Annotated in this window: 51 protein-coding genes and 1 tRNA gene; 29 read left to right on the plus strand and 23 right to left on the minus strand. The window is 48.7% G+C overall.

From position 1 onward, the window contains the following. The 4 genes from OEY64_09495 to mreD form a co-directional block, all read left to right on the plus strand. On the plus strand, window positions 1-571 hold a 571-nt coding region (locus OEY64_09495; protein MDH5543184.1), incomplete at its 5' end, for a hypothetical protein. A gap of 84 nt (window positions 572-655) precedes the next feature. Then, complete coding sequence (locus tag OEY64_09500) at window positions 656-1,678, plus strand: rod shape-determining protein (protein MDH5543185.1); 1,023 nt, start codon at window positions 656-658, stop codon at window positions 1,676-1,678. A 67-nt stretch (window positions 1,679-1,745) separates the two neighbouring features. Then, window positions 1,746-2,609 carry a rod shape-determining protein MreC gene (gene mreC, locus OEY64_09505; protein MDH5543186.1) on the plus strand — a complete coding sequence of 288 codons (864 nt, stop codon included), beginning with the start codon at window positions 1,746-1,748 and terminating at the stop codon, window positions 2,607-2,609. Then, complete coding sequence (mreD, locus tag OEY64_09510) at window positions 2,606-3,106, plus strand: rod shape-determining protein MreD (protein ID MDH5543187.1); 501 nt, start codon at window positions 2,606-2,608, stop codon at window positions 3,104-3,106. The genes mreC and mreD overlap by 4 nt, the downstream gene beginning before the upstream one ends. A 10-nt stretch (window positions 3,107-3,116) precedes the next feature. On the opposite strand, the gene OEY64_09515 is transcribed toward mreD, so the two are convergent. From OEY64_09515 to gpmI, 3 genes are read right to left on the minus strand one after another with little or no spacing between them, the layout of a single operon-like run. After that, window positions 3,117-3,932 carry an indole-3-glycerol phosphate synthase TrpC gene (locus OEY64_09515; GenBank protein MDH5543188.1) on the minus strand — a complete coding sequence of 272 codons (816 nt, stop codon included), beginning with the start codon at window positions 3,930-3,932 and terminating at the stop codon, window positions 3,117-3,119. Then, window positions 3,905-5,734 carry a menaquinone biosynthesis decarboxylase gene (locus tag OEY64_09520; protein MDH5543189.1) on the minus strand — a complete coding sequence of 610 codons (1,830 nt, stop codon included), beginning with the start codon at window positions 5,732-5,734 and terminating at the stop codon, window positions 3,905-3,907. The genes OEY64_09515 and OEY64_09520 overlap by 28 nt, the downstream gene beginning before the upstream one ends. After that, window positions 5,734-7,281: a 2,3-bisphosphoglycerate-independent phosphoglycerate mutase gene (gene gpmI / locus OEY64_09525; GenBank protein ID MDH5543190.1), complete on the minus strand. Its 1,548-nt coding sequence runs from the start codon at window positions 7,279-7,281 to the stop codon at window positions 5,734-5,736. The genes OEY64_09520 and gpmI overlap by 1 nt, the downstream gene beginning before the upstream one ends. Window positions 7,282-7,407: 126 nt before the next feature. On the opposite strand from gpmI, the gene rpsT reads away from it, so the two are divergent. The 6 genes from rpsT to OEY64_09555 all read left to right on the plus strand — a co-directional run bounded on the left by rpsT (window position 7,408) and on the right by OEY64_09555 (window position 12,632). Beyond that, window positions 7,408-7,671, plus strand: a complete 264-nt coding sequence (gene rpsT, locus OEY64_09530) for a 30S ribosomal protein S20 (GenBank protein MDH5543191.1) — start codon at window positions 7,408-7,410, stop codon at window positions 7,669-7,671. A gap of 824 nt (window positions 7,672-8,495) precedes the next feature. Further along, the gene (locus OEY64_09535) at window positions 8,496-9,026 is read left to right on the plus strand and encodes a cytochrome C oxidase subunit II (GenBank protein ID MDH5543192.1); all 531 of its coding nucleotides are present in this window, start codon (window positions 8,496-8,498) and stop codon (window positions 9,024-9,026) included. A gap of 12 nt (window positions 9,027-9,038) precedes the next feature. After that, window positions 9,039-10,550 carry a cbb3-type cytochrome c oxidase subunit I gene (locus OEY64_09540; GenBank protein MDH5543193.1) on the plus strand — a complete coding sequence of 504 codons (1,512 nt, stop codon included), beginning with the start codon at window positions 9,039-9,041 and terminating at the stop codon, window positions 10,548-10,550. A gap of 16 nt (window positions 10,551-10,566) precedes the next feature. Beyond that, a complete protein-coding gene (locus OEY64_09545; protein ID MDH5543194.1) occupies window positions 10,567-10,695 on the plus strand; it encodes a hypothetical protein in 129 nt (42 codons plus the stop codon). Window positions 10,696-10,784: 89 nt separating this feature from the next. Next, window positions 10,785-11,621: an SCO family protein gene (locus OEY64_09550; GenBank protein MDH5543195.1), complete on the plus strand. Its 837-nt coding sequence runs from the start codon at window positions 10,785-10,787 to the stop codon at window positions 11,619-11,621. Window positions 11,622-11,669: 48 nt separating this feature from the next. Beyond that, window positions 11,670-12,632, plus strand: coding sequence for a cytochrome b N-terminal domain-containing protein (locus OEY64_09555; protein ID MDH5543196.1), 963 nt, complete (start codon window positions 11,670-11,672; stop codon window positions 12,630-12,632). Here the strand turns inward: OEY64_09555 and OEY64_09560 are convergent. Continuing rightward, complete coding sequence (locus OEY64_09560; GenBank protein MDH5543197.1) at window positions 12,629-12,784, minus strand: hypothetical protein; 156 nt, start codon at window positions 12,782-12,784, stop codon at window positions 12,629-12,631. The two genes, OEY64_09555 and OEY64_09560, sit on opposite strands and share 4 nt — an antisense overlap. 18 nt (window positions 12,785-12,802) lie before the next feature. Between OEY64_09560 and OEY64_09565 the strand changes: the two genes are divergently transcribed. Together OEY64_09565 and OEY64_09570 are read left to right on the plus strand one after the other, a co-directional pair. Beyond that, complete coding sequence (locus OEY64_09565) at window positions 12,803-13,315, plus strand: hydrogenase iron-sulfur subunit (protein ID MDH5543198.1); 513 nt, start codon at window positions 12,803-12,805, stop codon at window positions 13,313-13,315. Further along, complete coding sequence (locus OEY64_09570) at window positions 13,305-13,895, plus strand: hypothetical protein (GenBank protein MDH5543199.1); 591 nt, start codon at window positions 13,305-13,307, stop codon at window positions 13,893-13,895. Before OEY64_09565 ends, OEY64_09570 begins: the two co-directional genes overlap by 11 nt. Before the next feature lie 95 nt (window positions 13,896-13,990). Here the strand turns inward: OEY64_09570 and OEY64_09575 are convergent, their stop codons facing one another. From OEY64_09575 to OEY64_09585, 3 genes are all read right to left on the minus strand, one after another. Beyond that, complete coding sequence (locus OEY64_09575; GenBank protein MDH5543200.1) at window positions 13,991-16,246, minus strand: ATP-binding protein; 2,256 nt, start codon at window positions 16,244-16,246, stop codon at window positions 13,991-13,993. Continuing rightward, window positions 16,243-16,941, minus strand: coding sequence for a DUF4390 domain-containing protein (locus OEY64_09580; protein ID MDH5543201.1), 699 nt, complete (start codon window positions 16,939-16,941; stop codon window positions 16,243-16,245). Before OEY64_09580 ends, OEY64_09575 begins: the two co-directional genes overlap by 4 nt. 159 nt (window positions 16,942-17,100) lie before the next feature. Further along, complete coding sequence (locus OEY64_09585) at window positions 17,101-17,583, minus strand: hypothetical protein (protein ID MDH5543202.1); 483 nt, start codon at window positions 17,581-17,583, stop codon at window positions 17,101-17,103. Window positions 17,584-17,760: 177 nt separating this feature from the next. Between OEY64_09585 and glgC the strand changes: the two genes are divergently transcribed. From glgC to hisD, 3 genes are read left to right on the plus strand one after another with little or no spacing between them, the layout of a single operon-like run. Continuing rightward, window positions 17,761-18,960 (plus strand): glucose-1-phosphate adenylyltransferase, encoded by a 1,200-nt coding sequence (glgC, locus tag OEY64_09590; protein MDH5543203.1) that lies wholly within the window; start codon window positions 17,761-17,763, stop codon window positions 18,958-18,960. A 59-nt stretch (window positions 18,961-19,019) separates the two neighbouring features. Next, on the plus strand, window positions 19,020-21,161 hold the full coding sequence (locus OEY64_09595; protein ID MDH5543204.1) for a DUF1926 domain-containing protein: 2,142 nt from the start codon (window positions 19,020-19,022) through the stop codon (window positions 21,159-21,161). Between the two features lie 43 nt (window positions 21,162-21,204). Beyond that, window positions 21,205-22,512: a histidinol dehydrogenase gene (gene hisD / locus OEY64_09600; protein MDH5543205.1), complete on the plus strand. Its 1,308-nt coding sequence runs from the start codon at window positions 21,205-21,207 to the stop codon at window positions 22,510-22,512. Window positions 22,513-22,561: 49 nt separating this feature from the next. Here hisD and OEY64_09605 read toward each other — a convergent pair whose 3' ends face one another. Beyond that, window positions 22,562-23,818 carry a hypothetical protein gene (locus OEY64_09605; protein ID MDH5543206.1) on the minus strand — a complete coding sequence of 419 codons (1,257 nt, stop codon included), beginning with the start codon at window positions 23,816-23,818 and terminating at the stop codon, window positions 22,562-22,564. 357 nt (window positions 23,819-24,175) lie between these two features. On the opposite strand from OEY64_09605, the gene rpsF reads away from it, so the two are divergent. The 7 genes from rpsF (at window position 24,176) to alr (ending at window position 29,747) form a co-directional block, all read left to right on the plus strand. Continuing rightward, complete coding sequence (gene rpsF / locus OEY64_09610; protein ID MDH5543207.1) at window positions 24,176-24,532, plus strand: 30S ribosomal protein S6; 357 nt, start codon at window positions 24,176-24,178, stop codon at window positions 24,530-24,532. Between the two features lie 9 nt (window positions 24,533-24,541). Then, window positions 24,542-24,952 (plus strand): single-stranded DNA-binding protein, encoded by a 411-nt coding sequence (gene ssb / locus OEY64_09615; GenBank protein MDH5543208.1) that lies wholly within the window; start codon window positions 24,542-24,544, stop codon window positions 24,950-24,952. Between the two features lie 25 nt (window positions 24,953-24,977). Continuing rightward, on the plus strand, window positions 24,978-25,229 hold the full coding sequence (gene rpsR, locus OEY64_09620; GenBank protein ID MDH5543209.1) for a 30S ribosomal protein S18: 252 nt from the start codon (window positions 24,978-24,980) through the stop codon (window positions 25,227-25,229). Window positions 25,230-25,278: 49 nt separating this feature from the next. Further along, the gene (locus tag OEY64_09625) at window positions 25,279-26,307 is read left to right on the plus strand and encodes a YybS family protein (GenBank protein ID MDH5543210.1); all 1,029 of its coding nucleotides are present in this window, start codon (window positions 25,279-25,281) and stop codon (window positions 26,305-26,307) included. Between the two features lie 21 nt (window positions 26,308-26,328). Then, window positions 26,329-26,874 (plus strand): 50S ribosomal protein L9, encoded by a 546-nt coding sequence (gene rplI / locus OEY64_09630; protein ID MDH5543211.1) that lies wholly within the window; start codon window positions 26,329-26,331, stop codon window positions 26,872-26,874. Window positions 26,875-27,119: 245 nt separating this feature from the next. Then, window positions 27,120-28,508 carry a replicative DNA helicase gene (gene dnaB, locus OEY64_09635; protein ID MDH5543212.1) on the plus strand — a complete coding sequence of 463 codons (1,389 nt, stop codon included), beginning with the start codon at window positions 27,120-27,122 and terminating at the stop codon, window positions 28,506-28,508. A gap of 129 nt (window positions 28,509-28,637) precedes the next feature. Further along, on the plus strand, window positions 28,638-29,747 hold the full coding sequence (gene alr / locus OEY64_09640) for an alanine racemase (GenBank protein MDH5543213.1): 1,110 nt from the start codon (window positions 28,638-28,640) through the stop codon (window positions 29,745-29,747). Window positions 29,748-29,891: 144 nt separating this feature from the next. Here alr and OEY64_09645 read toward each other — a convergent pair whose 3' ends face one another. The 5 genes from OEY64_09645 to OEY64_09665 all read right to left on the minus strand — a co-directional run bounded on the left by OEY64_09645 (window position 29,892) and on the right by OEY64_09665 (window position 34,485). Next, window positions 29,892-30,299: a hypothetical protein gene (locus OEY64_09645; protein MDH5543214.1), complete on the minus strand. Its 408-nt coding sequence runs from the start codon at window positions 30,297-30,299 to the stop codon at window positions 29,892-29,894. 99 nt (window positions 30,300-30,398) lie between these two features. Then, complete coding sequence (locus OEY64_09650) at window positions 30,399-31,322, minus strand: SPOR domain-containing protein (protein ID MDH5543215.1); 924 nt, start codon at window positions 31,320-31,322, stop codon at window positions 30,399-30,401. 80 nt (window positions 31,323-31,402) lie between these two features. Continuing rightward, window positions 31,403-33,058 (minus strand): arginine--tRNA ligase, encoded by a 1,656-nt coding sequence (argS, locus tag OEY64_09655; GenBank protein MDH5543216.1) that lies wholly within the window; start codon window positions 33,056-33,058, stop codon window positions 31,403-31,405. Between the two features lie 258 nt (window positions 33,059-33,316). Then, window positions 33,317-34,159 carry an arsenite methyltransferase gene (locus OEY64_09660; GenBank protein MDH5543217.1) on the minus strand — a complete coding sequence of 281 codons (843 nt, stop codon included), beginning with the start codon at window positions 34,157-34,159 and terminating at the stop codon, window positions 33,317-33,319. After that, the gene (locus tag OEY64_09665) at window positions 34,156-34,485 is read right to left on the minus strand and encodes a helix-turn-helix domain-containing protein (GenBank protein MDH5543218.1); all 330 of its coding nucleotides are present in this window, start codon (window positions 34,483-34,485) and stop codon (window positions 34,156-34,158) included. Before OEY64_09665 ends, OEY64_09660 begins: the two co-directional genes overlap by 4 nt. 96 nt (window positions 34,486-34,581) lie before the next feature. Here OEY64_09665 and OEY64_09670 point away from each other — a divergent pair, with 96 nt between their 5' ends. The 4 genes from OEY64_09670 (at window position 34,582) to OEY64_09685 (ending at window position 37,236) form a co-directional block, all read left to right on the plus strand. Continuing rightward, window positions 34,582-35,211, plus strand: a complete 630-nt coding sequence (locus OEY64_09670) for a hypothetical protein (GenBank protein ID MDH5543219.1) — start codon at window positions 34,582-34,584, stop codon at window positions 35,209-35,211. Continuing rightward, complete coding sequence (locus OEY64_09675; protein MDH5543220.1) at window positions 35,208-35,969, plus strand: biotin--[acetyl-CoA-carboxylase] ligase; 762 nt, start codon at window positions 35,208-35,210, stop codon at window positions 35,967-35,969. Before OEY64_09670 ends, OEY64_09675 begins: the two co-directional genes overlap by 4 nt. 2 nt (window positions 35,970-35,971) lie before the next feature. After that, the gene (locus OEY64_09680; GenBank protein MDH5543221.1) at window positions 35,972-36,736 is read left to right on the plus strand and encodes a type III pantothenate kinase; all 765 of its coding nucleotides are present in this window, start codon (window positions 35,972-35,974) and stop codon (window positions 36,734-36,736) included. 284 nt (window positions 36,737-37,020) lie between these two features. Then, a complete protein-coding gene (locus OEY64_09685) occupies window positions 37,021-37,236 on the plus strand; it encodes a hypothetical protein (protein ID MDH5543222.1) in 216 nt (71 codons plus the stop codon). 25 nt (window positions 37,237-37,261) lie between these two features. On the opposite strand, the gene OEY64_09690 is transcribed toward OEY64_09685, so the two are convergent. The 4 genes from OEY64_09690 to OEY64_09705 all read right to left on the minus strand — a co-directional run bounded on the left by OEY64_09690 (window position 37,262) and on the right by OEY64_09705 (window position 38,535). Continuing rightward, window positions 37,262-37,335 (minus strand) — tRNA-Gln (locus tag OEY64_09690). A gap of 11 nt (window positions 37,336-37,346) precedes the next feature. Beyond that, window positions 37,347-37,532 (minus strand): hypothetical protein, encoded by a 186-nt coding sequence (locus tag OEY64_09695; protein MDH5543223.1) that lies wholly within the window; start codon window positions 37,530-37,532, stop codon window positions 37,347-37,349. Between the two features lie 203 nt (window positions 37,533-37,735). Then, on the minus strand, window positions 37,736-38,155 hold the full coding sequence (locus OEY64_09700; GenBank protein MDH5543224.1) for an FKBP-type peptidyl-prolyl cis-trans isomerase: 420 nt from the start codon (window positions 38,153-38,155) through the stop codon (window positions 37,736-37,738). A 68-nt stretch (window positions 38,156-38,223) separates the two neighbouring features. Next, the gene (locus tag OEY64_09705) at window positions 38,224-38,535 is read right to left on the minus strand and encodes an RNA-binding protein (protein MDH5543225.1); all 312 of its coding nucleotides are present in this window, start codon (window positions 38,533-38,535) and stop codon (window positions 38,224-38,226) included. Between the two features lie 318 nt (window positions 38,536-38,853). Between OEY64_09705 and OEY64_09710 the strand changes: the two genes are divergently transcribed. Next, a complete protein-coding gene (locus tag OEY64_09710) occupies window positions 38,854-40,032 on the plus strand; it encodes a cytochrome c family protein (GenBank protein ID MDH5543226.1) in 1,179 nt (392 codons plus the stop codon). A 25-nt stretch (window positions 40,033-40,057) separates the two neighbouring features. On the opposite strand, the gene ndk is transcribed toward OEY64_09710, so the two are convergent. From ndk to sucC, 5 genes are all read right to left on the minus strand, one after another. Further along, window positions 40,058-40,468, minus strand: a complete 411-nt coding sequence (gene ndk, locus OEY64_09715; GenBank protein ID MDH5543227.1) for a nucleoside-diphosphate kinase — start codon at window positions 40,466-40,468, stop codon at window positions 40,058-40,060. 2 nt (window positions 40,469-40,470) lie between these two features. Further along, on the minus strand, window positions 40,471-41,343 hold the full coding sequence (locus OEY64_09720; GenBank protein MDH5543228.1) for a 2-oxoacid:ferredoxin oxidoreductase subunit beta: 873 nt from the start codon (window positions 41,341-41,343) through the stop codon (window positions 40,471-40,473). After that, window positions 41,343-43,067, minus strand: coding sequence for a 2-oxoacid:acceptor oxidoreductase subunit alpha (locus OEY64_09725; protein MDH5543229.1), 1,725 nt, complete (start codon window positions 43,065-43,067; stop codon window positions 41,343-41,345). Before OEY64_09725 ends, OEY64_09720 begins: the two co-directional genes overlap by 1 nt. Before the next feature lie 100 nt (window positions 43,068-43,167). Then, window positions 43,168-44,190, minus strand: a complete 1,023-nt coding sequence (sucD, locus tag OEY64_09730; GenBank protein ID MDH5543230.1) for a succinate--CoA ligase subunit alpha — start codon at window positions 44,188-44,190, stop codon at window positions 43,168-43,170. A gap of 45 nt (window positions 44,191-44,235) precedes the next feature. Then, a complete protein-coding gene (gene sucC / locus OEY64_09735; GenBank protein MDH5543231.1) occupies window positions 44,236-45,402 on the minus strand; it encodes an ADP-forming succinate--CoA ligase subunit beta in 1,167 nt (388 codons plus the stop codon). A gap of 180 nt (window positions 45,403-45,582) precedes the next feature. On the opposite strand from sucC, the gene OEY64_09740 reads away from it, so the two are divergent. Beyond that, on the plus strand, window positions 45,583-46,047 hold the full coding sequence (locus OEY64_09740) for a pyridoxamine 5'-phosphate oxidase family protein (GenBank protein ID MDH5543232.1): 465 nt from the start codon (window positions 45,583-45,585) through the stop codon (window positions 46,045-46,047). 30 nt (window positions 46,048-46,077) lie between these two features. After that, window positions 46,078-46,410 carry an outer membrane protein assembly factor BamE gene (locus tag OEY64_09745; GenBank protein ID MDH5543233.1) on the plus strand — a complete coding sequence of 111 codons (333 nt, stop codon included), beginning with the start codon at window positions 46,078-46,080 and terminating at the stop codon, window positions 46,408-46,410. A gap of 2 nt (window positions 46,411-46,412) precedes the next feature. Here the strand turns inward: OEY64_09745 and OEY64_09750 are convergent. Further along, window positions 46,413-47,519: deoxyguanosinetriphosphate triphosphohydrolase (locus OEY64_09750; GenBank protein ID MDH5543234.1), on the minus strand; the 1,107-nt coding region annotated here is incomplete at its 5' end.

Below are 47,519 nucleotides of genomic sequence, written 5' to 3' on the forward strand. Positions count from 1 at the left end.
ACCCAAGGCCGAGTATGCAAGCTATACTTTCAATAAAAATTCGGAACAGGATTACGACAGGGATCTTGTTCTCCTAACCAAGATGAAGATTTTCGATTTCGAACCTCGTCCTGAGCCGCCATCCATGGCCGAATACGCATTCGTCAAGGTAGAGAAAGATTACGGAGTCATACGGGTACTCCCGGAAGAGACTATCGGTCATTACTCGTTTTGGACAGGCGTCTCCGTGCGGGAGATTCAAAGGCTGAACGACTGGGGAAGACGACGAAACATAATCCTCGGGCAAAAAATCAGGATACCTTTGACGGTCGTTACCGCGGAAAGGTTTGAGGAGAACAGGTACGAATACCACCTTGGACTGTATGAAGACTTTTTCGAGGTTTACAAGGTTGAGAAAGTGGAGCCGCTTATCGTCGGAAAAGGACAGTCTCTTTGGTCCCTTTGCAATGAGACCTACGATGCTCCAATGTGGCTTGTGAAGCTTTACAACAAGGAGAGGAAGTTCGAAAACATCCACCCAGGCGAGAAGATAATGATGCCTATTATTGAAAGGCTCGACACGAACGGATAATTCCTTTCTTGAAGATAGCATTAAATACTGGTACATTTCTTGGATTATCAATCTGCACCAATTATTAAGGAAAATAAATAAAACATGATATTCGATTCGATTTTGGGATACTTCTCCAACGACCTTGCCATAGACTTGGGAACTGCCAATACACTTGTGTTTGCGCGCGGCAGGGGCATCGTTTTAAGGGAACCTTCCGTCGTAGCTGTCCATGCTGAAAGCAAGAAGGTCATGGCCGTAGGTCACGAGGCGAAGAAAATGCTTGGCCGAACTCCTGGCTCGATAATAGCCCTGAGGCCGATGAAAGACGGAGTTATTGCGAATTTTGAATACACGGAAGCAATGCTCCGATATTTCATTCAGAAAGTGCATAACCGCAAAACCATGGTGATGCCCAAGATAATAATTGCCGTTCCTTCCGGCATTACCCAAGTTGAAAAGAGAGCCGTACGAGATTCTGCCATGAGCGCCGGTGCGCGCGAGGTATTTCTAATAGAAGAGCCTATGGCCGCCGCGATTGGAGTGGGGCTTCCTATCGAAAGTGCTTCAGGCAACATGATCCTCGACATTGGAGGGGGTACCACGGAAGTCGCCGTTATATCTCTTTCTGGAATAGTTTATTCAAAATCGGTGCGCGTAGCCGGCGATGAGCTGGATGAAGCGATCGTCAACTATCTAAAGAGAAAATACAACCTCCTGATAGGCGAAAGAATGGCCGAAGAGATAAAAATAAACCTCGGCTCGGCATATCCGCTTGATGAGCCAAAAACCATGGAAGTAAAAGGGCGGGATCTGGTTGCCGGCATACCGAAGACCCTTCTCCTTACCGACGATGAAGTGAGAGAAGCTTTAAGCGAAGTAATAACAGTGATAGTCGATACGGTAAAAACCGCTCTGGAGAGAACACCTCCTGAGCTTGCGGCTGATATAGTGGACAAGGGAATAGTCCTTGCCGGCGGCGGAGCACTCATAAAGGGCCTCGACATGCTGTTGCGCGAACAGACCGGCTTGCCGATAATCGTTGCGGAGGATCCTCTTTCAGCGGTTGCTTTAGGCACGGGAAGAACCCTTGAAGAACTTGATTTGCTGAAACAGGTTGCAATTTAAAAGATTATTTACCAGTTTTTGTAATTTCGGCTCAAAATTTCAGCTTTTAAGGCTAGAATAGTTCTTTATGAAAAGACTTTTCCAGTCATACGAAAACCTGCTTCTATTAATAGCGCTTTTTATATTTGCCTCCGTGATAATGGCAAATAATATTAAAAACAGGGGCCCATCCAACTTCCTTGAACGAGCGGCCCTTACCGTTTCGTCGCCGTTGCAAAAAATGGTTTCTTCCGTTATTCGCGAAACCGTTAATGTATGGACTCACTACATAGATTTAAGGAACACGGCTGAACAAAACGACATCCTGAAGAAAAATCTGGAAATTGAACAGTTCAATAATCATCTTCTTAAGGAAGAACTGAAAAGATACAAGAGAATCGAGGAACTTGTTTCCTCGAACCCTATACAAGACGCCACCATGATAGTCGCTGACGTAATCGGGTGGGATTCCACTAACATGTCTCAAACAGTCGTATTAAACAAGGGAATAAGGGATGGTGTGCAGGAAAATAACATTGTCACCTCAAACAAGGGGCTGATAGGGCGTGTCGTCGAGGCTTCGACCACCGCCTCAAAGGTGCTCCTTATCACCGATTCCAGGAGCGCAGTCGACGCGTACGTCGCGGAGAGCAGGGAGAAATGCGTAATCGTCGGGCAAAATAAAAAAACATGTCAAATACTTTATCTCCCTATCAATGAAAGTGCGAAAGTCGGAGACGAGTTGATATCCTCAGGCCTTGGCGGGGTTTTCCCAAAGGGCCTCAGGGTTGGAAAAATTTCCGAAATTTCGCAGGATAGTGGAAGACTGTTCTTCAAGGCTGAGCTTCTACCAACCGCCGACCTTAAGCATATCGAGGAAGTAATGGTAATTATAAAGATAGAAAAGGATGAATCATTAATGAAAAAACCGAGGAGTAAAAAACTTCCGTGATACTGCTTGTCTTTTCACTGGTGTTCACCACAGTCATCATACTCCAGACGACTTTTTTCAAAATGTTCGGTTCGCTCGCGCCCGATACTATACTACTGATAGCTATCTATTGCGGATTGAGATTTGAAAAATTTCGGGGTATCCAGATTGGTATACTGCTTGGCCTCACGCAGGATCTTCTGTCTTACGGCCTTCTTGGAATAAATTTCCTTACAAAAGGATTGATAGGTTTTTTTTCCGGCATTGTAGGCGAATCAAACACGATCATCGGCAACTCACCGGTAATTTGGGCAGTTCTGGTTTTCCTTTCAACATTGACAGACTCGATGATACTAAAGACTGCTCTTTCCGGTTTTTTCGATACGCCGATATCGCTTTCCTTAACGTTCTGGAACATTATCATTCAATCTGTGCTGAACATCATTTTTGGGATACCGTTCTTTATCCTTTTGGATATGCTCGGGAACTGGATGAAGGAGTCGTCGCTCAAAAGTTAATGGAGCAAACCTAGCCAGCAAGAAAATCTCCAAGCGCCTTTCCCGGGTCTGCCTGCTCCATGAACGCGGAACCGATCAAAAAAGCGTCAATCCCCGCCCCTTCAAGTTCCTTTACGACATTCATATCCCTGATGCCGCTCTCGCTTACAAGGAGCCCCCCTTTTTTAACAAGTGGAGCAACCTTTCTTGTCACGCCAATATCGACTGTCAGGCCGGGACTTCTAAAATCCCTGTTGTTTATCCCCACCGATACGGGAATTTTCGGCAGAAGCGCAAGCTCCTCTTCGCCATGTATCTCAAACAGAATTTCGATCCCGACATCCGATGCGATACCGCAGATATCTTCTATCTCGCTCCGCGACTTAAAGTTAACCGCCATGACCAATACCGCATCGGCTCCATAGACGGCGGCTTCATACACCTGGTACGGATGAATGATAAAATCTTTCCTCAAAACAGGAACTGAAACCTCTTTTCGTACCGTGGCAAGTATATGAAGCGACCCGCCGAAAAAGCGGGTATCGGTAAGAACCGAGATAGCCGAGGCGCCAGCGGAAGCGTAGCCCGACGCGATGGCAGCCGGATCAAAATCCTTCCTGCAAAAACCGGTGCCGGGAGAAATCCGCTTTACCTCGGCTATTATCCTGTGCCTTGCGCTGGATGCCATAATACTCCTGGCAAACGGCCTGCGAGCAGGGATATCCTTCGACATAGCCTTGAGCTCTCTCATCGGCAAGATCGACTCGCTGAGCTTCACCTCGCTCAGCTTGTTTTCAAGGATGCTCCCCAGCAGAGGATTTAGGTATCTATCCCCAATTTCGGCCATAACCGGTCTATCCCTTTCTTTATTTCAGCAGACATTTCGATATCGGCGGGCCATTCCCTTGAATGCCCGTCGGACGCCAGCTTCTTCGTGGCGTCCAGCATTAGTTTGTTCTCCTGCAAAATGATATCCCGTCCGGGATCGGTATTGTTGAAGAATTTCCAGGCCACTGTCGACAGGTTTGCGGTATCTATCCCTTCATCGACGAAGAGAAGAATATTTACCATCCCCCCAGCGGGGCCTTTAATGATCTCGTCGAATTTCGACTTCGCTTTCCCCTCTTTCCGCTTGTTCACAGCGCAGACAAGAATCCTGTTTGGGAGGTCCGCTCCAAGGATATTGAAACTTGCGATCCCGAGCCTGACCATCTCTTTTCGGATAACGTTTTCATCCAGCGTCTCCAGCTTAGGTAAATTACGCTCTCTCTCCCCCCTGAATCTCCCGGTTGCATCGATGCCGAGCTTGGATCCGCGCAGAGGATTGGGTGCTGAGTGATCGAGAACATCCAGCACCCCTTCGGTCACCGTGAGATCGGCAGAAACATCTATGTTGCGAAGCATCGTCTCAAGCACACCCTGGTAATCCCCAAGATCAATCCCACTGTCGAGTACCAGTATCATCTTCGCAAAACTCATCTGGCCGGTTCCCCACATAACGCTCATGAGCCTTTGGGCGGCGCCCGGGAACTCCTTCTCCATTCCGACCAGCACGCAATTGTGGAATACCCCTTCCCAAGGGAGTTTGTAATCGACTATCTCCGGCGCCACGGTCTTGAGCATCGGGAGGAAGATCCTGCTCGTTGCCTCCGCCATGTAACAATCTTCCATCGGCGGTTTCCCGACTATCGTTGTGAAATATGCAGGCTTTTTCCTGTGCGTAACGGCGGTTACATGGAACACCGGGTAATGATCCGACAGCGAATAATATCCCGTGTGGTCGCCAAACGGGCCTTCTATCTTCAGCTCTTCAGATGGATCAACATACCCCTCAAGAATTATCTCAGCATCCGCGGGGACAAAGATATCCACTGTAAGGCATTTGACTATATTGACCGGCTTCTTTCTTATCAGGCCCGCCAGGAGGAGTTCATCCACCCCTCTTGGCAACGGGGCGGTCGCGGAGTATGTGACAACCGGGTCTGAGCCTATCGCGACAGCGACCTCCATTTTCTTTCCCGCTTTTTTATATTCATGAAAATGATGCGCGCCATCCTTATGGATATGCCAGTGCATCCCGGTCGTTTTCCGGTCGAACAACTGCATACGGTACATGCCGAGGTTTCTCCTCCCGTCGAGCCCTTTTGAAAATACGAGAGGAAAAGTGATGAACCTCCCGGCGTCATCCGGCCAGCACTTAAGAACCGGGAATATATCGAGATCAACTTCGTCACCCTTGTATACAACCTCCTGGCACGGGGCCGGCCCTGAAACCTTCCGCGGGGGGAATTTCGCAAGATCCATCAGGACAGGGATCATCCTCATCTTGTCCATAAGCGACTCCGGCGGAGCGATATTTAAAAGCGCGCTTATCTGGCTTGAGATATCTTCGACAGATTCGACGCCAAGTGCCATCGCCATTCTTCTAACGCTTCCAAAGCCGTTAATGAGTAGAGGCATATCGCTCCCCTTTACATTTTCAAAAAGAAGAGCCTTCCCCCCCCCCGGAGATTTTGAAACCCGGTCGGCGATCTCTGTTATTTCAAGTATCGGGTCAACTTCCTCAAGGATCCGTACAAGTTCACATTCTTTCTCAAGGGCGTCAATGAACTCGCCGAGATTTTCATAGGTTTTTCTTCTTTGCGGCATTACTTTTTTATCAATGAAACGCCGGTCATCTCTTCCGGCTGTTTCAGCCCCATCAGATCAAGAACTGTTGGAGCTATATCGCAAAGCGCCCCTCCTCCATCCCTCAGTTTCAGAGCCTTCGGCCCGACAATATAAAAAGGGACTACATTCGTGCTGTGGGAGGTTATAGGTTCCCCGTTTTTGCCTATCATCTCTTCAATGTTCCCGTGGTCGGCAGTGATTATCAGCCATCCGCCAGCTTCCTCGACGGCCCGTTTTACCCTTCCGACGCAGGCGTCAACTGTACCAACCGCTTTCAAGGCCGCTTCCCATACACCTGTATGCCCAACCATGTCCCCGTTGGCAAAATTGACCGTTATCAACCGATACTCTCCCGACCGTACCGCCTTGACCACTTCGTCAGCAACCTTTTCGGCGCTCATCTCCGGTTGGAGATCGTATGTAGCGACTTTTGGGGAGGGGATAAGCTTCCTAACCTCACCCGGATATGGGGTTTCAACCCCGCCGTTGAAAAAGAACGTTACGTGCGCATACTTCTCCGTTTCTGCGGTGCGGAACTGTTTTATCCCCAAACCGGAAAGGTACTCCCCCAGATTGTTCCTCGGCTGTTTTACGTCGAAGGCAACCGGAAGATGGAAGGTCTCATCGTACTCAGTGATGGTACGTACCTGCAGTAGAGGCATCTCTCCCCTGTCGAACTGATCAAAGTCCTTCTGGAACAGAGCCGCCGTTATCTGTCTCACCCGGTCCGCCCGGAAATTGAAAAGCTGTACGATATCGCCATCCCCCATCTTCCCAAGCGGATTACCGGAACTGTCGGCAATCACTGTCGGCTTGATGAATTCATCCGTCTCCCCTCGCCCATACGATTTTCTCACCGCCTCGACCGGGTCACGTTCAATATAATCCGATTCACCATGTACGATGGCGCGAAACGCCGATTCAACCCGCTCCCACCTTTTATCCCTATCCATGCCGTAATACCGGCCTCCGACTGTCGCTACCTTGCCGACGCCATGCTTTTTCAATCTCTCCATAAGGCTCTGCATATAGCCGAGGCCGCTGTCCGGCGGTGTATCCCTCCCGTCCATCAGGGAGTGAATGAACACCTTTTCCAGCCCCATGTCGCCCGCTTTTTTTATGAACGCCTCAATGTGATCAATGTGGCTATGAACACCGCCATAAGAGACCAGACCAAGAAGGTGATACCCTTTTCCGCTTTCAAGCGCCTTTTTCATGCCAAGATCAATGACAGGATTGGTGAAGAACGTCCCGTCAGAAATAGCTGTGTTTATCATCGGCAATGTCTGAAGTACCAGCCTCCCGGCGCCGATGTTCAGATGCCCGACTTCGGAGTTCCCCATCTGCCCGTCAGGAAGCCCAACGAATCGCGAAGAGGCGTTTATAGAAGTTGGCGGAAACTTTAGATCTATGTCATCAAAAACAGGGGTTTTACCCTGGACTATGGCGTTGCCAACATCGGACTCGCTCTTTCCCCATCCGTCAAGAATGCAGAGAACTACCGGGAGATGTTTATTTTCGACCACAGGGTCGATTTTACTAGCAAAAAAAACCTTCCACAACCGATAATAATCGTCTATTCAGGCTTTTGTTTGACTTTTCCGGAAATGAGGTTATAATCTTTCTTTTTTATTAGGAGTGTTTTACAAAAAATGATACGACATAAATCGCCTCAGAAACGGGCTAAACAGGATGCGAAACGCCAGCAGCGGAATCAGGGCTATAAAAGCAATGTTGCGACAGCTACCAAAAAGGTGCTGGCGCTGGTAAAAGAAGGGGACAAGGCAAAAGCTCAGGAGGAGTTCAAAAGAGCTCAATCCCTTATCGATCAGACTGCTACCAAAGGTGTATTACACAAGAAAACCGTCGCAAGGAGAGTGGCAAGAATCGCGCGAAACATCGCCACAATGTCCTGACCGCAAGACAGGATCGAGTAAGGTCTGAATTAAACAGGTTATTCCCTTTTCCTGGAAAATTTGCAAAAGGGAGATCGTTCAAGTTTTCTTTTAATCGCAGACATTTCACCATATCTGGTTACATTGTAATTCCATCTGCCAAACCTGCCATCTTGCAAAACCATTAAACAAAATATGTTTGTATTTTGAACATCTTTGGATGCACCGGAATAAAAAAAATAAAAGACATTTTAGTCCCTAAATAAAACAGTTCAAATTCGTACCAGTTTGCTTCACTTTACCGTATTATTTACATTACCTGGGACTACCCCCAGCCGCAATCTGCCTGGTTTATCTATTTGTTTTTATTCACATTTTCGCCATTACTGAAGCAAGTTTTCATAATGATGGGAATATGGATAAAAAATGAGGTCTCAGTCAAGGATTTCTTCAAAACAAGGCATCTCACAAATATTTGACCTTTTTAAATTAACCAAGTATTCTTATCTAAGTATTTTTATATAGATGCTATGGTTTGTTATAGGGGTGACCACGAATATGATCAATATTTACGCACCAATCGGCGGTTTCCCATATTTCGTTCCATGTAAGTAATTTAACGTTTTAGATATATTTTTTTGAGGGGGGGTGATTCTATGCAGCAAGGAAGTGGAGGTAAAAAGGTTTCCGCGTGGCAAGTCTTTTACGATGACACTATGCTGATCTTTCTTATCGGAGCAGCAATCTTGTTCGCGTCATACACAGTTTGGGGTCTTATGGAACTTGGTTCAGCAGGTATTTCACCGCTGGTTAAGTAAATAAAATTTTTTATAGGGGAGCGATTAATGAGCATTAACGTACCGGAGAAATACTGGTGGGACGTGCCCATGGACAAGGACGAAAAGACATGGATGACCGTCTCACTAGTTTGGGCTTTGCTTCTTACCGCATTGATGCCTTGGTGGCACTTTGTCGGTGAGCAAAACGTATCCAGTGAGTATTACAAAGTAACAGCAGAACAATTTGACAGGCAGACCGATGCCTTCATCGAACAGTACCAGGTTGGAGAAGAGGCTGGCATCGCGGTTGTCGCGCCACCAGCAAACGCTGATGTTTTTATCAGGGCATCATCGTACTCCTGGGAGCCGATTCTTAAGCTGAAAAAGGGACAGACATACCGTGTCCACCTTTCTTCGGTTGACCTGAACCACGGCTTCTCTGTTCAGCCGGTTAACATGAACTTCCAGGTTGTTCCGGGTTGGGACCATGTCCTTAAAATAACCCCGACCACATCTGGCGACTTCTTTATAGTTTGTAACGAATTTTGCGGCATCGGACACCACACGATGATCGGAAAAATCATAGTTGAGTCTTAGGGGAGGGATACAATGTCTGATAATTTCAGGACCTGTGCTACTACAGGGCTAAAAGTGCACCTTCCGGCACAGAGGCTGATTATGGTCAACGCCGTAACAGCAGTTGTATTTCTGCTGGTCGGCGGTATTCTTGGCCTTCTCATGCTTCTTACACGCTGGCAGGCAATACACCTTTTACCGGAAGCGTTTTTCTATCGCTTGCTGACACTGCACGGAATTGCAGTTCTTATCGCATGGATAATATATTTTGAAATGGCGGTTCTGTATTTCGCCGGAGCAGTTCTGCTCAACGCCCGCTTGGCTGTGCCATGGCTTGCGTGGGTGCAGTACCTCCTTATGACCGTTGGCGGCGCTATGATAACCGTTGAAGTTCTTCTTGGAAGAGCCGACGTTATGTTCACCTCCTATGTTCCGCTGATGGCGCATCACCTCTACTACCTTGGGGTTATCCTCTTTGCAGTAGGCGCTCTTATCGGATGTTTCGTATTCTTTGCCACTATCGCAATGGCAAAAGTCGAAAAAACATATGAAGGTTCGCTTCCGCTGGTTGTTTACGGCGCGTTTGCCGCAGCAGCCATCGCAGTACTTGTTCTTGCTCACGGCGCCATCGTCATGATTCCTACATGGCTCTGGTCGCTCGGCCTTATCCCGATGATGGATCCTGAAATTTACAGGCTTGTCTTCTGGGCATTCGGCCACTCGTCACAGCAGATCAACCTCTGTGCGATGATCGCTGTTTGGTACCTCCTGGCTACCCTTACTGTCGGCGCAACACCCGTCAGCGAGAAGTACTGCAGGACCGCGTTTATCTTCTACATCCTTTTCGTTCTTATTCCTTCAGAGCATCACGTTCTGGTTGATCCGGGCCTCAGCTCGGCTCACAAGGAGTGGAACACAGGCTACTTCATGCACCTTGCCATTATGGCTTCCATGATGCACGCCTTCTCCGTACCTGCGGCTGTTGAAGTTGCGCTAAGGAGAAAGGGATACACCAAAGGCGCGTTTGAGTGGCTCAAGAAGGCTCCATGGGGCAACCCAGGGTTCTCATCTCTTGCCATTTCACTCTTCTGCTTTGGTTTCATTGGCGGAATTACCGGTGTTGTTTACGGTACTGAGCAGATCAACATCATTGCTCACAACACCCTCAGGATTCCTGGTCACTTCCATGGAACAGTAGTTGGCGGTACCACTCTGGCCTTTATGGGTATTACATATTATGTTCTCCCATTGATCGGTCTTAGGGAAATTGCCTTCCAGAAACTTGCTGCAATTCAGCCTTACCTCTTCGGCATCGGCGCTATCGTATTCTCGAGCGCGATGATGTTCGTTGGTGGATTCGGCGTATCGCGCAGGCACTGGGATATGTACGGTGCAGACGCACCGTTCCAAGTAAGCTACGATGCTATGGCTAACGTGGGACTTCTGGTTATGGGTGTTGGCGGAATCGTAATGGTTCTCGGTGGTGCGCTCTTCTGCGTTATCGCCGTCGCTACGCTTTTAATCGGCAAAAAGGTCCCTGCTTAAGGAAGGAGAGATTTTAATGCAAGATTTGAAAGAAGAAGAAAGGCCGAAAGGCTCGGTAATAATGATTTACATATTTTTGCTTACATTCGTAGCCTTTTACCTGCTCAACTGGAAGTACCTCACGGACGTCTGGAAAGTTGGCTAAAGGTCTAATGGTCTGAATTGCAAAAATACTTAACATCACGACTTACGGCTTACCGGCGCCCCTTAAAAGGCGCCGGTAGGCTTTTTTTATTGTCCGCACTTCTGTTCACCTTTTTTGTCTCCGACGGCTCAACGGCCGAAATGCCCATGAATCACATCGACATGAACACCATTGAGATGTCCGACACTGAAAAGGTTATTGAACGATCCGAATCTTCCATAGGACGAACCATCAACAACTATCGGCTGGTTACTCAGGATGGGGAACACTTAATGTTCCATAGCCTTAAGGGGAAGATAGTCCTGCTTGATTTCATCTATCTTGATTGCCCTGATATGTGCATCATGATGTCCTACTCTCTGCAGGATCTGATGGATAAAATGGACCCGTCACTGCTTGGAAAATTTGTTATCCTTTCTGTAAGCTTCAATCCCATCAAGGATACACCTGAAAAACTTAAAGCATATGGGCTTGACTTCACTTCCGATTTCAGCAATTGGCATTTCGTGACTGCAAGCCTCAATTCCATTGCCGACATGGTCGAAGAGCTTGGCTTCACATATAAAAAAGACGATGACGGTTTCAGCCATCTCAACAGGCTTACCTTGTTCGGAGCCGATGGAAAAGTAATGAAACATTTTTACGGAACTGATTTCTCCCCAAAAGAAGTTGAGGCTTCCATAAAGGACGCTTTGGCTGGCAACCTCGTGCCTACCAAGTTTTCCCTCTTTTTAAACAAGGTTGTACTCTCATGTTCGTACTACGACGCAAGAAATAACGTCTACAAAACCGACTATCTGCTGATAGGCACCTACATCATCGAGTATGCACTGATACTTCTAACGCTACTGTTATTTTTTCGAGAACAGATCACAAATTTTTTCTCCAGATACAAGCACAAATCTGACAAAAGTCATACAGGCTGATTGCTCATTCGGTTATATTGAACTCAAGAAGAAAGGAGTTCTGGCAAAATGAAACAATTTAAAGCTACCAGGAAAAGACTGATACCAGCTCTGCTCAGACCGGGATATTCCTTGATAATCTTTCTTCAGGAAATACTGAATAAGCTTTTCACTCCGATTCTTAACCCCATGTATCTTCTCGGAGCAACCAACTTTCTGCTCTTCTGGATTCTACTGGCTACTGGCGGTTACCTTTTCCTCTTTTACGACATGTCTCCTGAGAGAACCTATGAATCGGTTCAATACCTTACCATCGACCAGAAATATTACGGCGGCATTATAAGATCGTTTCACAGGTATGCCTCCGATCTGATGCTTGTAACATTAACTTTCCATGTTTTCCATGTCCTCTTTATGGACAGGTTCCGCAAAACCAGGATGCTGGCGTGGTTTACCGGCGTGGCTATTATTCCGACTTTCTGGGTAACCGGCCTTAGTGGATATTTCCTTGTCTGGGATCAAAAAGCTCAATTAATTGCCACATACGCGGCAGAGGCGCTCGATATGCTACCGATATCCGCGGAACCTATTTCCCGAAACTTGCTGTCCAATTCATCCGTGAATTCCATGATCTTTTTCGTTATGACATTCATGCACATAGCGGTTCCAATCGGTATACTTATACTTGCATGGGTTCACTGTATGAGGGTATCAAAACCGCTCCTTGGGCCGCCTCAGGGGCTTGCAATACCGATCTTTGCGTTCTTCCTTGCCCTCTCCCTGTTGAAACCGGCCGTAAGCCTTGAACACGCCGATCTTTCCGTACTCATCACGAAAATGGAAATCGACTGGTTCTACATGTTCCCAATAGCGATCCCCGAGCTTTTTGATATCAGTTTCGGGAAAGTGCTTTCAATCATAATCGCATCGCTCGCTTTGCTTTTTGTTCTCCCCCTGTTCATTAAAGACCCTCCTAAAGACGAGGAAGAAATGGAAGACGAGGACGTAAAAAAAAAGCCCGCAAGCATCTAGCTAAAAGTCTCCCCTTTCCAGAAGACAAGGTCTGGATTGATATAGAGCACTGCACTGAATGCGACCTCTGTCTGAAGGCCTGTTCTTTTGAAGCTATCAACATTCTTTCTCATCCAGGCGATCCCAGCAGACGCGATTTCGTAATCGATCACAATGTATGCACAGATTGCATGCTTTGCCTGACGGCTTGCGATTACAACGCGATTTATCTTGAGGATCAAACTCAAAAGGATTTTCTGCACGAGATCAAGAACCGGATAGCCGCGGCACAATCCACACAACCGAAATCGGAACCGGTTATCACCGTTTTCATATGTGAAAGGAGCGTAGACCTGGGAAGCATCTTGACGCCAGACTTAAAGCAGATGAGCAATATCGAAGGGATGCCTGCCATCCCGGTAACATGCGTCGGCGTAATAAACGAGACCATCATAAAGGATACATTCGAATTTGGAGCAGGCGGCATGATCGTTGTCGGGTGCCGAACCCTGGACTGTCATTATCGCGAAGGGATGAGGCAGGAAGAAAGCATTATTGGCAAATACGACGCAATGGGACACGACCATGAACACAAATCCAAACTGTTCATACTGCGGGTCTCGCCTCTTGACGTAAAGGCCCTGGAAGACGAAATTAGAAACATAAAAAAGGAATTGAAAGGAGAAAAACATCATGCCTCTTAAAAAATTAAAAAAAGCAGGAATGCACATTGTTACTCTACCGTTCTCAACCGGCACGAACCGCATATCCGCATTCGGATTCGTGATCTTGGCGCTCCCTTTCCTGATAGTCTACAATTTTTCCACACATCCCATTTTGAAAATGCACGAAGAGAATGAATCTATGCTTATCCTGGACTTCAAACACTCAACCGCGAAAAGGCACGAGTGCGATGAAGCCGAACTCGAAAAATTCAAGGAGGAAATTTCCGATCGCCGACCGCATATGAGAAGAAATGCCGCAAAGCAATGCAGCAGCAGGGACCGCCTCCCGATGTATGTGACTATGAGCCTTGATGGGAAAACCATCGTTGATAAAACAATATATCCCGCTGGATTAAGAGAAGACGGTCCGGCATTCATCCATCATCGCAAAGTCGTACCATCCGGAACGCATTCGATTAAAATACTCATGAAAGACGGGCGAATGCATGACGGAAAAGACTACTATCACTTCGAAGATACTGTGAATATTCCTGAAAAGAAAAATATACTGGTCGATTTCAATTTTACTGACAAAAAATTCACTATCGAAGGGATTTGATTCCTTCGTTTTTTGACTGCCATACTACCAACAGGTATCTTGGCATCAGTAATGGTGGAGCTTTATATGCAATAAAACTATTGTGCGAAATCTCCTTAGACTATGGGGAAATCGATCGCCATTATCGTTCCATGAGGCGATCGGTTCTTAACCCTTATGTGTCCCTCATGGTCGGCAATTATCCTGTTCACTATTGCCAAACCCAACCCGGAACCTTTTTTCTTCAGCGAAAAATAGGGGAGAAATATTTTATCCAGATCATTTGCGTCGATTCCCGGGCCGGTATCCTGTATCTCAATTAATATCCTGTTATTCTGCGTATCCTTTCTAGTCTGCACATCTATTTCGCCAATCCCGCCGCTCCCGGTTATCGCGTCTATGGAATTTTCGATGAGGTTTCTGAATACGCGATGAATCTGTTCCGCATCAAGCCGCACCAGGCCTATCGATGCGTCAAAGTCGTGGGATATTTTGATATCCGGATTTGCGCCTTTGTACATCCCGATCACGTCGCTGATAATTTCATGCAGTGGCACCATGGTCGGCTTCGCTTCGGGCAATTGGGCAAACTTTCTAAATTCGTCCACAAGTTTTTTCAGAACATCAACCTCCTGGATGATCGCGCGGGTTGAACTTTCAAATATCTTGCTGAAATTGGTTGATCCCTGCTTATATTGCCTTATAAGCCTTTCCGTATTAAGCCTGATAGGCGTTAACGGGTTTTTTATTTCATGGGCCATGAACTGGGCTATATCGCGCCAGGCGGCGGTCTTTTGAGCGTTTATTAACGCCGTCAGATCGTCGAACACCACGGCAAGACCGAGAAAACTCCCTCCTACGTCCTTCAATGTCGAGACATGCACCAAAAGCGTCCTTTGCACATCGTCAATCGTCACTTTCACTTCCATTTCAATGGACTCCCTTTCCCCTTTCCCCATTTCGCGCATCAGGCTTCTCACAGGTTCCAGCCTCAGGGAGTCGAGCACGTCCTCATAATATTTTCCGATCGGTTCGTTCTCCTTGATCTTCAATATCATTGTTGCCGCGCTGTTAAAGGTAGTCACTCTCCCACGGTTATCGACAGAAACAACGCCGGTCGTGATCTTCGCTAGAATGGTCTCTATATATTTTCGACGCCTATCCAGTTCCATATTGATAACCACAAGGTCCGACCTTGACGACTCAAGCTCCGCTGTCATCCTGTTAAAGGAGTTGATGAGGAATCCGATTTCATCCTTTGATCTCTCTTCGAGCCTTACCGTTAGATTTCCTTCGGTTACCTTCTCCATCGCCTCCGCAAGCTTGTATATAGGGACCGTGATCTCTCTTGCAAGATAGAATCCGTACCATATCGCCGCGAAGAAAATCAGCATCGTTATTAGAAGCAGAGTAACTTCATAAATGGCCTTGATCGGAAATTTCTGGAGCTTTAACTGCTTGTACTCGTCGAACGTTTTGGTAATTGCGTTGATCTTTTCCACGACTGATCTGTCTATTGAATTCGCCAGAAAAACCGCGCCGTCAAGCGCCCCCCCCTTTTCCATTATTGGAGCGAGCGAATATACATTGGAAGAGCCCTTCCCGATCTTAGTCTTATGGATAGTTGTCCCCTTCTCCAGTTCAAAATAGGAAGTCGGGTCGAATATCATCGGCTTCATTTTCACAATGCCTGGCTTTACCGAATGCGCTAGCTCCTCGAAATTCTTGTCGAATACTATCACCCGCTCAACGTCATACTCCTCGATACTCTTGCTGACGGTATTTTTCAGGTAGACGGCGTTTTCCGCCTTCAGCATTCTTTTTTCCTGTATGTACTGGGCAAGCTTTGAAGCCTTTACCGATACGGCCTGCTCCGAACTTGTGTAAAGCGTTTCGGCAACTTCCAGAGAATCCTTCAGTGAATCCTCTACTGTTTCATTGAACCAGTTATCCACGCTGTTGGTAATCAGTCCGCTGGCAACGATGAACAGAAGGAGCGACGGTATCAGGGTTATCGTGATGAACGAGATTACCAGTTTTGTTTGGAACTTCTTTACAAAGGCTTTCCCTTCCCTCTCAAGGTAGAGTTTTACAAGGTTTCGCCCTACGAGAACCACCATGACAATAAGGAGGATAATATTGATGTTCAGGAGGAAAAGGATCAGGAGATTATTGGCTACCGGGATTTCCGCTCGGTTCCCCTGAAACAGCAGCTGCGCGGTAATTACGATAGTGAAAAATATAACAAGCCCGAACGCGGCTACCCTGCGAAGCTGTCTCTTTGCCGACTGTTGTTGCGGAGAGAGATCTTCCCCGCTACCGGAAAAGAAAGTTTGGAGCCTGGGGATAATGGCTTTTAAAAGCCGGATCATTGAGTTACGCTACCCGCCAATCTTGTTGACAGGTTGCCTGCACCTTTCATCATGAAAGCCTTTGAGCTCTCCCAGGGAGTATCAAGATCGAGAAACGGCATGAAATAAAAAAGGTAATTAAGCGCGTTCTGGGCCGGCCTGGAGGCCAGCTCAGCCTTTACTTGCACATAATACTTCCCTTTGGAGGAGTAATTCCCGGTCTTGCCGATATAAACGTTCCGAACATTATCCATCCACATCTCAAGGGCAAAGATGTCCTTGAACACATGATACTGACCGGTCTTATCCCACATCGCGGTCGGCTTTTCGGAAAAAGGCGATTTGGAGGTCATATCCATCATGGCTGACAGCTTTTTTTCAAATTCAACGGGATTCGGCGCTTTTTCCGATACCACTTCAAAACCGTTAAACTCTTTCGTAAATGAGTTGTACTTTACGATTTTGTGGATCCTGAGGCTTTTCTCGTTTTTATCCCAGAACAGCATGCGGGATTTCTTCAAGTTGATGTTGTATGAAAAACAAACCGGCATTCCGGAGATCAGGGCCTCTTTTACACTCTTGCTGAACGCACCATCAAGGTTGGCAGAAACGAAGAGCCTCTCAAAGCGCTCCTTTACATTGATATTTACTATCTGGGGTTTGGAAGCATTCGCAATTCCTGGCAAAGCTGTAACTGATATTGCCAATAATATCAAAAAGATACGGATAACCCCTCTCAAAATGCTTTCCTCTCAAAGTGTATAACGTGCAATATTTTATAGACAGTGCAATATTACAACTTTTAGCCTTGAAAATCAAGATGTTGGAGGCGGGAAACTTTATTGAATATTGAATACGCCTTTATCCAGGTTTAATTAGAGGTAACGTTCCAGACTGCTTGTAACCGATGCGATCATCCTGGGAAAAGCCTCCGCTCCATCTACGGAACCTCCGAAAGCCTGAGAAATCACCTCGGAAGATACAAAACCTTTTGAGGTTTTGGAAACAGCCTTAAAATAGGAAATGAACTCCTGCTTGTTTTCCTGGCTCAAGTTGGCAAACCGGTCAGAAACAAACGAATCCAAAGGGGTGCCTGCAATGGAATTAAGGCTCGAAACCGACGCGCTTTCACCCATCTGCGGAATAGTGTCGAGAATCGCCTTTTTCAATTCATCCATGAGCGATTTTGCCGTATCGGAAAGTGCGCTAAGACCCCCGGAAGAGGAGATATCCACTTTGTCCATATGAGAAGACTTTGCACCCTCTGCGGCTTTCTTCAGTCCGGATGGAACTTTTGCGGTTCCGGTCTTGCCGGCGTTTGTAATTCCCAGTACTCCATAAATAGAATTAATTTCCATATGTAACATCCTTTACAAACATCTTATCGGAATACCCTACTAACACATTAACATTTTCCCACTCCCGGTAAAATATGCAAAATTTTACCTCTATTTAAGATATTACTATCCATAAATGCTCTATACTATATACAGACATAATGTTTTCGATGAGAGGGTCCCGTGCAAGTACTTGCGATGATTCTGGCAGGCGGACAGGGAGAGAGACTCAAACCGCTTACAAACGACAGAGCAAAGCCTGCCGTCCCTTTTGGAGGGCGGTACCGCATCATTGACTTCGTTCTAAGCAACTTCATAAACTCCAATATATTCAAGATAAAGATACTGACCCAGTTCAAATCCGACTCGCTGAACAAACATCTGGCAAGCGGATGGCAGCTCTCCCCTCGTTTCGGCCTTTACATAGACCCCGTGCCTGCACAGATGCGAACTGGCAACAATTGGTACCGCGGTACGGCTGACGCAATATACCAAAACCTGAACCTTATCTACGATGAAAACCCGGATTACGTCTTCATTTTCGGAGGAGATCACATTTACAGAATGGATGTTCGCCAGATGCTGACTTTTCATATCGCAAACGAAGCGGACCTTACGATTGCCGCTATTCCCAAACCGGTAGAACTTGCCCGCTCATACGGTGTACTGGAGGTGGATAACAACTGGAAGATTATCGGCTTTCAGGAAAAACCGGAAAACCCGGTGGAGATACCGGGAAATCCGGGGATGGCCCTTGTCTCAATGGGGAATTACATCTTCAACAGGGAAAGCCTGATCGAGTGGGTAACCGTAGATGCGGAGAAGGAGACCGCGCACGATTTTGGAAAAAACATCATTACCTCAAACTATAAAAACAATGCCGTGTATGCGTACGATTTCTCCCAAAACTCGATTCCGGGATTTGAAGACAAGGAGAGAGGATACTGGCACGATGTAGGCAATCTTGATGAATATTACGCGGCATCCATGGAACTTGTAGACGTCACACCGGTTATAAATCTCTACAATGAAAACTGGCCTGTATATACATTCAACCCGCCTCACCCGCCGGCAAAATTTGTGTTCGCGGACAAGGATAGAATGGGTATCGCCACCGATTCGGTGGTTTCCGAAGGCTGCATTATTTCAGGAGGGAGGGTAAACAGATGCGTTCTCTCCCCTACTGTAAGGATCAATTCCTATACGCTGGTGGAAGACTCAGTCCTGATGGAGGGGGTCAATGTCGGACGACATTGCAAGATCCGGAAGACAATTATCGACAAATTCGTGACCATACCCCCAAACACTGATATCGGATACAATTTGGACGAAGACAGGAGACGTTTTTTTGTTACGGATTCCGGCATTGTCGTGATCTCGAAAAAAGCCGTGCTTTAACTTCGCCTTTAAAGCGTTTTCCAGCATAGTGACGCATTATTTGGAAATATAGAATATCAATGAACAAAATTTACTTCCTCTTTGGCCTGCATAACCACCAGCCGGTCGGAAATTTTGAGCATGTATTCGAAGAAGCCTTCGAAAAATGCTACTCCCCCCTGCTGGACACCCTTAACCGTTTCCCCTCAGTGCGCCTCTCACTCCATCATTCAGGCCCTCTGCTCGAATGGATCGAAAAAAACCGTCCGGAATATCTCGACAGGATGAAGGAGATGGTCTCCGCCAACAGGGTGGAGATCCTCGGCGGAGGTTTTTACGAGCCGATCCTCTCCTCCCTTCCGGTTCGGGATGCTGTGGGACAGTTGGAAATGATGAACGACTGGGTTGAAAAACATTTCGGCAAAAGGCCGCGGGGCGCGTGGCTGGCGGAAAGAATTTGGGATCCGTCCCTTCCGGAGGTTCTATACCGCGCAGGCATCGAATTCACACTGCTCGATGATACCCACTTCTATTATGCGGGCCTGACGGAAAATGACATGAACGGATATTACATCACCGAAAAACATGGCTTCACCACCGCCATCTTCCCAATCGACAAATTCCTGCGCTACTCGATCCCGTTCAAGGAGCCGGTAGAAACAATCAATTATTTCAAGAGTTCAAAGGAAAAGCATGGAACCACCGCAATTACCTATGGCGACGACGGCGAAAAGTTCGGACTCTGGCCGGAAACGTACGACTGGGTATACACGCGCAAATGGCTTGAGCGCTTTCTTGAAACAATAACTGCCAATCATGATGATGTTGAGACCATCTTCTACTCGGAATATATCGACCGTTTCCCGGCAAAAGGAAAAATATACCTCCCGCCCGCTTCATACGAGGAGATGATGCACTGGACACTCGCCCCAAAAACCGCGAACCGGTACTCAAAGATCCTCGAAGAGCTGAAAATGGAAAACAAAAGGGAGCAGTACATGCCATTCCTGCGGGGAGGGCTTTGGGACAACTTCATGGTCAAATACGATGAAGCAAACATCCTTCACAAAAAAATGCTCTACGTTTCCGAACGTGCGAAAAAGGCCTCTTCCATGCTAAAGGGGAAAGCAAGAATATCCGCCATCAACGCCCCTCTCTACAGGGGGCAGTGCAATTGCCCCTACTGGCACGGCCTGTTCGGAGGCCTCTATCTGAGCAACCTCCGCCACGCCGTACACACTAATCTCATCGACTCCCTCAATGAGGCTGGCAAGGTATTGCATAAAACCAAAACATGGGTTGAAGTGCAAACCGCCGACTACTTCAAGATGAAGGACGAAAATATAATCGCGGAAACAGGCGATATCTTCACAGTTATCGATCCATCTTACGGCGGAAGCCTCGTGGAACTCGATTTTAAACCCTCCTCCTTCAACCTCAGCAACGTCCTCGCTCGCAGGGAAGAGGAGTACCACCAGAAGATAATCGATTCCGTAAACCAAAAGGCCGCTGGCGAAAAGGAGATTCTCTCCATCCACGACAGAATTCACATGAAGGAAGAGGGACTCGACAAAAAACTCGTTATCGACCGCTACCTTCGCCGCTCCTTCATCGACCACTTCCACGACTACATGCCGACGATCAACGACTTTTGGCAGATGACAACAAAGGAACAGTCTGATTTTACGAAAGGGCGATACGGCATAGTTTCCGCCAGCACGAAAAAAGAGAAAGGGATTATCGCTCTGGAACGAAACGGTATCTTTACAACACACGAGAGCGGACACAAGGTTTCGGTAAATAAAACATTTTCCATAAACTCAAAAAAACCGGAAATTGCCTGCACATACACAATTTCAAATACCGGAGCGCAGAGGCTCCATTTCGTCTTCGGTGTCGAATGGAACTTCACGCTCCTCGCCGCCGACGCACCGGACAGATACGTTACTATCCTGGGGCATAAACATCTCATGAATTCAGAGGGACAGACCGACAAGGTGGACGAATGGTCTATGACCGACGAATATTTCAAATTCACCGCCGAATTTTCCGCCGAAAAGCCCGTGACGCTCCTCCGCTATCCGATAGAAACCGTTTCGCAATCAGAAGGGGGCTTTGAATCGAATTACCAGGGGACATGCTTCATGGCCCTTGAATGGGTATCGATCGCCCCCGGTGCCTCTCTTGAGCGCACATACACCATTAGATTAAAATCGCTCTAATATCAGTGACGTGCTGGGAAATTCCTATTAAAATACACCCATTGTGAAAATACTTGATACAGGTTCGGCGGATTTCAACAAACAGTTCGCCCCGCTGGAGAACCGTTTCGATGGCGGGAGCGCGGGGAAGGAAATTACCGCCACCGTTGAAAGGATAATCGCCGATATCCGCAACCGCGGCGACGAAGCCCTTTTTGAATACACTCAAAAATTCGACGGCGTACGCCTCACGGCTGAATCGGTAAAAGTTCCCGCTGGAACCATGAAGAAAGCGGGCGATTCCCTCCCGCCGAAACTTAAAAGCGCGATAAAAACCGCTTTCGATAACGTGAAAAAATTCCACAAACGGCAGGTCGAAAAAAGCTGGATGGTGAAAACGGGGCGCTCATCGAAAATCGGCCAGGCTATCCGCCCGATGGATCGTGTCGGGCTATACGTTCCGGGAGGGACGGCTGCCTACCCATCGTCGGTGATCATGAACGCTGTACCCGCACTCGTAGCCGGGGTAAAGGAGATTGTCGTCTCCTCCCCCCCTTCGCCGGAAGGAAAAATAAACCCCGCGGTGCTCTTCTCCGCCTCTCTCTGCGGAATAAAGGAGTTCTACACCATCGGAGGCGCCCAGGCTGTCGCCGCCTTGGCTTACGGCACAAAGAGCATCAAGAAGGTAGACAAGATAACCGGCCCCGGAAACGCCTGGGTTGCCGAAGCGAAAAGACAGGTATTTGGACAGGTCGATATCGATATGGTCGCCGGGCCGAGCGAGATATGCGTCATAGCCGATGATTCGGCAAATCCGGCGTGGGTGGCGGCGGACCTCCTCTCCCAGGCGGAACACGACCCCCTTTCATGGACGATCCTCGTCTCAACCTCAGACGCGCTCATCGCCAAAGTCTCCGCCGAAGTGGAAAAACAGGTTGAGGGGCTGAAACGAAAGGATATCGCAAGGAAATCGCTTGCCGGGAGATCGTACGCCGTAAAGGTGAAATCTTTGACTGAAGCTGTCGACATCGCCAACAGATTCGCCTCTGAACACCTTGAGCTTTACTGCAAAGGGGCGTCGAAACTTGCCAAACAGATAAAACATGCCGGGGCGATTTTCATCGGCGGTTACTCCCCTGAGGTGCTGGGGGATTACATGGCGGGACCTAACCATATCCTCCCTACCGCGGGGTCGGCAAGGTTCTTCTCCCCGCTGGGCGCGTACGATTTCGTTAAGAAGTCGTCAATCATCGAATATTCAAAGGAAGATTTCCTGAAGATAGCCGATGAGGTGGCCCTCTTTGCGGAATCCGAAGGGCTGGAGGGGCATGCTAAATCGGCAAAGATAAGGAGCACCGGGAAAGCAAAATAAAGCGCGGCCAAGGGCGGCAGATGCCGTCCCTGGCCTGATAAAGCTCCCCCTACTTGTTCGATACCATTAAAGCGCCGTCTATACCACAGAGCTTCCTGTCACCTTTTACAGGTTCGTCGTGGCAGGAGTTGCATACGCTTGTCGGCTCGCCAATTGTCTTGCCGGAAGCTATGCTGAGGAGCTGCAGACCACCATCCTCAACCGCCCCGTCGCTGTCGCGATACCTGAGCGAAAGAATGGCGTATTTGCCGTCGGGCGTTGACATAACTCCGTGGTTTTCAACGGCAACCTTGGAGCCGCCTATCTCCTCGGTGTTGACTATCGGTTCTGCCTTAAGATCCTTCGCGTTGAAGGCGACAAAGCGATCTACGCCAGCTTGGAAGATCATCTTGCCGTCGGGCGTCCAGTCCGACCTGAATGCCATCGAGCCACCGGATGGGGTTACTCCCGAAAGCGAACCGGATGAAATTATGCTTCCGCTGTTTACATTGCCGGAAACAACATCATCCATTTTCAGCAAATAGGTATCCCACGCGCCAATCTGATCCCCCTTTTTCCCGCCGCCACCTTCGGTTCTGCAAACGGCTACATAGAGGGTTTTCCCGTCAGGACTGCTGCTGCCATGCGAAAAGATGTAGTTATCGTCGCTACCGCGAAAATCCTTGATCATCGTCCTCTTGAAATCCTTCCCGGACATCAGATCCATGCCGTTAACCATTTTGGTTTTCGGGATGGCGTCGATGTAGGCCGGATGACTCATGGTAAGAGGAACGTGATATTCCGCGGTCTGCCCCGAACCGCAGTAGATGATCCCTATTTTCGCTTCGGGATCCTCCTTGTTCACGTCTACGGTAACATCCACTCTGGAGTTGTCGGCAAGATTGATGTACCCTGCGTGCGCCTTGCCGTTATTCTTCCCCTCGGTGCCATCAGCAACAATTGTGGAGTAAAAGAGCTTGGTGTTGTCGGGGCTCAAACGCACATCGTGCAAAACATGTGTCTTATTCGGTGCGAGCGCCTCTCCCTTCTTTTGCTGAATTGACGCGTCTGAAACCAGTATCCTTTTCAGTTTGGTCACCGTGATGGGATTCATCGTATTGGATGGGTCTATGACCACAGAAGCCTTGGCAATATGCCCGCCGTTTGTGCCCGCTATATAGATGGTGCCCGAATATACGCTGTTCTCCGCGGCCGGACCGGAACTCGCGCAACCGCCAAGCAGAAGAGAAGCGAAGAGTGCAAATGAAATGGCCAGCGAGCCAGGAAGAAACCATCTCAATTGCGTTTTGGATTTGGAATGAATCATAAAATGCCCTCCTTGACTGAAAACGACAATTAATTTGAAGAAAATCTGTCCAGTCAATATTCCTATGTATAAAACTACGCCTTATTAACCAAATACTCAATATAAAAATTCCTCTTACCATGCAGGTGCAAAACCATCGGCATGTACGCATGGCTAGTATATCTAATTGATATATTTGCCTTTATGCCGCCGGTTAGCTATCGAAAATGAGGCAAGTTAAGGTGCGCCTACCTATCCAATCCCCCGCTTGCTCCCGAATATGTTGTATTTGCGACCCTATTATGGTAAAAGTTCGTTCTTTAACATAACTTTGCTCCGTCGCCTGTCGGCGGGGCTATAACCAAAAAGGAGTGGAAATTGCCCAATAAACAGTACGAGATGGTCTTTATCACAGACCCCGAAAAATCGGAAGATCAGCAAAAAGAGATAACGGAATCTATCAAGAACCACATCACAAATGCCGGCGGCAACGTCGAAACCGTTGAGCAATGGGGTAAAAAAAGGCTCGCGTATACCGTTAAAAAACAGCGGTATGGCTACTACACACTGTTTCACTTCACAGCCGAGGCGAATACCATCGCAGAGCTTGAGCTTTCACTGAAACATAATGAATCCATCCTCAAATGGATCATGCTCAACCGCCACCCTCAGTCGGTAACGAAACCGCCTGTAGGCGAAACGGTTTCACAATCGTATTACGATAACGATAGATAGGAATCAATTATGGCGAGCCTCAACAAGGTTTTTCTGATAGGCAACCTGACGCGCGATCCGGAACTGCGGTATATCCCTTCGGGACAGGCCGTAGCCACGCTTGGATTGGCCGTAAACAACAGATACGGCAAGGGTGAGGATCAGAAGGACGACGTTCTGTTCATCGATGTTACCGTTTGGGCCAAATCCGCCGAAAACTGCGCGGAGTACCTTAGCAAGGGTAGCCCTGTATTTATCGAGGGGCGGCTGAAATTCAGAACATGGGAACAGGACGGGCAGAAGAGGTCAAAGATAGACGTAACCGCCACTTCGGTACAGTTTCTGCCACAGGGTGGCAAACAGGGTGGCAGTGGCAAAACAAACAACGCCGAGGGGTATGATGACGCACCCCCGGTAGACGATGATGATGTTCCCTTTTAACCAGGGATGATTTTGGAGAAATAAAATGGCAAGACCGGTAATGAAGAAAAAGAGAAAAAAAGTATTCCTGCAGAAAAAAACATGCCGCTTCTGTGCGGATAAAATAACCTATATCGACTACAAGGATGTAAAAACATTGCGCACGCTGACAACCGAACGCGGAAAGGTCATTCCGGGACGCGTATCGGGGAACTGCGCAAAACACCAGAGGGCGGTTACAAGAGCTATCAAGATCGCCCGAAACATAGCCCTTTTACCCTTTACCATAGAGTTATAGGGCGCTTCCCCCTGCTAGGGAAGTACCTGATGGAAACGGTGGAGATACTATGAATCAGCCGGAACATAACACCGGCGGCGCCGAGCCGGATAGGGTCATCGGAAATCCGAATCCCGTGTTCGGCCTGCTTGTCGCGCCGTTGCTGAGCTTTGCGATGTACATTGCCGTCTTTTTAATCCCTGTGCTGGGATTTGCGATAAACATGCTTGCGCCGCTTCCGATGATCTATTACTTCTTCACTCACGGCAGACAGCCTATGTATTTTGCATTGATCCTCTCCGCATTGGCCTCGGCAATTGTCCTTGGCACTTTGATGGAAGATTCTGGGTTCGGCCTACGCATGGGGCTCTTTTATCTTCTCTCGCACGGATTGGTTGCCGTTCTGATCTCGGAAATGATCTTGAGGCGCGATGACATGGAGAAAACCGTCTTTACCGCCACGTTCATCCCGATGATTGTCACAGGATTGGTATTCATCGCCATATCACCGGTTTCACTCGGCGAACTCTACGTTTCACTCCTTGAAAAGACAAGATTGATGCTTGGAGAAACCGTAGTAGCGTATCAAAACGCCGGGATTCCGCCTGAACAGACCCAGATGCTGAGCCAGAATATCGAGGAAACGTCGATGTGGATAGTAAAACTGATACCGACGACCAGCGTAATAGGCTACCTGTTGCTTGCGATGTTGAATTACTATGGATACAAGAGGATTCAGAAAAGGTTTCCCTTTCTCCCTTCAACCGTGAGGTCAACCTTAAGCAAATGGTACCCTCCTGACAAAACCGTATACGTTTTTATCGCTGGCGCGCTGGCGGTCTTTTTCTTCAACGGAATCCTTGGATCGATCGGGGTAAATGTGGTGCTTATACTGATAAGCCTGTACTCCCTTGCCGGCATGGCGGTAGTTCAATTTTTCCTTGAAAAATACAATGTCGTATTGTTCTTGCGACTTCTGGCATATTCGATAATAATAGTACAGCCGTTTTTCCTGAGCATGGTTGCGGGGCTTGGCCTTTTCGACCTCTGGTTTGATTTCAGGAAAATACGAAACAATGTTGAAAATCATGGTGTTTAGTCACACCAGAGGAGGAATAAAATGGAAGTAATTTTAAAAGAAGACGTGGAAAAACTTGGTGACGCGGGCCAGAATGTAAAAGTCGCGGATGGTTATGCGCGCAACTATCTTCTGCCGCAGGGGCTCGCCGTAAAAGCCACCGCCTCGGCGATTGAGATAATCAAGGAACATATGAAGGCAAGGGCAAAACGGCTTGCTGAACAGAAAACCGACGCTGAAAAAATGGCCGCTGAAATGGGCAAGATCACTCTTGTATTCGTCAGACGCACCGCCGACGAGGGGCGCCTGTACGGCTCAGTAACCCCTTCCGAAATCGGCAACGCCATCATCGAAAAGGGATTTGCCATCGATAAAAGGAAAGTGGTCATGGACCTGCCTATCAAAAAGGTGGGCGAACACAAGGTTTCAATTAAACTTCATCCTGAAGTCAGGGCAGTAGTTACCGTTATCGTCAATGCAGAAGAGGTAGATCAGGCAGAGATCGCCGAAAGAGCAAGGCTGATGGAAGAAGCGGAGCTTGCCGAGAAAAAAGAACGTCAGGAAATGGAAGAAAACAGAGAAGAATAAACATTAACCGCCGGTTCTTTTTTCATAAATGGAGCCGGCGGTTAGTTAATTTTCCGCCCTGAATCGCGTTCACTGATAAAATTAATTGATTCTCTTTCCATTTTTGATTATCTTCTCTACTGGCTTTCCATTTTTACGTTTCCTGTTATTGCTAAACGTAAAGGTGGCGATGTTTCATGCTTCAAAATACCCAGGGATAACTTGAAGGATGAAATGGGGAACATCTGAAATTAATTGGAGATTCTATGGTTAGGGAACTTAATGCCCGCGTAAACACCCTGCCGGGGAGAGTTCCCCCTCAAAACCTCGGAGCCGAACAGTCGGTGCTCGGCGGAATCCTTTTTGACAACTCCTCCCTGCCGAAAGCATTGGAATCACTTAAAACCGGCGAGGAGTTCTACTTTCCTGCCCACAAACTGATATACGCCGCGTTCATAGAGCTTTTCGAGAAAAGCGAACCAATCGACCTGATGACGGTCTCAGAAGCTCTACGGAAGAAAAAACAGATCGACGAGTCCGGCGGACTTGATTATCTCGCTGAACTGCTGGAGATGATACAGACGGCGGCAAACGTCGGCATACACTCCAGGATAGTCAAGGAAAAAGCCTTGCTAAGGCAATTGATATCAACCGCGGGGGATCTTGTAAACCTTGGTTTTGAAGACACTGACGATGTAGACAACATTATCGACAGAGCCGAACAGATGATCTTCAAGCTTGCGGAAGAGAGGATCCAGCGGGGCTTTATTGATATGAAACAGCTGGTTTCTACCGCCAGCGAACATATCGAAGCGCTCGACAGGAACAAAGAGCTTATTACGGGGCTTTCGACCGGATTCAAGAGAATAGATGAAAAAACCGCCGGCTTCCAAAAGGGGGACCTTATCATTGTCGCGGGACGCCCTTCGATGGGAAAAACAGCGCTATGCATCAATATCGCCGAGAATGTCGGGGTATTCAATCAGCAAGCAGTCGCTTTTTTCTCGCTTGAAATGTCCTCGATGCAACTGGCGCTAAGGATGATATCTTCTCTAAGCCATGTTCCTCTCCACAAGATAAGAACAGGGTTTGCGGCAAAGAACGATTGGGCGAATTTGCATAAAGCATGCGGTCAGCTCTTTGATTCAAATATCCACATCGACGATACTCCGATGCAGAGCGTTCTCGACATTCGCGCCAAAGCAAGAAGACTGAAGGCGGAAAAGGGGCTCGACCTTATAGTTATCGACTACCTCCAGCTGCTCCACTCCAACACAAGAAGCGAGAACCGCGTGCTTGAGATAGGTGAAATGACGCGATCCCTGAAAGGCCTTGCGCGCGAGTTAGAAGTTCCGATAATCCTCATTTCACAGCTTTCACGAAAGGTGGAGGATCGTCCGAATAAGAAACCCCAGCTCGCCGACCTCCGCGAATCTGGCGCGATCGAACAGGACGCGGATATCGTCGGATTTGTTTACAGGGAAAGTTATTACGACAGGGATAACTTCGACATTCAGGGGAAGGCAAGTTTCATTATCGGCAAACAGCGAAACGGCCCTACCGGAGAGATCGAACTTGCGTGGAATGGCGAATGCACGCGATTCGACAACCTCTCATACGAAACACCGGACGAAAGCAATTTTATTGAAGGATAGACAGCTTTGGTCGCCGACAGAGCCGAGACACGCGCGAACAGGTGAAATAATACATTTGGAGAACTATCATTATTCCTATATGAAGAAATTTGGCGAATTTTCCAAACAAGCCATGATGGAGGGCGCGGCATGTCCTCCCTGAAAGCGACGATAGACATTTCCGCTTTTCGTCATAACCTCAAGACAGTCTCCAAAATAATCGGAAAGAACTGCCATATCCTCCCCGTGATCAAATCGAACGGTTACGGTCACGGCCTTCTCCCCCTTGCAAGAGAAGCTTTGAAAAACGGCGTTAAACTCCTTGGGATTGGAACGGTCGATGAAGGAGTGGAGCTCCGCAGGGCTAAGATCGGCTCCCCCATTGTGGTTCTGGACGGTTTCTTCAAGGAAGAGATAGATAGCATCATCCATAACAAATTGACGCCTGTGGTTTTTTCCATCGAAATGGCCCAGGAGCTGAACCGGGCCGCAAAAACTGCAGGCAAGACGGTGTCTGTTCATCTTAAATTCGATACCGGAATGTCCCGCTTCGGCATACCATTCCATGAATCGGATGACACAATTACCAAGGTGAAGCGTCTTGGCAATTTGAATATTGAAGGGGTGATGACACATCTTGCATCGTCGGCAGATCCTTCCTCGCCTCAGACCGAATTCCAGCTATCACGTTTTGAGAAGATTCTGGAGCGCTGCAGATTGAAGGGCATCACGCCGAAATGGATACACGCGGCGAACAGCGGCGGAATTGTCTATTTTAAAAACTCCCATTACAACATGGTGCGCCCCGGAATTATCCTGTACGGAATTCCACCTTCAAATGTTAAAGGGATAAAACATGAATTCAAGCCTGTGATGACCCTATCGAGCAGGATAGTTTCCGTAAAAACGGTCCCTTCCGGCGAGGGGGTGGGCTACAACGCGACATACATAACGCCGAGGCCGAAACGGATCGGTGTTGTGATGGGGGGATATGCCGACGGCATCAACAGGCATCTTTCCAACCGGGGAACGGTGCTCTGGAAATCTAAAGCGCTGCCGATCATCGGCAATATCTGCATGGATAACTTCATGATAGACCTTAGCAAGGCTCCATCGGCCAAACGTGGGGACGAGGTTATCCTACTTGGCCCCCAGCATGAAAACATCTCTGCCCAGAAGTGGGCGGAAATGGCTTCCACTATTTCATATGAAATTTTCTGCAATATAGGCAAAAGGGTAGAAAGGGTCATTAAACCTTAATACCTGCAGAATTTTGAAGCCCTGAGAAAATCTGCTGGCGGTTTATTGCGCCTCCAGGCCGGATGAGTTCCTTTATTGCTCGGTCAAGATAAAAAAAAAGGCCATCGGCTTGCGCCGATGGCCCTAATAAAAAACAGAACTTTCTTACTTGCTCATCAATACGACAAAGGTCAGAACCAGCTGTCCGCCGTTATCGGAATTGAAGGTTACCCTGTGGGACGGGCTTCTCGCATCCTTGTTCCTTGTCTTCCAGTTGAATGAAGCGGTGCTCCCTTTATCTTCAAACTTGGCGCCTTCAGGCAATCCTGTTGCAGTAATGGATTTTCCGTTAGCACAGGAAATCTCAGCCGAGACAGAGTTGCCAGCCGCAACCTCGATAGTTCTCCCTCTTGCAGGCGGATTGCTGGTAAAGGTCATATCGCACGCCTTTGGACCCTCTTCAACCGATGAAGGAGCCTCCTGAGCCGGCGCAGGCGGCGGCGGTGTAGCACAAGCCAAAGTCCCAGCAACAACCGAAACAACTAGCAGGAAACCTATTTTCCTGAAATCCATACAAATCCTCCCACAAAAAATAATTTAAATCATCGGGCAGTTTATGCCCGTCTAATTACGCAAGAGTATCTTAACATTACACTGATTAATTAATCAACTTCACTCGGGTTTCTGATACCTGTCAACCCTTACCTGCAGCCCCTCCTTCTTGCGAATATGCAAAACCTCTCGAAGAGCGTCGTCACGCGTCCTAAAACCGCCAATCCTTACGCGATACCAAACCGAACGGGATCTGGTGAGCTTATGAATATACGCCTTATGCCCTTTCTTTTTCAGAAGTTTTTCCAGTTCCTCCGCCTCATCCCTGCTCGGAAATGTAGCTACCTGTATCGTATAGAGAGAATCTTCAAGAATACCGGAGCGGTCCACAGCGACCTCGGTTCTCGGTGCGGAAGGGAGCGGTTTTATAATCCTGCCAGCCTCCGGCCCGGATGGTGAGAATGGTGGGAGCACCGGTTTTACAACCTTTGCTTCAATCTGCTTGCCATTACCACCGGAAACCGTGCTCTTTTTCGCGGTATTTGAAGAAATTATTCGTTTTTGAAGATTCGTGCTTTTGAAGATGGGAGAAAAAACAGTTTTGGAATTTTCAGCGATGGTTTTCATACGAATATCACCGCTTTTTTCCGACGGCACACTTCTCTGCACGGGGAGTTCGGCATCCATGGATATCTCGACCAGATTTTCATCCCCCTTTTTCGCCTCCTCGACAGACGGCTCCGGTGCCTCCATTCTGCTCTCTACAGGCTCCGTAGGGGGTATATCAGCGTTTTCTTCCCCCGAAACGGCATCCAGCCTCTCTTCCAGCTTCGAAAGCTCCTCCATTGCCTCATTGGTAACAACAGCCGCGTCACTTCTGTAAACTTCGGCCTCCTGGATCTCCTGTGAGGACGATTTCCTGCTGATGAGGTGCCCAAGGGAAAACGAGAGAACGGAGATGGCCACAATACAGCCGAGTATCAGATATACCTGCACTTTGGTAAAAGTCATACTCTCTTCCGGCAGGAGGCCACCTTTTTTCATCCCAGCTATTCTAACTTACTTTTTATTCGTGTGTAAGTGCCACCCGGCATCGAAAATGGATGATGAAATCCGGAGCTTTGTCACATCTTTTCCGGTGCGTTCACCCCAAGGATCGACAATCCGTTGGCAAGAACCACTCTCACCCTTGATATCATCGCGAGGCGGGCGTTCGTCAATCGTTTATCATCGGTCACTACCCGGTGAAGATTGTAAAATTTATGAAACAACCCTGCCAGCTCCCCAAGATAATGCGTAATCGGGTGAGGCGACAGGTTCGCGGCACAATCGGCAACAAGATCGGGGAACGCCAGAGCCTTCTTGATCATCCGGAACTCCTCCTCGCTCTCCAGCGCTCCCAGATCGGCGTTGAGAGGCGGAATTTCCGCGTACCCATTCTCGCGGGCTGTTATCAAGATATTGCATATCCTCGCATGGGCGTACTGCACATAATAAACCGGGTTCTCGCTTGACTGTTCTTTTGCCAAATCTATGTCAAAATCAAGATGGCTGTCATAACTCCTGAGCAGGAAGAAAAAACGGGCGGAATCAACACCGACCTCATCCACTACATCCTTCAGGCTGGTGAACTCCCCGCTCCTTGTGGACATCGCAACAACCTCCCCCCCCTTTTTCAGGTTCACGAGCTGGATAAGAAGCGTCTTCAGGCTTTCCGGATCGTGCCCCAGCGCCTTCACGGCCGCTTTCATCCGCGCCACATATCCATGGTGGTCGGCTCCCCATATGTCTATCAGCTCCGAGAAACCCCTCCTGTATTTGTCTGCATGGTAGGCGATATCAGCCGCAAGGTATGTCGTGGCTCCGTTTCCCCTTTTAACAACGCGGTCCTTCTCATCCCCGGCGGATGTCGTTTTCAGCCAGAGCGCCCCGTCGCTTTCGTATATCTCACCCTTTGCCACGAGGTCCTTAATAACCCCCTCCACTTTTTCCCCTTCATGGAAGGTTTTTTCGCTTGTCCAGTTGTCAAAGGAGACGCGAAAGTTATCTAGATCCTTTTTTATGTCGGAGAGAATATGGTCGGCGGTGTATTTCGTAAAGAAGGAAAGCGCCTCGGCTTCCGGCTTGTCCAGAAACTCCCTCCCATGCTTTTCGACAACCTCTCCGGCGATATCCTTGATGTAATCACCCTTGTAGCCGTTTTCCGGAAACTCCATGCTCTCGCCAAACGATTCCCTGTAGCGAACGTATGTCGACTTCCCGAGGTTTTCCATCTGCAGGCCCGCGTCGTTGACGTAATACTCCGTGGTGACATCATGCCCGGCCTTTTTGAGGAGACGCGCAAGGACATCTCCAACGGCGGCTCCACGCCCATGCCCGATATGCAGAGGCCCTGTCGGATTCGCGCTTACGAACTCTATCATTATCCTGCCGCCGCTCTTCGGCTCGCCGTTCCCGTACTCGGAAGGATTGTCGGGAATCGACTTGAACTCTTCGTGCCACACCGACGGTTTTATGAACATATTTATGAAACCCGGCCCTGCCGAGGTAACGGATGAAAAGATTTCGTTCTTCCCTAGCTCTTCCAGAAGTTTGGCGGCAATTTTTTGCGGCGCGCTTTTCAAAGGCTTCGCGCAGACCATCGCCGCGTTGGTGGAAAAATCTCCGAATTTCTCCTCAGGGGGAACCTCGATAGCTATCGCGAGCGTTTCGAAATCTGCCATCTCCCCGAACACATTAACGAGAGCTTCCTTTACGGCGGTTCTTACTTTTTCTTTCATGCTCTTTCCATAAGTTTAAAGAGCGACATTATAAGGTGATACCCCCCTTCCTACAAATGGCAATAAGGAATATCGCACGGTCGATGACCCGCCGCCTACCATGGATATTAAAATTGCACATTGAAGCTGTTAAAAGCATGAACTCATCTACCGGCTATAAGGAGCTTTACCCCCGGATACGGCTACCATTAAAAGCCTGTATCCGGGGACCTCAAGAACCGGTAAATGTTATCGCTTTCTGGACTCAGAAATTGAGGCTTACGGTTTCACCCCTTTTATATCTGCCGAATCGACATACGAATCGAGGCCTGTCCCCGGGGCCCAGTCCGCCACCAGTATCTTGCTTATACCTTTCGGTGTTACCGACACATCCTTGAAACCGGCATCGGTCAGCATTTTCTCCAGCTCCTTTACACCCGCCGCACCAGATACACATCCAGAAAGGAGAGCTAGGTCGTTCTTGATCTCTTCCGGAAGCTCCTTGAGCGCGACTACATCCGAGACGGCAAGCCGTCCGCCGGGCTTCAACACCCTGAAAGCCTCGCGAAATACAGAGTTTTTATCTGGAGAGAGGTTTATTACGCAGTTGGAGATGATAGCGTCAATGCTGTTGTCGGCTATCGGGAGGTGTTCTATCTCCCCCAGGCGAAAATCGACATTTTTAAGGCCTAGCTTCTCGGCGTTCATTCTCGCCTTGGAAAGCATATCGGGGGTCATATCGACCCCTATTACCTTCCCCTTTTCTCCGACCTGGCGAGCCGCCAGAAAGGCGTCAAAGCCTCCCCCTGCCCCGAGGTCCAGAACCGTCTCCCCTTCCTTCAGAGAGGCTATCTGTTGCGGATTACCGCATCCAAGCCCCATGTTGGCCCCTTCCGGCATTCCGGCGAGGTCTTCCTCCGAATAACCGATCTTTCTCGAAATATCCTCTACGGGAACCTCGGTTTTCGTCTCCGTATCGCTTCCACAGCACGATTTTGAAACTACAACGGCCACCGGAGCCTCGGAACCGCAACCACACCCCTCCATTCGTCCACTCTGGGCGACCTTTGCGTAATTCTCCCTTACCGCTTTCCTTATCTCATCCATCTGACTGGCATTCATTTATTTTCCTCCTCTGTTTTATTTTGCATATTAAAAAAATTGTTAAGAAGCTCTATCGTCTCACTATTGAGCGTGCAGCTTATGAATTTGCCGTTTCTCTCCATTTTTACCAATCCCGATTGATTCAGCTCCTTCAAGTGATGGGAGAGGGTTGATTGAGCAATGCCGAGATCTTTACCAAGGTCGCCGACAAATGCCACCACCTTCTCTTGTGTGGAACAGCAGTCGTTTTTATCGCTCTCCCCCTTGGGTGGACAACACTCCATCAGTTTTTGAACAATGGATATCCTATGCTCGTTGGATAACGCTTTGAAAACGTAAGCCAATTCTTCCGTTGAAATGCTTCGATACTTCGACATATCTATATATATCGATATATCCCGCCCAATGTCAAGAGAAATCTTAGCTGATAAAATATCTGCATGAGAAAGCTGATCCCTCTTGCCATATTCTCCATGGCTTTCGCGCTTATTGAGGCGGCAGTTGTCGTCTACCTTCGCGAGCTCTACTACCCGCACGGATTCGGATTTCCCCTTGCTCCCCTCCCCGGCGAAAAAGTGTACGTTGAAATTATTCGTGAGGGGGCCACGCTTGCAGTGCTCGCTTCAGTCTCGTTCCTCTCGGCTGGCGACAGGGGGAGGAGGGTCTGCTACTTCATCTTCTCATTCGGATTATGGGATATCTTTTACTACGTCTGGCTGAAGATATTTCTCGACTGGCCCGCCACCCTCCTTGCGCCCGATATCCTTTTCCTCATCCCTGTGATCTGGTGGGGGCCTGTCCTCGCCCCGGTGATAGTAGCTGCCACGATCTCCGTTGCCTCCCTTCTTTTCCTTAACAAACTTGAAACCGGGAGCGCACCGAAAATCAAAACACGGCATCTGATCATGGTACTGTTTGCCGCATCGGTTATCCTCTATACTTTCATGGCGGACGCGTATATTCTTGAATCCGGAAAAATGCCGCCGCCATTCAGATGGTTTGCTTTTGCGGCGGGGGAACTTTTGGCGCTAGGCGCATTGGCGGATATGTTTTTTATGGAGAAAAAATGAAGGCAGGTGTGATCGAAAATGGTTTAACCACCAGGTCGCTTGGAAGAAAACTTACCGTGCTCTTCGAGGTCGATTCCACAAACAAATATGCTTCCAGGCTGTTCAAGGAAGGTAAACTTTCCGGCGGCATGGCGATAGTAACCGATAAACAGACTGCGGGTCGAGGGAGACTTGAGAGGGAATGGTATTCGGAAGGGGGCCTGGCGATGACCCTTGTTCTTGAAATGGATATGCCAACGCACAAGCTCGGCGGCATTACCCTCACGGCGGGGGTCGCGGCGGTAATGGCGCTCTCCGAACTGACGGGAAAAAGGTTTCAGATAAAATATCCGAACGACATCATGTTCGACGGCCGTAAAGCGGGTGGGATACTTTCAGAGCTCAAGATCGACGAAAGGCAATTCGTCCTTATCGGCATAGGGATAAACGTGAAGCAGGACTCTTTCCCTGGCGAAATAGCAGGGATCGCCGTGAGCCTCAGGCAAGCAGGTGCCGACGTAACCTTAGAAGAAACCGCCGCGGCCATAATAAACAAACTAGAAGAGATGCTCGACCTCTTCCATAAGGGGTTCAAATATGTAAGGCCGCACTGGATCGAACATAACTATACTCTCGGAAAGAATATTACAGTTTCTAACCCTGCCGGAGATATCGTCGGAAAGGCCATCAACCTTGATGATGACGGCAACCTGGTGCTTGAAACCGCCGGGGGGGTCGTTAAACTGAATGCAGGCGATTTTACAGTAATGGAAAACTGAAGATGCTCCTTGCTATCGACATTGGAAACACCAACACCGTTATCGGCGTATTCGACGGCGAAAACCTGAAATACAAATTCCGGCTAAGCACAAACCACTTCGACACTTCCGATGAAATATCGTTCAAACTATCGGGATTGCTCGAGCAGAAGAATGTCCCTGCCAACAAGCTCTCATCGATCATCATCTGTTCCGTGGTACCGCATCTCACCGGACATTACATCGAGCTTTCCAGGTCCGGCTTTAAATTGACCCCGTTGATAGTCGGCCCCGGCATTAAAACAGGAATATCGATCCTCTACGATAATCCCCGTGAAGTTGGGGCCGATCGCGTGGCAAACGCCGTTGGGGGCTTCAAGCTTTTTGGCGGACCGCTGATCGTGGTCGATCTCGGAACGGCGATAACATTCGACGCAGTATCGGCAAAAGGGGATTACATGGGGGGGGCGATCGCGCCCGGTATAGAAACGTCCATGTCCTCGCTCGTAAAAAAAGCGGCGCAGCTAACGGAGGTCTCCCTATTCCGGCCCGACAAGGTTATCGGCAAGAACACCATCGAGAGCATGCAGTCCGGCTCTGCATACGGTTTTGCCGGACTTGTGGACGCGATAGTAAACAGGATGAAAAGCGAGATAGGCGGCAACCCCAAGACTATCGCCACAGGAGGCCACTGCGTATGGATACAGGGGTTATGCGAAACTGTCGATGATGTTTCTCCCGACCTTACGCTTTGGGGCCTTTACTACATATATCTGCAGAATAAATAGAAACGCTCGAAAAATCATTCTATCCGCGCTCCATCGACCCCGACTCGCAAACTAAACGGACGTCCTGTCCGTTTGCGCTCCCTCTCCGGTCGCGCCGTTTGCTCGCTTTCGATCCCTTGACAATCGGCTATCCAAGGAAAGAAATGGAGTATTAAAGAGAAACGCTTATCTGAGGTAAAATGGCTCAGAATCAGGATTCTGGATTTTACGAAGAGAAGCGAGTGATACAAGACGCGTGAATCCGAGGCGAGGGAGCGTACTACCGTACGTGACCGAAGCTGAGGATGAAACGCAACGAAGTAGCGCGACGCTTATCTGAAGTAAAATGGCTGGCCCCCAAGGGATCGGTCACTCTCGCGTTGCTCCTGCAACGCTCCATCGACCCCGACTCGCAAACTAAACGGACGTCCTGTCCGTTTGCGCTCCCTCTCCGGTCGCGCCGCTTGCTCGCTTTCGATCCCTTGACAATCGGCTATCCAAGGAAAGAAATGGAGTATTAAAGAGAAACGCTTATCTGAAGTAAAATGGCTGGCCCCCAAGGGATCGAACCTCGATTCACAGATCCAGAATCTGCTGTCCTACCATTAGACGAGGGGCCAAAAATTAACTATTATTTTTGAAATGGATCCTCGGTATCGCCCTTTCGCGTATGGTACTTGCTGTCCAGCAAAAACTGCTCAGCGCTCATCATTGCCGTTTTTACATCGTAAAGGGTAAGCATCGGATAACGCTTGATTATCAACTCTGCTATATCCTTCGCGAGGATTATGCTTTGTGGACTATTTTCTTCTTCCATATTTATACCGTCGGGATATTACCTATATTCTTAACACGCAAACCAGCCAAACTACAAGAAAAAAAAGAGGGCTATCAAAAAAGCAACCCCTATTGCCGGTTAACAGCATACCGTTTTTCACCTGGAAACCGGGGTTGTTTCAACAAGCACTCCATAACATCATAACAAAAATATAAAAGAGGCCTCAAATGACCTGCGTGTGCCTAGGAAATCGAGACTATCTCGATGTCAAAAACGAGCGTTTTCCCCGCCAGCGGATGGTTCCCGTCCAGAATCGCATGGTCGTCATTCAGCTCTTTTACCCAATAAACCTGATTCTCATGGTCGGCATCAGCGAGCGGATCACCCAATTTCACGTTCTCAGGAAGGTAGTCTGTCGGCACTTTTCCCAAAAGCTCTTCCCTGTATTCGCCGTATCCTTCCTCTGGTGAGATATGAATCTCCTTTTTTTCCCCTTCTCCCATGCCAAGAACAGCTTTACTCATGCCAGGGATCACTTCATGGCTGCCAGCGACAAATCCAAAAGGTTCTCTTCCATCCGTCGAATCGAAGACTTCTCCATTCTCCAGCTTCCCGATGTAAAGAATTTCCACCTTGTCGCCATCTTTTACCTGCCTGCCCATAATATTTCCCTTCACTCCAAGCGGGAATTTCTTCCCAGGTTATAAAAGCGGCCTATTCCACTTAAAATTTACTGACGGTTTCCACCGGGACCTCTCCCGCCTCCGGGACCTCTGCCACCACCGCGCGTATTCTCCTTCGGCTTTGCCTTGTCAATCCGTAAAGGTCTTCCAGAAAAATCTTTCCCATTGAGGCTTTCAAGGGCCTTTTCGGCCTGGTCCTCATTCCCCATTTCTACAAAACCAAAGCCTTTTGACCGCCCGTTATAGGCGTCAGTTATTATTTTAACGGATTGAACCTCTCCAAATTCAGCGAAAAGGTTTTTCAGCGCCTCTTCGTTTGTTGTAAAAGGAAGGTTTCCGACATAAAGCTTGTTGTTCATGGAAAAATAATACCTCCAGATGCGCCCCAGAACAATCCGGTTTCAAAGGGGTCTATCCAATTGAATTGCATTTGGAAATGAAACCGTATCTTGGGATTCCCGACTGTCTGCTGGCGAATTTTCTTTACTACCCCTCTCAATAAATATGTATATTTATTTTATCAAAGTGAGATGGAATAGATAAATTTTTTTTCAGCACTTTGAATTTAAACAGCGTTTTTTCCGGGAATCGGTCGTCTGCATTTGCAATCGACGGTATTCCAGAAAACAATAAATTGATTGGTCGTAGCAGTGATTCGGTGGTAGTTTTATAAAACTATGAAATTCAGGAAGATTGCGCTGTATCTGTTTTTATTTGCAATCACAGCTTTCCTCTACCATCGACTGACGATGGAACTCCGCTTTTTCAACGTCACGCCGGAATTTGAGCTTCCTCAGCAAGTCACGATACCATACGGCCTTGATTCGATAAGCGCCAGGAGTTGCGGAACGTGCCATTCTGAAGTTTACGAAGAGTGGAAAAAATCCATCCATTCCCAGGCGTGGACGGACCCCTATTTTCAGGTCGATTTCATATTCGACGGCTCCCAGCAGATATGCCTTAACTGCCATACCCCGCTTGTGGACCAGCAGGAAAATCTCGTAACCGGATTCAAGGATGCGGCAAAGTTCGAGCCTATACTTGAACCGAACCCGAATTTCGATAAGGCGCTGAAGGACGAGGGTGTTACATGCGCCGTCTGCCACGTCAAGGATGGCGTTATCCTTGGGAGGTACGGTATCGAAAACGATGCTCACCCGGTTAAAGCCGATCCCGCTTTCAGCGATGGGAACAGTGTCTGCCGCAAGTGCCACCAGGTATTCACGAATAGATGGGACACATTCCTGAAGATGCCGTTATGCGGCACCTTCTTTGAGGTTGAGGCAAGCGGAAAACCTGTCGATTGCCAGCAGTGCCATATGGAAAAAGTAGAAAGAGCTCTCATCCCAGGCGGCCCTGTTCGTTTGGGTGGAAAACACCTTTGGCTCGGAGGACACGACCAGGCAAATGTAGCCAAGGCAATTTCAGGAAAAATTGAAGAGACCTCAACGGAAGAGACAATTAAAGACGGAAAGAGGGAGTACACTCTCTTCCTTACCAATACAGGCGCGCATCACCGCCTCCCTACAGGTACGCCGGACCGCCACCTTGAGATAACATTCAGACTTCTGGATAAAACGGGAAAACCGCTAAAGGAGATCAAACATATTCTTCAAAGAGTAATCCTCTGGAGACCTTTCATGGTCGACCTCTGGGATACGAGAATACCTTTCAACGAAACGGCAAAATACAGTTTCAAGTTTGAGAGCGATATCACCCCTGAGCCGGCAGTAGTGGAGGCAACCGTGAGATACGGCCTATTGCGTGAAAGCAGACGGCTTAGAATAGGTTACGAGAACAGCGAGCCGATTACATATCCGATCCTGAATCTGAGATCGGAAGTCGGGGGCCGGTAATCCCGGCCCCAAACCAGAAAATTAATTATCTTTCGAGTCCGCTGAAGAAGAACGGAACTTCCCTGTGCGACGACTTTTCGGAGTCGGAGCCATGCACGGAATTCCTTTCGATATCGACTGCGAAATCCTTTCTTATGGTACCTTCCTTTGCGTCCTTCGGATTCGTAGCCCCCATCAGGTCGCGCCAACCGAGTATCGCGTTCTCCTTTTCGAGGGCAAGGGCGATTATCGGGCCTGAGGACATGTATCCGCAGAGCGAGTCGTAGAAAGGCCTTCCATCGTGCTCTTTGTAGAATTCTTTCGCTTTTGCAACCGAAAGGTTCAGCTGTTTCATTGCGACGATGCGAAAACCGTTCTCAATTATTCGGTCGATTATCTTCCCCTGCTTGCCCCGTTCAAGGGCGTCAGGTTTTATCAGTGCTAAAGTCTTTTCAATACTCACGGTTTGTACTCATCCATAATAATGTTCAGGTCGTAGTTCTTGTTGCCTCCAACCTTTTTGTTAAGTGCCTGAAGATTCTCGACCAGTGTCGGTTTTTTCGCCTTATAAAAGAGCCCTGTATAGAACTGTCCTAACGGTGGATTGATCGCCTTGTCAAGCGCCTGCACCAGGTCGTCCGACTTATGGTCTGCCGGCAACTCGATTACCCTCTCCTTGTAGTAATCGAATGTGTCTACCTTATTGAACGTCAGGCAGGGGGAGATGATATTCACGAAGGAGAAACCCTTGTGTTCGATGGCCTGTTTTATAAGTTCTGCCATCTGCTTCGGGTTTCCGGAGAACGCCTGTCCCACGAATGTCGCGCCGTAGGTCAGAACGTACGAAAGCGGGTTGACCGAGCTCGTATCGGGCGAGCCATAAGGGGTTGTCACCGATACAAATCCTGAATCGGATGTTGGGGAAACCTGTCCCTTGGTAAGCCCGTAAATGTGGTTATCCATCAGTATGTAGGTTATGTCAGTATTTTTCCTCACGACGTGTGGAACGTGCCCGCCGCCGATGGAAAATCCGTCGCCGTCGCCGCCGAACGCGATAACTTCAAGGTTCGGGTTTCCGAGCTTGATGCCGGTTGCGACCGGCAATGCCCTTCCGTGGAGTGAATGAAAACCGTAGGTCTTCAGGAAGTACGGAAGACGACTTGAACACCCGATGCCCGAAACCGCAACTGTGTTCTCTATAGAGAGTTGCAGTTCTGCATATGCTTTCTGCACTGCGCTCAGTACGCCGTAGTCTCCGCAACCGGGACACCATACGACCCTTATGTCGTTTTTATAATCTTTTGCCTTCAATGGAACTGTAGCGGTAGTCATCAGATTACCTCCTTTATTTTTGCAAGTACCTGCTTCGGAGTGAGAGGCAGGCCGCCGTAAACATTGTACTTAATAGGTTCAAGGTTCGTCTTGGAGCGTATTATTTCGGCAAGCTGACCCTGCTTGTTTATCTCAGGGATAAGTATCTTCTTGCAGTCTTTCGCAAATTCGGCAATTGCTTTCACCGGCACGGGCCATACCAGCTTGGAATGGAGAGCTTTCACTTTCAGCCCTTCAGCAATCGCCATATCGGTAGCTTCGCGGACCGTTCCGAGGGTCGAACCCCAGCTAATCAGGCCGACGTCTGCCTTTCCGCTCCCTTGCACTTCCGGTGCCGGGATATCGGCTTCAATGTTATCGAGTTTTTTAAACCGCTTATCGCTCATGGAGGTGTGAACTTCCGGTGCAAAACTCGGGGCGGATGTCTCGAAATGCTCAAGTCCCGTGGAGATATAGGTTCCTCCCACGTCACCAGGATGCGACATCGGCGAAATGCCTGAATCGGTCAACTGATATCTCTTGAAGTCAGCCTTTCCGTTCGGCTTGTACCTTTCGCGGTTAATTATCTTATAGCTCTTGGGATCAGGCCTCTTTATTGACTCGGTCCTGAACCCAAGCGAACCGTCGGAAAGAACCAAAACTGGAATCTGGTACTTTTCAGAAAGGTTGAACGCGAGGACCATGATATCGACGATGTCCTGGACGTTCTCCGGAGAAAGGACTATCCTCGGCGCGTCGCCGTGACCGCCGTGGGCTGCCATGAAGAGGTCGGACTGTTCATGTTTCGTAGGCAAGCCTGTTGCCGGACCACCCCTTTGGACGTCAACAATGACGCAAGGTATTTCAGCCATGGAGGCATATCCGAGAAGTTCCTGCATTAGCGAAAGGCCTGGGCCGGATGTGTTTGTCATTGCTTTTGCGCCCGCATAGGCGGCACCAAGGACGTTGGCAAGCGATGCTATTTCATCTTCCGCCTGAACTAGCGTGCCATCGAGCTTCGGGAGATAACGCGACATCCAGATCGCAATCTCGGTAGCGGGAGTTATCGGGTAACAGCTTAGAAAGTTGCATCCGGCGATAACTGCTCCAAGACCCGCGGCCTCGTTACCCGAAATGATGATGACATCATCTGGCGATTTATTCGTTTTTGCCATACGGAAATCGTCCGTTTTTTTATGATTTTCCTTAACGTAGTTTGCGCCTGCTTCGATCGCCTGAAGGTTTATCCCTACAACTTTTTCACCCTTCTTCCCGAACTTGCTGTGAATGGTATCCCTTACCGATTCAAAAGGCATTTCGAACAGCTGAGAGAGAGCGCCCAGAGCAACCATGTTTTTGGCGCGGTACATCTCGAGATCCTTCTTCGCAATCTGGGACATAGGGACGTTGTAGCTTATGACGCCGTCTATCTTTACTTCTTCCTTGATATCGCCGCCCGGGTAGTCGTAAACGAGCACTGTGCCGGGTTCGAGGAACTTCCTGTTGTTATCGAGGGCCTCCTGGTTGAACGCGCAAAATACGCTGAAACCGGAACCCTCTGATTTTATCGGCTCTGATGAGAACCTTGTCTGATACATGGCGTAACCGCCGCGTATTTCCGCCGGGAACGTCTTGAATGTCAAGACCTCAAGCCCCGACCTGGCGGCTGCCTGGGCTATCATATCTCCGGCACTGATGACCCCTTCGCCACCTTCACCACCGATCCTTATTATCAAATCACTCATTATGCACTCTCCATCCTCGTTTGTTCACTCGTCATTAAAGAGAAAAAACAACACGCAGACTTTATGCCTGCAGATTGCCCATCTACTTTGCCTACCTTCCTTATGCTTTTTTCCTGACCTTTTTCTTTGCCTGAGCCTTTTTTGCCGGTTTTTTCTTCACCACCTTTTTCCTGGCGGAGGCCCTTCTTTCTGCCGATCTTCTTTCCGTTTCTCTTCGCGTCGTTTTTTTCCTTTTTTCAACTCCAGAAGAGAGTTTTGCGAGAGCTTTCTTTACGTTTTCGCCGATATCGGCTGGGCTTAAACAGACATGGATTCCCGCCTTTTTCATAGCGCTCATTTTGTCGGCGGCAGTCCCCTGTCCGCCGGAAATGATAGCACCCGCGTGCCCCATCCTTCGCCCTGGAGGAGCCGTCTGCCCCGCAATGAAACCTACAACCGGTTTTTTGACATTCTTTTTAATGAAGTCCGCGGCGGCCTCCTCGGCATTCCCCCCGATCTCCCCTATCATCACGATCGCCTCTGTTTGTGGATCTTCATTGAACAGTTTCAGGGCATCAATAAAATTGGTGCCGTTTACCGGATCGCCCCCGATACCGATACAGGTAGACTGCCCGATGCCGAGAGCCGTGAGCTGACCGACCGCTTCATAGGTGAGCGTGCCTGATCTTGATACTACGCCGACTGGCCCCTTTTTATGAATATGCCCCGGCATGATACCGATCTTTGCCTGTCCCGGAGTGATAACACCCGGACAGTTGGGGCCGATAAGGCGGGAACTGCTCCCCTCTATCGATCTTTTCACCTTTACCATGTCCTGCACCGGGATCCCTTCCGTTATGCAGACAATAAGCTCAATACCGGCATCTACCGCCTCCAGGATCGCGTCCGCCGCGAACGGTGGCGGAACGAATATCATCGTCGCGTTAGCGCCCGAAGCCTGTTTCGCCTCGGCAACCGTGTTCCATACCTTGAAACCGTCGACAGTCGTCCCACCCTTGCCTGGAGTTACTCCGCCAACAACATTTGTACCGTAATCACGGCAACCCTGGGCGTGAAACATACCTTCCTTGCCGGTGATACCCTGCACAATAAGTTTCGTTTTTTTACTTACAAGAACGCTCATAGAAGCTCCCCTACTTCAATTCGGTCATTTATGAAACCGAACCAGTTAATTACCTTTTAAAGCGGCTACGGCCTTTTGTGCGCCGTCTCGCATCCCATTGCCAATTATAAAGTTGAGACCGCTTTTGGCAAGTATCGCGCGCCCCTCTTCCACGTTGGTCCCTTCCATACGGATAACGATAGGAACCTTTATGTTTATCTTTCTAGCGGCGTTCACCACTCCGTTTGCCAGCCTGTCGCAACGGAGGATTCCACCGAAGATGTTTATGAATATCGCCTTAACCGTATCGTCCGACACGATTATCTTCAAGGCTTCCTCTATCTGCTCCTCGGAAGCGCCACCGCCTACATCAAGGAAGTTCGCCGGCTCCCCGCCAGAGTGCTTTATGATGTCCATCGTTCCCATGGCAAGTCCGGCTCCATTCACCATGCACCCTATGTTGCCGTCCAGCTTTATGTAGTTGAGATTGTATTTTGAGGCCTCAATTTCCAGAGGATCCTCCTCATTGAGATCCCGGTACCCAAGCGCGTCCTTGTGACGGAAGAGGGCGTTATCCTCATATCCCAGCTTGGCGTCGAGAGCGAGTATCTTTCCGTCCTTTGTCTGCACCATCGGATTGATCTCTGCCATATCGAGATCCTCGGACACAAAAGCGTTATAGAGTTTCATTATGAATTTCGAGGCTTCGCCAATAAGCTCGGCCGGGAAACTCAGGCCGAAAGCAAGCTGTCTCGCCTGATAAGGCATTATCCCAATAGCCGGGTCGACATATACTTTCAGGATTTTCTCCGGCGTAGCGGCGGCTACTTCCTCTATCTCCATCCCCCCCTCTGTGGACGCCATGATGACGTTCCGGGAGGATTCCCTGTCCTGTACTATTCCTATGTAGAGTTCCCGCTCGATCTTGCAGCCGGCCTCTATAAGGAGTTTTTTAACTTTTTTACCTTCGGGTCCGGTCTGGTGGGTAACCAGAGTCATCCCCAGAATGCTCTTCGCATGCGACTCGGCTTCATCAGCTGAATGGGCCAGCTTTACGCCACCCCCTTTGCCTCGTCCTCCGGCATGTATCTGAGCCTTTACTACCACCGGGAAACCGCCAAGTTTTCCAGCAAGTTCTCCGGCATTATCGTTTACCTCGGTCATGAACCCCTCAGGCACGGGTATACCGTATTTTCTCAACACTTCTTTCGCCTGATATTCGTGTATCTTCAAAGTTTCTCCTCCAAACAATGGGAATCCATTAGAAGCGAAAAGATACCATGTTTAAAGCCGATTTTGCAACCAGATATGGCCTATATCGTTCATCTTCAAGGGAATTTACTTAAGTGCGATTTTCGGTTTTAAGGTACAATGAACTTTTTAAATTTTGGGACATTTGAACGGGATATTTAAATGGCAAAACTTTTTGATTCACTGGAACAGGAACATATAGATTTCATAAACGCCCAGAAATTATTCTTCACGGGCACCAATTCCGGTTCGAAAGGGGTCAATATCTCGCCGAAAGGGATAGAACCTCTGAAAATACTTGGCCCGAACAGCATCGCATATATTGATTTCATCGGCAGCGGAAACAGGATGGCAGAAGATCTCATGGAAGGGAGCCCGGTGACGATCATGTTCTGCAGTTTCGACGAGAAGCCGTTGATCCTGAGGCTCTACTGCAATGGGAAAACGATAAAGAACGGCGAACCGGGCTTTGACGACAAGATATCCCTCTGGAATCGCAAGCCTGACAAGAATATAAGGCAGGTATTTATCTTCGACATCACCAAAGTTATGACATCCTGCGGATGGGGTGTTCCGCTTTTCAAATACAACGGCGAGCGGTCGGAAAGCAGAAAACTCACCGGCTAGGCAGCCATTTTTTTAATAAGGGAAACATTGATGATAAGGAACATACTTCTGGTAGCCGCCGCCATCGCCTTCTCCTACATGCTCAGCATAATGCTGATGGGATGCGCAACCGATAGGCTAGCCCTCCATGAAAAAGCCGCGATCTCCGATTCGAAGATCCTGAAAATCCAAAAAGGGAGGAGCACAAGAGAGGAGATCAGGGGTATCTTTGGAGAGCCTTTTGACACAGTGACCTTAAACGGCAAAGAGAGCTGGTTCTACAAGGATATCAATCTGAAACCGCTCTACCTTGAGTTCGACAAAAACGGCGTCGTCTCCGACTTTGAATCCAACGGTAAAGATTCCGTACCTGAAACCGACTGAACCTACAGCGAGGTAGGGAAAAGGTCGTTATAGGTCTTGAGCGCGAACCCGTCCGTCATCCCCGCAACGTAGTCGCAGACTATCCTTTTCTCCTTGCCGATCTTCCTTGCCTCATTGAAATGCCGCTGCACCGATTCGGGAAAGAGCGTCGGCTCCTTCAGAAAAGCATTGAAAAGACTCTCAAGCACGACCCGCGCCTTGTGCTCCATCCTTTTCACCCCTGACTGGTCATACATGTTTTTCCTGAGAAAATTTTTCAGATCCTGATGCTTCCCCTTTATTTCGGGGCTGAAATCGGCGATCTTCTCCCTGTTATTGCGGATATCGTCGATCCCTTTCGGCGAAAACTTTTGCAGGTTCCCGGCTGTTGTTTTTATCAGATCGGCTACCAGTTCCGCGATGATGTACCGGATGATCTGGTACTTCCTTATCTTTGACGAAAGGTTTGTATATTTTCCCGATATCGCCTTTTCCCCCTCTACCCAGAACACGCACCCCTTTAACATCTCTTCGGTAATGGTCGTAGCCTGCAAACCGTCGTCGAGGTCGTGCGTGCAGTATGTTATCGGATCCGCAAGATCCACTATCTGCGCCTCAAGGGTAGGGTTCGGATATCCCGCGAATTCATCTTTTAGCGGTTCGTCCTGCCCCGGGTTTTTCTCAAGCCCCTTTTTGGCCACTGCCTCCCGAAGCTCGTATGAAAGGTTCAGTCCAGGGAAATCGGGGTAACGGTGCTCGATGTGGCAGATGATCCTGAGCGTCTGGGTATTGTGCTCAAACCCTCCATCGTTCAGCATCAATCCATGCAGTATATCCTGCCCCTTGTGCCCGAAAGGGGCGTGCCCTATATCGTGGGCGAGGGCGGCCGCTTCGGTCAAATCCTCGTTGAGCTGTAACGCACGCGCTATGGAGCGGGATATCTGGGCCACCTCCAGCGTATGCGTAAGCCGTTTCCTGAAAAAATCCCCCTCCTGATTGAGGCTTGTGTAGACCTGCGTTTTGCTCTCAAGCCTTCTGAACGCCGCCGAGTGTACTATCCTGTCCCTGTCGTGCTGGTACGGCGAGCGGTAATCCCCCTCCGGGTCGTCCCCCGCCGGTTCCGTGTGCGC

It is taken from the genome of Nitrospinota bacterium, assembly GCA_029881495.1.
Classification (GTDB): Bacteria; Nitrospinota_A; UBA7883; order JACRGQ01; family JACRGQ01; genus JAOUMJ01.

Excerpts from the sequence above, each read along its gene's own strand:
- OEY64_09625 (MDH5543210.1), top strand. The coding sequence starts at position 25,279 with ATGAATCAGCCGGAACATAACACCGGCGGCGCCGAGCCGGATAGGGTC.
- OEY64_09670 (MDH5543219.1), top strand. The coding sequence starts at position 34,582 with ATGAGAAAGCTGATCCCTCTTGCCATATTCTCCATGGCTTTCGCGCTT.
- rpsT (MDH5543191.1), top strand. The coding sequence starts at position 7,408 with ATGATACGACATAAATCGCCTCAGAAACGGGCTAAACAGGATGCGAAA.
- OEY64_09515 (MDH5543188.1), bottom strand. The coding sequence starts at position 3,932 with ATGGCCGAAATTGGGGATAGATACCTAAATCCTCTGCTGGGGAGCATC.
- OEY64_09700 (MDH5543224.1), bottom strand. The coding sequence starts at position 38,155 with ATGGGCAGGCAGGTAAAAGATGGCGACAAGGTGGAAATTCTTTACATC.
- OEY64_09675 (MDH5543220.1), top strand. The coding sequence starts at position 35,208 with ATGAAGGCAGGTGTGATCGAAAATGGTTTAACCACCAGGTCGCTTGGA.
- OEY64_09740 (MDH5543232.1), top strand. The coding sequence starts at position 45,583 with ATGGCAAAACTTTTTGATTCACTGGAACAGGAACATATAGATTTCATA.
- OEY64_09520 (MDH5543189.1), bottom strand. The coding sequence starts at position 5,734 with ATGCCGCAAAGAAGAAAAACCTATGAAAATCTCGGCGAGTTCATTGAC.
- OEY64_09545 (MDH5543194.1), top strand. The coding sequence starts at position 10,567 with ATGCAAGATTTGAAAGAAGAAGAAAGGCCGAAAGGCTCGGTAATAATG.
- argS (MDH5543216.1), bottom strand. The coding sequence starts at position 33,058 with ATGAAAGAAAAAGTAAGAACCGCCGTAAAGGAAGCTCTCGTTAATGTG.
- mreC (MDH5543186.1), top strand. The coding sequence starts at position 1,746 with ATGAAAAGACTTTTCCAGTCATACGAAAACCTGCTTCTATTAATAGCG.
- OEY64_09575 (MDH5543200.1), bottom strand. The coding sequence starts at position 16,246 with ATGATCCGGCTTTTAAAAGCCATTATCCCCAGGCTCCAAACTTTCTTT.
- OEY64_09705 (MDH5543225.1), bottom strand. The coding sequence starts at position 38,535 with ATGAACAACAAGCTTTATGTCGGAAACCTTCCTTTTACAACAAACGAA.
- OEY64_09660 (MDH5543217.1), bottom strand. The coding sequence starts at position 34,159 with ATGAATGCCAGTCAGATGGATGAGATAAGGAAAGCGGTAAGGGAGAAT.
- OEY64_09745 (MDH5543233.1), top strand. The coding sequence starts at position 46,078 with ATGATAAGGAACATACTTCTGGTAGCCGCCGCCATCGCCTTCTCCTAC.
- ssb (MDH5543208.1), top strand. The coding sequence starts at position 24,542 with ATGGCGAGCCTCAACAAGGTTTTTCTGATAGGCAACCTGACGCGCGAT.
- rplI (MDH5543211.1), top strand. The coding sequence starts at position 26,329 with ATGGAAGTAATTTTAAAAGAAGACGTGGAAAAACTTGGTGACGCGGGC.
- OEY64_09500 (MDH5543185.1), top strand. The coding sequence starts at position 656 with ATGATATTCGATTCGATTTTGGGATACTTCTCCAACGACCTTGCCATA.
- OEY64_09570 (MDH5543199.1), top strand. The coding sequence starts at position 13,305 with ATGCCTCTTAAAAAATTAAAAAAAGCAGGAATGCACATTGTTACTCTA.
- OEY64_09710 (MDH5543226.1), top strand. The coding sequence starts at position 38,854 with ATGAAATTCAGGAAGATTGCGCTGTATCTGTTTTTATTTGCAATCACA.
- OEY64_09535 (MDH5543192.1), top strand. The coding sequence starts at position 8,496 with ATGAGCATTAACGTACCGGAGAAATACTGGTGGGACGTGCCCATGGAC.
- OEY64_09725 (MDH5543229.1), bottom strand. The coding sequence starts at position 43,067 with ATGAGTGATTTGATAATAAGGATCGGTGGTGAAGGTGGCGAAGGGGTC.
- OEY64_09555 (MDH5543196.1), top strand. The coding sequence starts at position 11,670 with ATGAAACAATTTAAAGCTACCAGGAAAAGACTGATACCAGCTCTGCTC.
- OEY64_09650 (MDH5543215.1), bottom strand. The coding sequence starts at position 31,322 with ATGAAAAAAGGTGGCCTCCTGCCGGAAGAGAGTATGACTTTTACCAAA.
- OEY64_09720 (MDH5543228.1), bottom strand. The coding sequence starts at position 41,343 with ATGACTACCGCTACAGTTCCATTGAAGGCAAAAGATTATAAAAACGAC.
- dnaB (MDH5543212.1), top strand. The coding sequence starts at position 27,120 with ATGGTTAGGGAACTTAATGCCCGCGTAAACACCCTGCCGGGGAGAGTT.
- OEY64_09595 (MDH5543204.1), top strand. The coding sequence starts at position 19,020 with ATGAACAAAATTTACTTCCTCTTTGGCCTGCATAACCACCAGCCGGTC.
- alr (MDH5543213.1), top strand. The coding sequence starts at position 28,638 with ATGTCCTCCCTGAAAGCGACGATAGACATTTCCGCTTTTCGTCATAAC.
- OEY64_09540 (MDH5543193.1), top strand. The coding sequence starts at position 9,039 with ATGTCTGATAATTTCAGGACCTGTGCTACTACAGGGCTAAAAGTGCAC.
- sucD (MDH5543230.1), bottom strand. The coding sequence starts at position 44,190 with ATGAGCGTTCTTGTAAGTAAAAAAACGAAACTTATTGTGCAGGGTATC.
- OEY64_09680 (MDH5543221.1), top strand. The coding sequence starts at position 35,972 with ATGCTCCTTGCTATCGACATTGGAAACACCAACACCGTTATCGGCGTA.
- OEY64_09565 (MDH5543198.1), top strand. The coding sequence starts at position 12,803 with ATGCTTTGCCTGACGGCTTGCGATTACAACGCGATTTATCTTGAGGAT.
- glgC (MDH5543203.1), top strand. The coding sequence starts at position 17,761 with ATGATTCTGGCAGGCGGACAGGGAGAGAGACTCAAACCGCTTACAAAC.
- OEY64_09605 (MDH5543206.1), bottom strand. The coding sequence starts at position 23,818 with ATGATTCATTCCAAATCCAAAACGCAATTGAGATGGTTTCTTCCTGGC.
- OEY64_09645 (MDH5543214.1), bottom strand. The coding sequence starts at position 30,299 with ATGGATTTCAGGAAAATAGGTTTCCTGCTAGTTGTTTCGGTTGTTGCT.
- OEY64_09685 (MDH5543222.1), top strand. The coding sequence starts at position 37,021 with ATGAAACGCAACGAAGTAGCGCGACGCTTATCTGAAGTAAAATGGCTG.
- rpsR (MDH5543209.1), top strand. The coding sequence starts at position 24,978 with ATGGCAAGACCGGTAATGAAGAAAAAGAGAAAAAAAGTATTCCTGCAG.
- OEY64_09695 (MDH5543223.1), bottom strand. The coding sequence starts at position 37,532 with ATGGAAGAAGAAAATAGTCCACAAAGCATAATCCTCGCGAAGGATATA.
- OEY64_09585 (MDH5543202.1), bottom strand. The coding sequence starts at position 17,583 with ATGGAAATTAATTCTATTTATGGAGTACTGGGAATTACAAACGCCGGC.